The sequence below is a fragment of the Pseudomonas sp. SCB32 genome (assembly GCF_009189165.1).
GTDB lineage: Bacteria > Pseudomonadota > Gammaproteobacteria > Pseudomonadales > Pseudomonadaceae > Pseudomonas.
Map to the genome: position 1 here is coordinate 1514894 of NZ_CP045118.1, position 53447 is coordinate 1568340.

Sequence of the window (53447 nt, forward strand, 5' to 3'; positions counted from 1 at the left end):
GGCTGTCATCAGAACGACACTGGAGCGTTCATACTCAAGGTGCATCGACGTGGGATGCGTCGATTGCGGAAGCAGTTTCCGCCATTTGCTTGTCAGAGACAGAGGAGCATCGCGCACGGGCCGGATAATCCCCGCTGCGCCGCACCCGATAATGACGACCGATGGACGGCCGCACCGATTTTCCGGATGCCCCGCGCTCTGGCGCCCGGCATCCTTCGTCAAGGAATACAGCATGTCCCCAAGACCGGTAAACAACGCCTCGGTCAGCCCCAAGGGCAGCCTGGAAACCCTCTCTCAACGTGAAGTGCACCAGCTCAGCGAAGCGGGCTCGGGCAGTAGCTACAAGCTCTTCCGCCAATGTGCCCTGGCCATCCTCAACACCGGCACGCAGATCGACAACGCCAAGCACATCCTCGACGCTTACCGCGACTTCGAACTGGAAATCCACCAGCAGGACCGCGGTGTGCGCCTGGAACTGTTCAACGCGCCGGCCGACGCCTTTGTCGACGGCGAGATGATCGCCAGCACCCGCGAGATGCTGTTCAGCGCCCTGCGCGACATCGTCTACACCCAGAACGAACTGAACAGCCGGCGCTTCGACCTGGACAGCTCGGCCGGTATCACCGACTACGTCTTCCACCTGCTGCGCAATGCCCGCGCCCTGCACGCCGGCGTCGAGCCGAAGATCGTCGTGTGCTGGGGCGGTCACTCCATCAGCACCAACGAATACAAGTACACCAAGAAGGTCGGTCACGAACTGGGCCTGCGCAGCCTGGACGTCTGCACCGGTTGCGGCCCGGGCGTGATGAAGGGCCCGATGAAGGGAGCCACCATCGGCCACGCCAAGCAGCGCAACACCAAGGGTCGCTACCTGGGCCTGACCGAGCCGGGGATCATCGCCGCCGAGGCGCCGAACCCCATCGTCAACGAACTGGTGATCCTGCCGGACATCGAGAAGCGCCTGGAAGCCTTCGTCCGCGTTGGCCACGGTATCGTCGTATTCCCTGGCGGCGTCGGCACGGCGGAGGAGTTCCTCTACCTGCTGGGCATCCTCATGCATCCGGATAACCAGGACATGCCGTTCCCGGTGGTGCTCACCGGCCCGCGCAGTGCTGCGGCCTACATCGAACAGCTGCACGCCTTCGTCGGCGCGACCCTGGGCGAAGCGGCACAGCGCCGCTACACCATCGTCATCGACGATCCGGTGCGGGTGGCGCGGGAGATGAGCGAGGGACTGCGGCAGGTCAAGCAGTTCCGCCGCGAGCGCAACGACGCCTACCACTTCAATTGGCTGCTGAGGATCGAGGAAGGCTTCCAGCGGCCGTTCGAGCCGAGCCACGAGAACATGGCGAGCCTGGATCTCAGCCGCGAGGTGCCGCCCCATGCGCTGGCGGCGAACCTGCGCCGGGCGTTCTCCGGCATCGTCGCCGGCAACGTGAAGGACAAGGGCATCCGCATGATCGAGGAGTTCGGTCCCTACGAGATCCACGGCGATGCCGCCATCATGGAGCCGCTGGATGCGCTGCTGCAGGCCTTCGTCGAGCAGCACCGGATGAAGCTACCGGGCGGCGCGGCCTACGAGCCGTGCTATCGGGTGGTGCAGCGCAGTCCGGCAATGGCCGTCTGACTGTCATGGAGCCGCCTTGTAGGAGCAACTGTCTTTTGGGCTCCCGCGTTCGCGGGAATGACGGGGGTGAGATTCGCGTTCCTCCGGGTCATCCCCGCGAACGCGGGACGCGGCTCCATCGCGAACAGCGCTTGCGCTGGCCCGAAGGGGCATCACCCAGAAAACAATGTAGAGCGTGCCATGCCCGCGATCGCGCGCACGGCGCGCTCCTACCCAGGCGCCAACAAAAAGCCCCGCTAGGATGCGGGGCTTTTTCATACGGGCTTTACGTTCAGGGCTTACATTCAGGAGCAGGCTTACAGATCGAAATCGTAATCGGACAGCTGGCGTTGCAGGCGACGCTCTTCGAGATAGTTGTCGATGATGCGGCGCTTGGTCAGGTTGGTCTTGGCGACCTCTGCCGAGGCTTCGGCGTTGTCATCGCTCTCGTCTGTGCTGACATCGTCCTCGAGTTCGAGGTCTTCTTTGTCGTTTGCCATTCGGTGCACTCCACAACACGGGGTGTGTTGGCGCCCCTTATATCGACAAAGGACCGGACGGTAAAAAAGATTTTTTCAATCAGTCCTACGGATTTTTCCGATAACACTCAATCGTCCGAAGTCTTGTGCTTGTACTCGCACAGGTCTTCGATCCGGCAACTGCCGCACTGAGGCTTGCGCGCCTTGCAAACGTAGCGACCGTGCAGGATCAGCCAGTGGTGGGCATCGAGCAGATACTCCTTGGGGACGAACTTCAGGAGCTTCTTCTCGACTTCCAGCACATTCTTGCCCGGCGCTATCCCAGTACGGTTGGCGACACGGAAAATGTGGGTGTCCACGGCCATCGCCGGCTGTCGGAAAGCCGTGTTGAGCACCACGTTGGCGGTCTTGCGGCCCACGCCGGGCAGGGCCTCCAGGTCCTCGCGATTGTCCGGCACCTGGCTGCCGTGCTTTTCGATGAGGATGCGGCAGGTCTCGATGGTGTTCTTTGCCTTGCTGTTGTACAGGCCGATGGTCTTGATGTACTCCGACAGCCCCTCCACGCCCAGGGCATAGATGGCTTCCGGGGTATTGGCCACCGGGTAGAGCTTGGCGGTGGCCTTGTTCACCCCGACGTCGGTGGCCTGGGCGGAGAGCAGCACCGCGATGAGCAGCTCGAAGGGCGTGCTGTAGGCCAGTTCGGTCTCGGGGTTGGGATTGTCTTCTTTCAGTCGGCGGAAAATCTCCGCGCGCTTGGCGGCATTCATTCAATCACTCCGGTCACACGGACACGTTGACGCTCGGGTGCGGGTACGTCGCCCGCCTGCGACCTGGCGCGTTCCGCCAGGCTTTCATCGATACGGTTCTTCAATGCGATCAGCAGGCCCAGCACCAGGAAGGCGCCGGGCGGCAGGATGGCCAGCAGGAAACCCTGGTAGTTGGCGAACAGCTGGATTTTCCAGGCCGCCGCCGCCGGGCCGAACAGCAGGTTCATGCCGGCCAGCAGGGTGCCGTGGCCAAGCAGTTCGCGCACCGTGCCCACGGCCAGCAGCACCAGGGCGAAGCCTGCGCCCATCATCAGGCCGTCGAAGGCCGAGCGGGCCACGCTGTGGCGCGAGGCGAAGGCCTCGACGCGGCCGAGGATCACGCAGTTGGTGGTGATCAGTGGGATGAAGATGCCGAGTATCTGGTACAGCTCAAAGGTCCAGGCCTGCATCAGCAGTTCGATGCAGGTGGTCAGTGCGGCGATGATCAGGACGAAGGCGGGCAGGCGCACGGCTTCGCTCACCGAGCCACGAATCAGTGCCACCGCCGCGTTGGAGCAGGCCAGCACGAAGATGGTGGCAAGGCCCAGGCCAAGGGCGTTGACCATGGAGTTGCTGGTGCCCAGCAATGGGCACAGGCCCAGCAGTTGGACCAGGCCCGGATTGTTCTTCCACAGGCCCTGCAGAGCCAGTTCGCGGTAGCCCGGATCACTCATGGTTGTCTCCTGCGGCCGGTTGCGCGGCGGGCGCGAGCAGCTCGGCCTTGTGCGCGTCGAAGTATTGCAGTGCCTTGTGCGTGGCCTTGACCACGGCGCGCGGCGTAACGGTGGCGCCGGCGAACTGGTCAAACTGGCCGCCGTCCTTCTTCACCTTCCAGCCGGCATCGTCCGGAACGGTCAGCGAGCGGCCGTCGAATCCGTGCAGCCAGTTGCTCTTGCCCAGCTCGATCTTGTCGCCCAGCCCCGGGGTTTCCTTGTGGGCTACCACCCGCACACCGAGCAGGCGGCCTTCGGCGGTCACACCCACCAGTAGCTGGATGGCGCCGCTGTAGCCGTCTGGCGCGGTGGCCTGGAGTATCACCGCCGTGGCCTGGCCCTGGCGGCGCGCGACGAAGGCCGGCGCCGGTTCGTTGCGACCAAGCAGCTTGGGGTCGAAGGCTTCGACCGGGCTGTCCAGCGGATGGTTGTCATAGCTGCCCGCCGGCAACAGTTCCAGCAGGGCGCGGCCGCGCGCCTCGCGCTGGGCGTCCGCGATGCGCTGCGCGGTGAACTGGTGGACCAGCGCCACCACGCCCACCGTGACCACGGCGAACAGGCCGAGCACCAGGGCGTTCTTCAGCATCGAGCGGTTGGCCCCGGACATGTCAGTCCCCCACCTTGAAGCCGCGCTCGGGCTTCTTGTGCCCATAGGTGCGCGGGCGCGTGTAGTAGTCGATGGTCGGCGCGGCGAGGTTCATCAGCAGGACGGCGAAGGCCACGCCGTCCGGGTAGCCGCCCCAGGCACGGATCACATAGGTCAGCACGCCGACGCCGATGCCGAATACCAGGCGGCCACGATTGCTGGTGGCGCCGGAGACCGGGTCGGTGACGATAAAGAAGGCCCCTAGCATGGTCGCGCCGCTGAACAGATGCAGCAGAGGGGAGCCGTGGGAGTCGGAACCGGAGCCGTTCCAGAACAGCAGGCCCATGACGAACAGCGCGCCGAGCATGCCCACCGGGGCGTGCCAGGTGAACAGCTTGCGCCAGAGCAGGAACAGCCCGCCGGCAAGGAATGCCAGGTTGACCAGCTCCACGCCGCGCCCGCCGATATGGCCGAAGGCGCTGGATTGCGTGGCCATTTCGTCCATGGTCAGGCTGTTGTTGTTGCGCACCACGTCCAGCACGGTGGCGCCCACCCAGGCGTCCGGCGCCTGGGCAGCGAAGCCGAAGATCTGCCGCAGCCCTTCGCCTATGCCCAGGGTGCTGTCCGGCGATGGCCATTGGCTCATTTGCAGCGGGAAGGACACCAGCACCACCACGTAGCCGACCATGGCCGGGTTGAACGGGTTCTGCCCCAGGCCGCCGTACAGGTGCTTGCCGAACACCAGGGCGAAGACCGTGGCGACCAGGCTCAGCCACCAGGGCGCATAGGGCGGCAGGGCGAGGGCCAGCAGTACGCCGGTGACCAGTGCGCTGCCGTCGCGGAGGAATAAGCCCAGCGGACGGTTGCGCAGCTTGAGCATCGCTGCCTCAGTGGCCAAGGCAATCAGGCTGCACCAGAGCAGGTTGAACAGGGTGCCGATGCCGTACAGACCGATCAGCACCAGGGCGCCCGGTGCGCAGGCGGCCAGCAGGGTCAGCATGACCTTCTGCGTGCGATTGCTGCCGGTAGCGTGGGGCGAGGTGATTCGGGGCAGCTTCATCGGGATTCCTCACCACCGACATCGGCGACGGCGCGTTCGGCCGCCAGCAGGCGGGCATGGGCGCTGGCCAGGGCATCGTCGCCGGCGCCTTCGCGTTCGAGTTTCTTCAGGTCGGCGCGGGCATGGGCCAGTTCGGTCTTGGCCGCGCGCAGCGCGGCGCTGACCGGGCGTTTGTCGGTGCGTACCAGCTCCGGCGGCGCCTTGCCGCTGGCGTCTTCGGCGGCGTGCAGGGCCTGTTCGGCTTCCGCCAGGGTCTTGCGAACGGCGTTCAGTTCTTCTTCGGAGGCGCCATCGCGCTCGGCCTGACGCAGTGCGTCGCGCTGGGCCACGTAATGCTGCTTGGCTTGGCGCAAGGCGAGCACGCCGTCAGTCGGCTCGCTGGTATGCGGGGCCGGGGCGGCGGATTGCAGTTCACTCAAGCGGTGTTCGATGCGCTCCACGTCCTCACGCAGGGAGGTGAGGGTGGCGTGTTGTTCGTCCGTGGGCGACTCGCCGAAGGCCTTCTCGGATTTCTTCAGCTGGGCGCGGGCCATGGCGGCGTCGATCTTGGCTTTCTTCAGTGCGGCCTCGTTGTCGAGCGTCGGTGCAGCGGGAGCCGGTGCGGCGCTCGCATTCGATTCTTCAGCGGCGGCCAGTGCAGCCTTGGCCTGTTCGGCGGCGCTGCGCAGTTCGGCGACCTGGACGTGCAGCTGTTCGGTGTCGTGGGTGGCGAGCTGCTTCTCGGCCTTCTTCAGCGCGACCTGGGCCATGCTGGCGTCGATCTTCAGCCGCTTGAGCTGGTCCGGCGCATTGCCCACGGCTTTCTCGGATTTCACCCGCTCGATGATGGAATGCGCGGCGGGGGCGGCCGGCTCGGGCTTGGCCTCGTCCTCCTGCACCCGCGCGGCACGCTCCTGGCGGGCCAGGCGCTCGGCGGCGCGTTGTTCTTCCTCACGGCGCAGGCGGTCCTGGCGCTGCTCGAAGCGCAGGCGCGACTGCTCGGCCTTCAGCTGGCGCTGTTGCAGCTCGCGGATATCGGCCTTGGCCGCGCGGTAGTACTGCACCAGCGGGATGCTCGACGGGCAGACGTAGGCACAGGCGCCGCACTCGATGCAGTCGAAGAGGTTGTGCGCCTGCAACTGCTCGTGCTCCGCGCCGAGGGCGAAGTAGTGCAGCTGCTGGGGCAGCAGGCTGGCGGGGCAGACCTGGGCGCAGTCGCCACAACGAATGCACGGCATGGCCGGCGGCGCGGGCGGCAGTTCCGCGCTACTTGCGGCCAGCAGGCAGTTGCTGGTCTTGATCAGGGGCACGTCGAGCGAGGGCAGGCTGACGCCCATCAGCGGTCCGCCGAGGATCAGCCGCTCCAGTTTCGAGCGGTCGAGGCCGGCGAAATCCAGCAGCTCGCCCACCGGCGTGCCGAGCAGCGCCTCGACGTTGCACGGACGCTCCAGTGCGGCGCCGGTCAGGGTGGTGATCCGCGAGATCAGCGGGCGTCCGCGCAGCACGGCGTCGGCCACGGCCACGGCGGTGCCGACGTTCACGCAGAGCATGCCGATGTCCGCCGGCAGCCCGCCGGAGGGGACTTCGCGGCCGGTGAGAATCTGGATCAGCTGGCGTTCGCCACCCGAGGGATATTTGGTCGGAATCGCCCGCAGCCTGACCTTCCGCTCGCCGATGGCGGCCTGTACGGCGGCCAGGGCCTCGGGCTTGTTGTCTTCGATGCCGATCAGCACCTGCTCCGGCTGCAGGATGTGCACGAGGATGTCGATGCCCTGCACCAGTTCCACTGCGCGTTCGCGCATCAGCAAATCGTCGGCGCTGATGTAGGGCTCGCACTCGGCGCCGTTGATGATCAGGGTATGCAGGTCGTCCTGCGGGCGCGTGGCCAGTTTGGCGGCGGTGGGGAAGCCGGCGCCGCCAAGCCCGGCGATGCCGGCGTGGCGGATGCGTTCCAGCAGTTCGACCCCGGAGAGGGACGCGTACTCGGCGCAGGGGTGGAGCGCAGTCCATTCATCCTGGCCGTCGCAGTCGATGACGATGGCCTGCGCTGTCAGCCCGGACGCGTGGGGATAAGGCTGCTCGCCCAGCGCGATGACGGTGCCGGAGGTAGGCGCATGCAGGGCGGCGCTGATGGCGCTGCCCGGCTCGGCGATCAACTGGCCCTTGAGTACGCGCTGGCCGACTTCGACGCAGGGCAGGGCGGCTGCTCCGATGTGCTGCTGCAGGGGCAACACCAGCAGGTGCGGCAGTGGCGACCGCTGGATTGGCATCGTAGTGGATTGCTGCTTGTTTTCCGGTGGATGGATGCCGCCGGGGAAGCTCCAGGCTTGTGCATTCATGCCGCCTGCTCCCGATCACTGGCGATCAGCCGGGTATCCGGCAGCGGCCATTTCCAGTCGGTGACGCGCACCGGCAGTTCGCGCATCTCGATGCAGTCCACCGGGCAGGGCTCCAGGCACAGGTCGCAACCGGTGCATTCATCGATGATCACCGTATGCATCAGCTTGGCCGCACCGACGATGGCGTCCACCGGGCAGGCGCGGATGCACTTGGTGCAGCCGATACACTCGGCCTCGCGGATGTAGGCCACGCGCGGCGGGGTTTCCGCGACGGCGTCCAGCGGCTGCGGCTCGACGTCCAGCAGGTTGGCGAGGGCGGCGATGGTGGCCGCGCCGCCGGGCGGGCATTTGTTGATCGGGTCGCCGTCGGCGATGGCCTGGGCGTAGGGTTTGCAGCCGGCGTAGCCGCACTGGCCGCACTGGGTCTGCGGCAGCAGGGCATTGATCTGTTCGGCCACCGGGTCGCCTTCCACTTTCAGGCGCACCGCCGCATAGCCCAGCAGTGCGCCACTGGCGAGGCAGAGCAGGGCGACGATGGCGACGGCGAGCAACACCGCGCTCATGGCTTGAGCAGCCCGGTGAAGCCCATGAAGGCCAGCGACATCAGGCCGGCGGTGATCATGCCGATGGCCGCGCCCTGGAACGGCTTGGGCACGTCGGCGAGGGCGATGCGCTCGCGCATGGCGGCGAACAGCACCAGCACCAGGGAGAAGCCCAGCCCGGCGCCGAAACCCTGGAAGGTGGACTGCAGGAAGCCGTACTCCGGCCTGTTGGCATTGAGCAGCGCCACGCCCAGGACGATGCAGTTGGTGGTGATCAGTGGCAGGAAGATGCCCAGCACGCGGTACAGGAGCGGGCTGCTCTTCTTCACCAGCAGCTCGGTGAACTGCACCACCACGGCGATCACCAGAATGAAGCCGATGGTGCGCAGGAACTCCAGGTCCAGCGGCTGCAGCACGTAGCGCTGCAGGATGTAGCTGCACACCGAGGCCAGGGTGAGAACGAAGGTGGTGGCCAGGGACAGGCCGATGGCGGTCTCGATCTTGCGCGACACACCCATGAAGGGGCACAGGCCGAGGAACTGCACCAGCACGAAGTTGTTGACCAGGATGGCGCTGACCAGGATCAGGGCGAGTTCGGTCATGACTGGACTCCGGTGGACCGGCGTAAGCGGAGGTGGTTCATGCTCAGATCCCGGTGATCAGCAGGTCGATGGCGGCGATGATCTCCAGACGCAGATGCGCCAGGCTGCCCACCGGCTCGCCCAGTTCGCGGCGGGCGATGCCGGCCATTTGCGGGGTCAGCAGCAGGAGTTTCTCTTCGCCCACAGTCACCTCCGGCATCAGCCGGTTGATGCCGGCCAGCCCCTTGCCACGGCTCAGCGGGATCACCATGCGCGTGCTCAGTGAGGCCAGCAGGTCGCTCTGCACGTCCAGCAATAGCGGGATCGCCTCCCGCGTGCGTGGGTTGGTATTGCGGTAGAGGTCGAACTGCTTCATCAGAAGCTCCGCATCCCGTCACTGAAGATGGCGGCTTCCTCGACATGTTGATTGTAGGCTTCGATCGCCTCGCGGTTCTGTTCCAGCCAGCGCTGGCTCAGGCGCTCCTTCACCACATCGGCCAGCGCTTCTTCCAGCACGGCGGAGAGGTTCACATCCAGTTCGCGGGCCTGTTTCAGCAGGTCGCTGTTGAGGCTCAGGTTGGTGGCTTTCTTCGGTGCTTGAGGGTCGTAGGTCGTGTGCATGGGCACCTCCACGGCGGATGCGCATAGATTATGCGCATGGGTCTGAAGGAGCAATCTCCAGGGTCCGTAAATCGGTTGCGGTGCCGGGGCTGGCGGGGGGAATATCTGCGGCTGCCGAATTCAGTCAGTTCCCGTCACGGAAGTCTCCATGCCCAGAACCCTCACCGCTCTCTGTCTGCTGCTCACCAGCGGCCTGGCCAGCGCCGCGCCGTTCACCCCCGCCGACCTGGTCGTCTGGCCGCGCATGAGCGTCGCCGACTTCGCCTGCCTGCTGGAGCAACACACCGGCCAGGCCGATGCGCAGTTCAGCTGCGCCGCCAGCAAGAAGCTGAGCAACTGGGGCGATGCCTGCCACGATACGGACCTCAGCTATGCCGGCCCGCAGTTGCCGGAAGCCCTGGTGCGCCAGCTCGATCCGCGTATTTCGGAGGTGGAACTGGACTGGGAATACGGTCACCTGCAATCGGTCAACGTCACCTTCGACAGGATCATGACGCCTGAGGAAGTGGCGGGCATTTTCCCGGACGTGAACCTGGACGACCCCACCTCACAGGCAAACCTGAGCAGCGCCTCTTTGCAGGACTGCGCGGCGGACAGCTCCTGCCTGTATCTGGAGGGCTTCGAGCATATGGGCGGTGGGGACGTCGACTGCGAGCAGCCTCAGTAGGTCATGCAGGCGGCGTTGAGCAACCCTACGCACAGCGAGGCGCCGCCGAGGAAAACGCCGTGGGCCAGGGTGTTGCTGGCGATGCCGTCCTTGAGCTCCGGCACCAGGCGTGACAGGCCGAGGAAAACCAGTACCTGCACCAGCATGGCGATCACGCCCCAGACCAGCATGTCGATCAGGCTGACGCTGTGGGCAATGGCGCTGGAGAGCGGCAGGGCGAAGCCGATCAGGGTGCCGACCAGCGCGACAGCGGCGCTGATGTTGCCCTGGCGGATCAGCTGGATTTCCGCGTAGGGCGTCAGGCGGATGTAGAGACTGGTGAACAGGCCGAACAGCCCGACGGCCGCGGCGAAATAGGCGAGGAAGTTGGGCAGGGTCTGCAGCAGGTTCATGGCGGATCCTTCAGACGAAATAGTGGGGAACGAAGCGGCTGCTGTCGCGGGTGATGGCGCTGGCGTCTTCGCGGATGCCCAGGCCCGCGGCCTGGCCGTCGATCACCCAGCAGCCGAGCACGGCGTAATTGCCGTCGTGGTTGGCCAGCGGTGCGTAGCCCTGGTAGATGCAGGGTGCGTCGGCGTGGGGGCCGTCGCTTTCCAGCTGCAGGTCGCCGGCGACGATGCGGATGTTCTCGCCCTCGCGGGAATACAGCGGCTTGCGCACGTAGGCGCCGGGGATGTCCTGGCGATAGCTGGCCGGCAGCAGGTTGGGATGCTTCGGGTTGAGCTTCCAGAGGATCGGCAGCATGGCCTTGCTCGACATCAGCAGCTTCCACGCCGGCTCCAGGAAGCGGATGCCGCTGCGTTCCAGGTGCTCGGCGAAGCTGTCCTGCAGCAGCCACTCCCACGGGTAGAGCTTGAAGCAGTGGCGGATGTCCTGCTCGTACTGGTCGATGAAGGTGCCGCGCGCCGCGTGGTGGCCGATGAATTCCACCGGCAGGTAGCGCGTTGCAAGGCCGGCCTGGTGCGCGGTGTCGAGCAGATAGAGGACGTTGCCGGTGTCTTCCTCGTGGCCGTCGATGGCAGTGAAGTGCAGCGTGCCGTCCGGCGCGATGGCCTTCCAGCGCGCGATCAGCTTCTCGTGCAGCGAGTTGAACTGGTCGGCGGCCGGGTTCACCTCGTTCAGCCACTGCCATTGCACCACGCTGGCCTCCAGCAGGCCGGTGGGGGTGTCGGCGTTGTACTCCAGCATCTTCGGCTGGCCTTCGCCGCTCCAGGCGAAGTCGAAGCGGCCGTAAAGGCTCGGGTCCTGGCGGTTCCAGGAACGGATGATTTCCTCGCGGGCGCCCGGCGGCAGGTGGAAGGGTTCGAAGTGTCCGGTGCGGATCACCCACTCGACGCATTCCAGGTAGCGCTGGTGCAGGTCCTCGCTGGCGGCCTCCAGCGTCTCGATCTGTTCGAGGCTGAATTCGTAGGCCACTGACTCGTCCCAGTAGAGGCCGTCGATGCTGTGGAAGGTGAAGCCGACCGCTTCGCAGCGCTCACGCCAGTTCGCGCGGGGCTCGACATGCAGGCGGCGCATCAGCCGCCTCCGGAGAAACGGGCGCCGGAATGGCCAAAGCCGCCCCGGGTGACCAGTTGGCGCGACTGCACCTGGTAGGTTTGCGCGGTCTTCGGACGCGAACCATCCTCGTAGCTTGGCCCGCGATAGCGGCCGGAGCCGAAGCTGGAGCCTCCGGAGCCGCCGCTGCTGCTGCCGCCGGACTCGGGCTCGCAGGCGTTGGGCGTGGCGCCCCAGTCCTTCAGGCAGTCCTCGCGGTTGGCGTAGAGGTCGCGGTACACCGGGTTGTGGTGCAGCACGCTGTACAGCACCCCGCCGGTGAGCAGGGTGGTGAAGACGAGATTGGATTTCTTCATGGTCGGGCGCCCAGGGCGCTGCGGGGAAGCAGCGTCGGCAGTTCCTTGCGCGTGCGTTGAGTCCTTGAGGGGGCGAATCTAGCGATTATCCAGCGCAGGCCAGTGTGATGCCTGTCGCACACGAAAACGCCGGCGAATGGCCGGCGTTCTCGGGGCGGGTCGCGGAGTTACTTGACGCGCTGGCCGGGCTTGGCGCCGCTGTCCGGGCTCAGCAGGTAGATCTCTTCACCGCCGGGGCCGGCCGCCAGGACCATGCCTTCGGAGATGCCGAACTTCATCTTGCGCGGGGCCAGGTTGGCCACGTACAGGGTCAGACGGCCTTCGAGCTGGCTCGGGTCTGGGTAGGCGCTCTTGATGCCGGAGAACACGTTGCGCTTCTCGTCGCCGATGTCCAGGGACAGGCGCAGCAGCTTGTCGGCGCCCTCGACGAACTCGCACTTCTCGATCAGCGCGATGCGCAGGTCGACGGCGGCGAAGGCGTCGAAGTTGATCTCCGCGGCCAGCGGGTCCTTGGTCAGTTCGCCGTTGCCGGCGGGCTTGTTGGCGGCGGCGAGGTCTTCCTTGGAGGCTTCGATCATGGCTTCAATTTTCGCGGGTTCGATACGGGTCATCAGCGGGTTGAACGGATTCAGTTGGTGGTTGGCCAGCAGCTGCTCGTGGTCGGCCCACTTGAGCGGGGCGACGTTGAGGAAGGCTTCGGCGGCTTCGGCCAGCTTCGGCAGCACCGGCTTGAGGAAGATCACCAGCTGGCGGAACAGGTTCACGCCCAGGGCGCAGATGGCCTGCACTTCGTCCTGCTTGCCTTCCTGCTTGTTCAGCGACCAGGGGGCCTTGTCGGCGATCCAGGCGTTGGCCTGGTCAGCCAGGGCCATGATTTCGCGCATGGCGCGGCCGAAGTCACGGGCTTCGTAGGCGGCGGCGATGCTCGGGGCGGCACTGCGGAAGGCTTCGGCCAGCTCCGGCGCGGGATTGGCGTCCACCAGCAGGCCGTTGTTGCCCTTGTGGATGAAACCGGCGCAACGGCTGGCGATGTTGACCACCTTGCCGACTAGGTCGGAGTTGACCTTCTGCACGAAGTCCTCGAGGTTCAGGTCGAGGTCGTCCACGCCACGGCCCAGCTTCGAGGCGTAGTAGTAGCGCAGGTATTCCGGGTCCAGGTGGTCCAGGTAGGTGCGCGCCTTGACGAAGGTGCCGCGCGACTTGGACATCTTCTGGCCGTTGACGGTCAGGTAGCCATGCACGTTCACCGCGGTCGGCTTGCGGTAGCCGGCGCCTTCGAGCATGGCCGGCCAGAACAGCGCGTGGAAGTTGACGATGTCCTTGCCGATGAAATGGTACAGCTCGGCGTCGGAGCCCTGATTCCAGTAGGAATCGAAGTCCAGCTCCGGGCGACGTGCGCAGAGGTTCTTGAAGCTGGCCATGTAGCCGATCGGCGCGTCCAGCCAGACGTAGAAGTACTTGCCCGGGGCGTCGGGAATCTCGAAGCCGAAGTAGGGCGCGTCACGGGAGATGTCCCACTCCTGCAGGCCGGAGTCCAGCCACTCGGCGATCTTGTTGGCCACCGAGTCCTGCAGGGTACCGCTGCGGGTCCACTGCTGCAGCATGGCCTGGAAGTCAGGCAGCTTGAAGAAGTAGTGCAGCGATTCCTTGAGCACCGGAGTGGCGCCGGAGATCGCCGATTTCGGGTCCTTCAGCTCGGTGGGCGAGTAGGTCGCGCCGCAGGCTTCGCAGTTGTCGCCGTACTGGTCGGCGGTGCCGCACTTGGGGCAGGTGCCCTTGATGAAGCGGTCGGCCAGGAACATCTGCTTTTCCGGGTCGAAGTACTGCGTCACCGGGCGGGTGGCGATGTGGCCGGCTTCGCGCAGCTTGAGGTAGATGGCCGAGGACAGCTCGCGGTTCTCTTCCGAGTGGGTCGAGTGGTAGTTGTCGAAGTCGACCATGAAGTCGGCGAAGTCGGCCATGTGCTCGGCGCGCACGCCGTCGATCAGTTGCTCGGAGGTGATGCCTTCGCGCTCGGCGCGCAGCATGATGGCCGAGCCGTGGGCGTCGTCCGCGCACACGTACACCGCCTGGTTGCCACGCATCTTCTGGAAACGCACCCAGATGTCGGTCTGGATGTATTCCAGCATGTGACCCAGGTGGATCGAACCGTTGGCGTAGGGCAGGGCGCTGGTGACGAGAATCTTGCGGGCTTCGGACATGATGATCGGCCGTGACGGAAAAACGAGGGAAGTCGGCAACTATATAGGGACGTGGCTGATTTTTCACCCGTGTGCCGCTTGGCTGTAAGGGTGGATGCCTCTGCGGCACATGGGCGCAGGGCTGTTCGCGAGCAAGCTCGCTCCTGCGAAGAGCATGCCCCCTGTAGGAGCGAGCTTGCTCGCGAACCCGGTTTACCACCGATGATGCCAAGCAAGGCGGCGGCGAGAGGCGTAATATGCCCGCCTATTCTGCTCAGTCTTTCATCGGGAGTACCCATGGGCGCCGTCAACCGAGCCACGGTGGAAAACCTTCTCCGCCAGATCAACGACCCTCACACCGGCCAGAACCTGATGGACGCCGGCTACCTGCGCGAGCTGGATATCCAGGGTGGGCGCGTCTCGCTGACCCTGGAGCTGGGCTACGCGGCGGGCCTGTTCAAGAACGGCCTGGCGCAGACCGTGCAGATGGCCCTGGAAGCGCTGGACGGCGTCGACTCGGCTCAGGTCAAGGTGGAAACCCACATCGCCGCGCACAAGGCCCAGGCCCAGGTGCCGGGCATGAGCAACGTCAAGAACATCATCGCCGTGGCTTCCGGCAAGGGCGGCGTGGGCAAGTCCACCACCGCTGCGAACCTCGCTCTGGCACTGGCCCGCGAAGGTGCCAAGGTCGGCATCCTCGATGCCGACATCTATGGCCCGAGCCAGGGCATCATGTTCGGAATCCCCGAAGGCACCCGGCCGAAGATCCGCGACCAGAAGTGGTTCATCCCGCTGGAGTCCCACGGCGTCGAGGTCATGTCCATGGCCTTCCTCACCGACGACAACACCCCGGTGGTCTGGCGCGGCCCGATGGTTTCCGGCGCGCTGATCCAGCTGATCACCCAGACCGCCTGGAACGACCTGGATTACCTGGTCATCGACATGCCGCCGGGCACCGGCGACATCCAGCTGACCCTGGCGCAGAAAGTCCCGGTGGCCGGCTCGGTGATCGTCACTACCCCGCAGGACCTGGCCCTGCTCGACGCCAAGAAAGGTGTGGAGATGTTCCGCAAGGTCAACATCCCGGTGCTGGGCGTGGTGGAGAACATGGCGGTGCACATCTGCTCCAACTGCGGCCATGCCGAGCACCTGTTCGGCGAAGGCGGCGGCGAGAAGCTGGCGGCGCAGTACGGCGTGGAGCTGCTGGCCTCGCTGCCGCTGTCGATGGCCATCCGCATGCAGGCCGATGGCGGCAAGCCCACGGTGGTTGCCGACCCGGAAAGCCAGCTGGCGATGATCTACCAGGAAATGGCCCGCTGCGTGGGCGCGCGCATCGCCCTGAGCGAGAAGGCCGCTCCGGCCATGCCGAACATCTCGATCAGCGACGACTGACGGCTGTCGAGCTCCCGGATTGTGGGAGCGACAACCCACCGCCCGGCGCGCCCCTTTGCCGGGCGGTGCGCCTGCCGGTAAGATTCGCGTTTCTTTTTCAACAGCTACGGGACGCCCGCCATGACCATCAAATCGGACAAGTGGATTCGCCGCATGGCTCTGGAGCACGGCATGATCGAGCCGTTCGTCGAGCGCCAGATTCGCGGTGCCGATGACAGCCGGGTGATCTCCTACGGTGTCTCCAGCTACGGCTACGACGTGCGCTGCGCCGCCGAATTCAAGGTATTCACCAACATCCATTCGGCCGTGGTCGACCCGAAGAACTTCGACGAGAAGAGCTTCGTGGACATCAACAGCGACGTCTGCATCATTCCGCCGAACTCCTTCGCCCTGGCCCGTACCGTCGAGTACTTCCGCATCCCGCGCGACGTGCTGACCATCTGCCTGGGCAAGAGCACCTACGCGCGCTGCGGCATCATCGTCAACGTCACCCCGCTGGAACCGGAGTGGGAAGGCCACGTGACCCTGGAGTTCTCCAACACCACCAACCTGCCGGCGAAGATCTACGCCCATGAAGGCGTGGCGCAGATGCTGTTCCTGCAGTCGGACGAGGCTTGCGAAGTGTCGTACAAGGACCGTGGTGGCAAGTATCAGGGCCAGAGGGGCGTGACCCTGCCGAAGGCCTGATCCTTCTGCTATGAGCAAAAAAACCGGGCTCGGGCCCGGTTTTTTGTTGCCTGTGATTGGTTCCGGGAATCACATTCCCCAGTCCTGGCAGGCCGGTGATCGTAGGGGCGGACTCCGTCCGCGATGTTCCTGCGCTCGGGCCATCGCAGGCATGGCCAGCTCCTACGGTCCTTCGTCACCCCGTAGCCTCTGAGTCGCTTGCGACTCTTGTAGGGACTGCCGACCGGATCGCGGATACCAGAGCGTGGCGGTTATTTCAGATTACCGCTGAGGAACTGTCGCAGCCGCTCGCTCTTCGGCTTGCCGAGCACCTCCTGCGGCGGGCCCTGCTCCTCGACGCGGCCCTGGTGGAGGAACAGTACCTGGCTGGACACCTCGCGGGCGAAGGCCATTTCGTGGGTTACCAGGATCATGGTGCGACCTTCCTCGGCCAGCGCCTTGATGACCTTGAGCACCTCGCCGACCAGTTCCGGGTCGAGCGCCGAGGTGGGTTCGTCGAACAGCATGATTTCCGGCTCCATCGCCAGCGCACGGGCGATGGCCACGCGCTGCTGCTGGCCGCCGGAGAGGAAGGCCGGGTACTTGTCGACCACCTGCGCCGGCAGGCCGACCTTGCTCAGGTAGCTGCGTGCGCGGTCCTCGGCCTCCTTGCGCTCCACGCCCAGTACCCGGCGCGGCGCGAGGGTAACGTTCTCCAGCACGGTCATGTGGCTCCACAGGTTGAAGTGCTGGAACACCATCGCCAGCCGCGTGCGGATGCGTTGCAGTTGCGCCGGGTCGGCGACGCGCATGCCGCCGTGGCCGGGCAGCATCCGTACTTCCTCGCCGTCGAGGATCATCCTGCCCTCGTCGGGTTGTTCGAGGAAGTTGATGCAGCGCAGGAAGGTGCTTTTGCCCGAGCCGCTGGCGCCGATCATGCTCACCACGTCGCCGGTCTTGGTTTCCAGGGATACGCCCTTGAGGACTTCGTTGTCGCCGTAGCGCTTGTGCAGGGACTCGATCTTCAGTGTGGTCATGCGGGCCTCAGGAGTGCGGTACGGGGGCGGCGTCGAGTGCGGTGCGGGGCTTAGCCATGGCTGGGACCCAGGAAGGCCAGCCAGCGCCGCTCGGCCAGGCGGAACAGTCCGACCAGGGTGAAGGAGGTCACCAGGTAGAGCATCGCGGCGATGCCGAAGGACTGGAAGGACAGGAAGGTCGCGGCGTTGGCGTCGCGGGCGATCTTCATCATGTCTGGCACGGTGGCGGTGAAGGCCACGGTGGTGGAGTGCAGCATGAGGATCACTTCGTTGCTGTAGTACGGCAGCGCGCGGCGCAGCGCCGAGGGCATGATCACGTAGCGGTACAGCCGCCAGCCGCTCAGGCCGTAGGCGTGCGCTGCCTCGACTTCGCCGTGGGCGATGTTGCGGATGGCGCCGGCGAAGATTTCCGTGGTGTAGGCGCAGGTGTTCAGGGCGAAGGCCAGCAGGGTGCAGTTCAGGCCGTTGCGGAAGAAGGCGTCGAGCACCGGTTGTTCGCGTACCGCCGCCAGGCTGTAGATGCCCGTGTAGCAGACCAGCAGCTGGATATACAGCGGCGTGCCGCGGAACACGTAGGTGTAGAACTGCACCGGCCAGCGCGCCAGCGGGTTGCGCGAGACGCGGGCGATGGACAGGGGAATGGCGAAGGTGAAGCCGAAGGCGATGGACACCACCAGCAGCCAGAGCGTCATGGCCAGGCCAGTGATGTGATAGCCGTCGGTCCAGAGGAAGGCTTTGCCGTATTGCTGCAGCAACTCGATCATCGCAGGGCCTCGCGCACGCCGATGGCATAACGGCGCTCAAGGGCGTTGAGCACGAAGTTGGACAGGGTGGTGAAGGCCAGGTAGATCAATGCGGCCACGATCAGGAAGAAGAACAGCCGGTAGCTGCTCTTGCCGGCGTCCTGCGCGGCGCGGACCACGTCGGACAGGCCGATGATGGAGACCAGCGCGGTGGACTTGATCAGCACCATCCAGTTGTTGCCCAGCCCTGGCAGGGCGAAGCGCATCAACTGCGGGAAGAGCACGAAGCGGAAACGCTGTGCCCGGCTCAGGCCATAGGCGCTGGCCGCTTCCAGCTGGCCGCGCGGCACCGCGAGGATGGCGCCGCGGAAGGTTTCGGTGAAGTAGGCGCCGTAGATGAAGCCCAGGGTGATGATGCCGGCGCTGAAGGGGTCGATCTCGATGTACTCCCAACCCATGTAGTCGGTGAGATCGGCCAGCCAGGTCTGCAGGCTGTAGAAGATCAGCAGCATCAGCACCAGGTCGGGTACGCCGCGGATCAGCGTGGTGTACAGGGTGGCCGGGATGCGCAGCAGTTTGCTGCCGGAGAGCTTGGCGCTGGCGCCGATCAGGCCGAGCAGGACCGACAGCAGCAATGAGCAGATCGACAGTTTGACGGTCATCCAGGTGCCATCCAGCAGGATTGACCCGTAGCCCTTGAGACTGATGGATTCGAGGATTTCCTGGAGCATGCGCTGAGCGCTCCCGTGATGCGGACGTTGCCGTAACGGGCCCGCCCCGACCGCAGGGGCGGGCGTGCTGGGGTGGATCAGTCGTGGTAGATGTCGAGGTCGCCGAAGTATTTCTTCTGCAGCTTGTCGTAGGTGCCGTCGGCGTGGATGGCCTTGATGCCCTTGTTCAGCATCTCGCGTAGCTCATCGTTGCCCTTGCGCACGCCGATGGCGATGTCCGCCGGCATCAGCGGGTCGTGCACCGGCTTGCTGATCTCGAAGGCCTTGCCCTGGTCGGTGGTGAGGAAGCCCTGTTCGGCCTGCAGCATGTCCTGCAGCGAGGCGTCGAGGCGACCGGAGACCAGGTCGGAGTAAACCTGATCCTGGTTCTGGTAACTCTTCACGTTGACCCCGGCCGGTTCCAGCTTGGTCTTGGCGAAGGTCTCCTGGATGGTGCCTTGCTCCACGCCTACGGTCTTGCCCTTGAGCGAGTCGGCGGTGGCCTGAAGGCCACCGCCCTTCTTGCTGATCATCGCCGAGGGGCCGGTGAAGAGTTTCTCGGTGAAGTCGATTTCCTTCTTGCGTGCCTCGGTGACTGTCATCGAGGAGATCACGCCGTCGAATTTGCGCGCTTTCAGGCCCGGGATCATGCCGTCGAAGTCGTTGGGCATCCACACGCACTTGACCTTCAGGTGCTCGCAGATGGCGTTGCCCAGGTCAATGTCGAAGCCGACCAGGCTACCGTCCGGGGCTTTGGACTCGAAGGGTGCGTAGGAAGGGTCGGTGGCGAAGCGGATCTCTTTCCACTCCTTGGCTTGCAGGGCGCCGGCGCTGGCCATCAGGACCAGGGCGGAGAGGGTCAACCAGGCTTTTTTCATCGAATGGAATCCTTTGAGGTTGGTCGAGCAGGCGGAATGAACGGGAACACCTGTGCAACAGCGCAAGGACAGCAATTTTCGAACCAGACTTGGGGCCGCGAACGCCAGCGATAGGAAAAGGACGACGGACGCGCTCCTGCAAAAGGTATAGCAGCGGCAACCCCGCCGTGCGCACCCGGTTGGGGCAAGGGAGTGAGGCGTCGGGTAACAGAGTGGTGCGCGGGTGGGGAAACGGACGGGAAAAAAGAAAGGCACCCGAAGGTGCCTGAAAATGATCATGGAGTAAGTCGACAGTTAGGAGTCGACGCGGCGCGCGAAAGTTCCCGCGCCGGCGGATTATTTTTGCGGGATCAACGTCAGGCGCTTGGTGCCGTATACCCGATCGAGGTTCTGCGACTGGAAGGGGAAGCTCATGTAGTTGCCCTTCAGCCAGGCATCGATGCCGTCGGCATAGTGCGGGCTGGCCGGGTTGCCGGACTGGCCGCTGCTGTTGACGCCGATCATCGGCTCGCTCTGACCGAAGTCGACGACGATGCGCATCGCCGGGATCAGCCAGGTGTCGAAGTCCTGTCCCCAGTGGTACGCCGAGACGTTCAGCGTCGTGTGATCGCCGCCGGCCGGGTACGGACCACGGTCCAGGTAGCCCTTGATCGCGCTCAGGCTGGCACGCTCGCTGGCACTCAGGTTCGGCGCCATCTTGGTGCTGTCGCTGACCCACTCGTAGGTGTGCAGCTTGCCCCACTGCCAGGCATTGCGGTCGCTGCCCATCTTCTGCTCGCAGAAGGCGGTGGCGGCGGCCAGGCTGCGGGCGAGGATGGTCGGCTTGTCTTCCTTCTGTGGGGTACGGATGTCGTCCCAGAACGGGCTGTCGTCGCGCCCCAGCAGGTGGTCGGCCTGGGCCGAGTAGGAGAGGTTGGCGTTCTCCACGAAGGCCTTCCAGGCCGGGCTGTCTTCCGGGCCTAGTTCGTCGAGGAAGATCTGCTTGGTGCTTTCCTGCAGGAACGCCTCGTACAGGGCCGCGTCGGAGGACGTGGCGGAGAGCTTGCCGTCGAACGCCATGATCCGGTCGAGCGCTTCGCGGGCACGGGCACGCTGGTCGGCGGGCAGGGCGTCGATGGCCTGCTTCAGCGGTTGCGTCATGCCCGGCGCGTCCAGCATCGCCTGCAGCTTGCCGGCGAAGGTCGTGGTCTGGTCGTACTGCATGGCGATCATGCTGCGGTAGTCGTGGCTCTTGCTGGCGCTGGCGAGCTGGGCGATGCGCTCGTAGCGCTCCGGGTAGTACCAGGAGCTGGACAGCTGCGCGCCGTAGCCTGGCGGCACGGTCCGGTGGTTGGCGGTGCCCAGCCAGCCCTGCGCCGGGTCCTGGTCGGACGGGTGCAGGATCGGATCGGCGTAGCCATCCCAGTCGTAGCGGCCGTCCCAGCCGGGCGAGGGCAGCAGGCCGCGGCCTTCCTTGCGGTTGGGGAAGCGCCCGGTGACCTGCCAGCCGATGTGCTTCTCGTCGGCGAACACGATGTTCAGCGCCATGGCCCGGACGTCGCGGGTGGCGTCGAAAGCCTGCTCGACGTTCTTCGCGCGGGACAGGTCGAAGAAGGCATCGAGGGTGCGGTCGGACTCGCCCTGGATGCTCTTGTAGGCGATGCCATAGCCGCTGGACAGCGGCAGCGGCTGCAGATCGTGCTTGCGCTCGCCCAGGGCGCTGTTGAGCAGCGGGCCGTGGCGGGTTTCGTAGATGGTTTCGCGGACCGGACTCTGGCCCTTGACGAAGAAGGTCTCGTTGCGTTCGGTGGCTGGTTTCCACTGGCCGTCGGCGAGGTAGTAGAGCTTGCTGCCCTGGCGCTTCACCTGCTCCAGGAAGAGGTCCTGGTTGTCGCCCATGACCATGGTCATGCCCCAGGCCAGCTTGCCGTTGAAGCCGGCGACCACGCCCGGTACGCCAGCGATGGAGACGCCAGCGGCGCTGAATTTCGGCGAGCGGATCTGCACGTAGTTCCACACCGAAGGCATGGACAGTGGCAGGTGGGTGTCATTGGCCAGGATGCTCTTGCCGCTGCGACTGCGCTGCGGGGCGATGGCCCAGTTGTTGGAGGCGGCGACGCCCATCATCTGCAGTGCGGCGACCTGGCCGGCGGCGCGGTCCAAGGCGTCGAGGCCGGCGATCCTGCCGTCCAGGCGCAGGCCCTTGAGCTTCTCGGCTTCATCGAAGGGCAGCGGCTCGTCCGGGTAGATCGGCGTCAGCCAGGGCAGCTTGTCGGCGCCGACTTTCTGCGCGATGACCAGCGAGGCGATCTCTTCCTGCAGGTTCACTGCCAGGCCGAAGTTCAGCAGGCTGAAGACCAGAGCGGAGTCTTCCGGCTTCCAGTACTCGGGGTGGTAGCCCGATTCGGCGAGGTCCATCGGCAGCTTGTCGCGGTAGCGGTACAGGTAGGCGTTGACGCCGCGCGCATAGGTCTCGAAGAAGCGCTTGAGGCGCGGCGAGGCGCCGGCGTAGAGCGCATCCGCGGCCTTCTTCAGGTTCACCGTGCGCATGAAACGGTCGGTTTCCAGCGCGCCGGGGCCGACCATTTCCGACAACCTCCCCTGAGCCATCAGGCGCAGGCCGACCATCTGGCTTATACGGTCGCTTGCGTGCACATAGCCCAGGGTGAACAGCGCGTCGTGGAAGTTGCTGCTCTCGATCAGCGGCATTCCCAGGCTGTTGCGGCGGACCGATACGTTGTCCGCCAGGCCCTTGATCGGCTGCACGCCGGTGGTCGGCGTCACGCTGTCGGCGTAGTGGTCGTTCAGCCAGCTCTGGCAGCCGGCAAGGCTGACGGCGGCGCTTAAGGTGGCGGCAAGGCCGAAGCTGGGAAGCCGGCGGAAGGCTCGCGGGGCCATGAAGATGTGCTCCTGCACGAAAGGGGTCGCGGGAAAGGCGCTACGTTAGTGAGGCGGTGATGACCGCGCAAGCCACGCGCGGCGGGATTTGCGGCTGCCGATGGATAGTTTGGTCGGATAGCAGAAGGCCCGCACTGGGCGGGCCTTCTCAGGTGCTCGGTACCGGGATCAGGCGCCGTGGCACTTCTTGTACTTGCTGCCGCTGCCGCAAGGGCAGGGGTCGTTGCGACCGACGTCCTTGAGCGGGTTACGCACCGGCTCGTGGCTGTGGTTGCAGTGCGGGCCGTGCACGTGGCCATGGTCATGGTGGTGGTCATGATCATGGTCGTGGTTGCAGTTCGGACCGTGTACGTGGGGTTCCTGGCTCATGGTGACGCTCACTCGGGGATGAAATCGCCGGGAATTATCTCGCCATTGCGGGCGATGTGCACGCTCTGCCCGAACAGCAGGCCAGTCTTCACTTCACCGGTGAGGCTGTAGCGAATCGGCCTGTCGGGTTTTTCCAGCAGCTTGACGATGTACTTCATGTGCCGCCAGAGATTGGTGGTCACCGGCACGTCGAAGGTTTCATGGCCATTGGCGGGGACTGTGAACCAGTTGTTCGACTCGCCCTCGGCCAGGTCGATATCGTTCAGCTTGACCTTGTAGGCCAGGCCGCGGACCGGGAGGCTGAAGTCGTTCGGGTTGTCGATGCGGAAACGCAGGGTGAATTCCTGTTCCAGCAGGCGCGCTTTGACGACGTCGACCTTCACCAGCTTCACTTCCGGCTGTATGAAATCGCCCGACATCCAGCTGCAGCCCGAGACAAGGCTGAACAGCCAGAGCAGGCTGAGAATTCTTATCATTTGCGCCTGATAATTCATGTCTATCCCCTAGCAGGCCCCAGTGTACCAAGCAGCTGCTCGGCTGCAAGTTGTTGTTACGTTAAAAAAAGCTGCACCATACTGGTCGAATGTAACCGGCGGGTTAACACAGGAGAGTGATGATGAGCCGCTATGAGATCGCCTTTTCGGGTCGGATCGTGCCCGGTGCCCAACTCGACAGCGTGAAAGCCAACCTGGCCAGGCTGTTCCAGGCCGACGCACAGCGCATCGAATTGCTGTTTTCCGGCCGGCGCATGGTGATCAAGAACAATCTGGACGAGGCGGCGGCGGAGAAGTACCGCAGCGTGATCGAGCGCGCCGGTGCCGTCGTCGAGGTGGTGGACATGGATGCGCCGATCGAGGAGATCGAGCTGGCGCCACCGCCTGCCGAAGCGCCCGAACAGCACCGGACTGCCAGTGCGGCGACGCCGGGGCGCCTGCAGGTTGCGCCGCGTGACGAGTACATGGCGGCGTTCGCCGACGTCGAGGCGCTGGATTTCGGCCTCGCGCCGGTGGGTACTGACCTGCAGGACGACAAGCCCGAGGCCCAGGCTCCGCGCGTGGACCTCAGCCAGTTCAGCCTGGCACCGGTCGGCAGCGACATGGGCCAGGCCAAGGCCGCATCGGCAGGGCCCGCGCCGGATACCAGCCATTTGAAACTGGTGGACTGATTCAGTCGCCCTGCTGCGGATCGTCCTTGTAGACGAACTTGGGCATTTCCCAGCGGAAGCGGATCGCCAGCATGCGGAACAGGAAGCCGGCGAACAGGGTGATCAGCATGGCCTGCTCCTTGGGCAGGTCGATCTGCAGGCAGATCAGGTAGCACCAGGCGCTGGCGAAGGACACGCTGGCATACAGCTCGCGGCGGAAGATCAGCGGCACGTCATTACAGAAGATATCCCGCAGGATGCCGCCGAAGACCCCGGTGATCACGCCGCTGACCGCGGCGATCAGCAGGCTGTGGCCCATCTCCAGGCTGACCTGGCAGCCGATCAGGGTGAAGGCCACCAGGCCCACGGCGTCCAGCGCGAGGAACAGCGAGCGCAGGTGGCGCATCAGCGGCGCGATGAATACGGTGACCAGCGCAGCGGCGGCGGTGAGGGCGAGGTATTCGGGATGGCGCACCCAGGTCAGCGGGTAGTGGCCCAGCAGCATGTCGCGCACCGAACCGCCGCCCAGGGCGGTGACGCAGGCCACCAGCACCACGCCGAACAGGTCCATGCTGCGGCGGCCGGCGGAGAGCGCGCCGGTCATGGCTTCGGCGGTGATGGCGATGATGTAGAGAACGGTGAGCAGCATGGCGAGGTCCGGCAGGGGTAACCGGTGCGGCGAACGGCCGCCGCCCCGAAAAAGGCGCGGATTCTAGCCGAGACGCTTGCCGGCCCCAAGTGGGGCGCCTTCACACCTTAGTCGGGGCCGGGACGTTGGACGCACAATCACGCACGGCTCTACGCCCTGCGCTCCATCACTCGATCCAGGGGCCGCAGCATTTCTTCAGCTTGCCGCCAGCGCCGCAGGGGCAGGGATCGTTGCGCCCCAGCTTCATCGGCACGGTGGGGTCGAGGAAGTACCACTGGCCATCGCGCTGCACGAAGCCCGAGCATTCGCGGTGGCTGTGCTCGCCATTGCTGTCGTGCCAGCGGGCGACGAAGGTGACCCGCGCATGTTCCGGCTGTCCGCCGAGCACCTCGTGGCTCTCTACCTCCAGGCCCAGCCAGGTGCTGCCCAGGCTCCAGGCGCGGATGGCGTCCAGGCCCAGGCCCTGCTGTTGGGCGGGCAGTGTGGTGCGCTGCAGATAGTCCACCAGGCCCAGCGCGTAGGCGCTGTAGCGCGAGCGCATCAGGGCTTCGGCGGTGGGGGCCGCGACGCCGGCATGGAAGCGTCCGCAGCACTCGGGCAGGGGGCGCCCGCTTCCGCAGGGGCAGGTCGGTTCGATCATGGTCACCACCAGTACTTGCCGAAGTTTTCCGGGTTGGCCCAGAACTTGGCGTTGAGCCAGTCCGGGACCTGCTTGTATTCGTGCAGATCGTAGGTGAACAGGGTGATCACCTGCGAATCGCGCTGGAAGCGTTCGCTGGCCTGCATGGCCAGCGCATAGAAGTCGGTGTCCTGGGCTTGCGCAGCGTCGAGGTCGACCAGCACGGCGACCCGGCTGCTGTTGAGATTGCGGATGCCCCCTACCAGTTGCTGCGCCTCGCGCCGCGGCAGGTGTTCCAGGCAGTCGGCGAGCAGCGCCAGGTCGTAGCGGTGCGCGGCGATGTCCGCGGGCAGTGCGCCTGCGGGAGCGTGGAACAGTTCGCAATCCTGATGCGCCGCGCAGAACGCTTCCACCGCGGGGATCTGGCTGGCACCCACCAGCAGCAGGCGCTGCGGTGCATAGCGGTCGAGCAGGGCGGCGAGAGCTTGTTGCGGTGTGCGTGATGAAATCATGGGCTTCGTCGAAGGCGAGGATGAATGGACGAAGACTAGCGTGTGACACCCTCGTGGCCTAGTGCTGGCGCATTCTGTCAGTGCCGTCTTTACTCGGTAGGTGTCGGTCAAGACCCGATCATTAGAGGAGAGTTGAATTTATGAGCATCACAAGGACCGCTTTACCCCTGCTGCTGGTCAGCACGTTGCTTACCGGCTGCGCAGGGTTGCAGAAGTCCGACTGGCCGACGTGCGCGCTGGTTGGCGGTGTTGGCGGCGCTGGTCTGGGCGCCACGGAAAGCGGCACCTGGGCCGGTTGGGGCGCGGTGATTGGTGGTGTGCTGGGTGCGTCCTACTGCTGGGTGCATGGTGCTGGGGAGCAAGTGGCGCAGGTTCCGGAGCCGGCTCCGGCTCCGGAACCGGCTCCGGCTCCGTTGCCCAAGGAAGAGACCATCGTTGTGCGTGACCTGCACTTCGCCTTCGACTCGTCGAAGATCGATGCGCGGGATAAGGACCAGCTCAATGCCATCGCCACCCGCCTGAAGGGTGAAGCGGCGACCACCGAGCTGGACATTGCCGGCCATACCGACAGCATCGGTAAAGATGCCTACAACCAGAAACTGTCCGAGCGCCGTGCCCATGCGGTGGCGGACTACCTGGTGGAAGAGGGTGTTCCGGCCAGCAGCATCAAGTCGGTTGAAGGCTACGGCAAGACCCAGCCGGTTGCCGACAACAAGACCAAGGAAGGCCGCGCCGAGAACCGCCGCGTGGAAATCAAGATCAAGCGTCAATGATCCAGGCGTGATGCAGTACTCAAAGGGGGCCATTTGGCCCCCTTTGTCATAGTGGCCTGCCACTGGCATCGCTTCCGGCAGCAGGGTATGTTCCCCGGCAAAGAGAAAATGGGGGCATCTCATGAAAGCGTTGTTGGGTCTGGGCAAGTTGATTGCCCTGTTGTTCTGGCTGGCGGTGCTGGCCAATCTGATCCTGCCTTTCGCACATCCCTTCAGTACGCTGCTCACTACGGCGGGCGTGCTGATTCTGCTGATTCACATCATCGAGATTCTGGCGCTGCGCAATCGCCTGCTCGGCCGTCCTCGTCCGGGGATGGACCGTCTGCAGATACTGCTGTTCGGCGTCTTCCATTTCGCTACCCTGCCGCAGCCGGCGGCCGAGAAACCGGCAACTGCAAATGTAGAAGGAGATACGCATGCGTAAGTCGTTGCTGGGCCTGGCGCTGTTCGTGCCACTGGTGTGTTCGGCTGCCGGTAACGTCACAGTCCAGCCCAACACCGTGCTGCGCCTGCCGGTGAAGGGCGATAGCCTGAGCCTGGATCGCATCAGCGTGGGGGTCGAGGGCGCGCTGCTGATTCCGTCGCAGGTGAAAGTGCTGAAGGTCGGTGAGCTGGACCTGGCGAAGAATGCGCGACTGGGGGTGTTCCCCGGCGGCGAGACGCTGCAGATCGAGGTCAGGCACGGCAATCTGGCCGATGGCAGCGTGATCGCTGCACAGGGCAGCTCGGGCAGCTTCGAGAAGCCGGCCAGCGGCGGTCGTAATCTGATACTGCGTCTGCAGAATGTGCAGGTGGAAAACCTGCTGGTCGATGTTCGCGGCGGCGTTGGTGCGCCGGGCTATGACGGCCTGGACGGCGGTAGCGCGAAGACCTCTGGCTGCCTGTGGGGCAGCGGCAATCCCGCCGGTGACGGTCAGAATGGTGCCAATGGCCGCTCTGGTGCGGCCGGCGGCGTGGTGCGCCTGGAGGTTCCGGAGCAGTTCGACGTCAATCGGGTGAAAGTGCGCCTGGAAGGCGGCGCGGGCGGGGCGGGAGGCAAGCCCGGCAAGGCTGGCCCGCGCAGTAACGAGCGTGGATGCTGGTTCTATTCGGTGGCTGGCGAACATCCGGGATCGGATGGCAAGGGTGGCGCAGAGGGTGCGGCGGGGCGCGAAGGTCGCCTGGAAGTGCAGCGCTTCTGAGCCATCGCCCTTGAACAGAGGCCCGCCCGGCAATCGGGCGGGCATCGGGATTTACCAGTGCGGGCGGGCGGCGACGAAAGCCACCAGGGCCAGGCCGATCAGCAGGTTCAGGCCCACGGTCTTGCGGATCTTACCCAGCGCGGCACCGCCGGCCGGCCAGTCCTGCGCGTCGACCGCGCGGCGCAGCTCCGGTAGCTGCAGGGCCTGGATGCGCAGGAACAGCGCGAGCATCGCCACGTACAGCCCCATCATCACCTGCACATAGCGCGGCGCGCCGGCCATGCCGTTGAAGCTCAACTGCAGCATGCCAATGCCGGTCACCGGCAGCAGGATCACCGCAGCCCATACCCAGCGGAAGAAGCGCGGGAATACCTCCAGCCATAGCTTCAGCCGGGCTGGCGGCTCCAGCGCGGCGACGGCGGCCGGACGCAGCACCATCCAGGCGAAGAACATGCCGCCGACCCAGACCAGAGCGGCCAGGACGTGCAGGGCATAGACGGGGGCAAAGGGTGTCATTCGGACGATCTCCGCTGGCGGTTGTGGTCAGTCGCGCTATCATAGCCGGCTCATCGAACCACTGAAAATTTATCCAGCATCCGGATGTGTCCACATGGGCATTGCCGGGGCCCGGGAAGTCCATGCTCAGCACCGAACTCAAGGCCACGATCCAGGGCGCCTACTCGCGCTTCCTCGAGGCCAAGGAACTCAAGCCGCGCTACGGCCAGCGCCTGATGATCGCCGAAGTGGCCAAGGTCCTGGGGACCATCGCCAGCGACGAGGAAGGCCATCGTCTGGGCGATGCCGCCGTGGTCGTCGTGGAAGCCGGCACCGGCACCGGCAAGACCGTCGCCTACAGCCTGGCCGCCATCGCCTGCGCCAAGGCCGCCGGCAAGCGCCTGGTGGTAGCCACCGCCACCGTTGCCCTGCAGGAGCAGATCGTCCACAAGGACCTGCCCGACCTGCTGCGCAACTCCGGCCTGTCGTTCAGCTTCGCCCTGGCCAAGGGCCGTGGGCGCTACATGTGCCTGTCCAAGCTCGACCACCTGCTGCAGGAAGGCCAGGCGCAGAGCGCCACCGCCCAGCTGTTCGAGGAGGAAGGTTTCCGCATCGACGTGGACGAGTCCTCCAGCAAGCTGTTCAACCAGATGATCGAGCGCCTGGCCGGCAACCGCTGGGACGGCGATCGTGATTCCTGGCCCGAGGCCATCGAGGACGCGCAATGGGCGCAGGTCACCACCGACCACAGCCAGTGCACTAACCGCCATTGCCCGAACTTCCAGCAGTGCGCCTTCTACAAGGCGCGCGAAGGCATGACCAAGGTCGACGTGATCGTCACCAACCATGACCTGGTGCTGGCTGACCTGGCTCTGGGGGGCGGGGCGATCCTGCCGGACCCGCGCGACACCATTTACGTGTTCGACGAAGGCCACCACCTGCCGGACAAGGCCATCGGCCATTTCGCCCACTTCACCCGCCTGCGCGCCACCGCCGACTGGTTGGCGCAGGTGGACAAGAACCTTACCAAGCTGCTGGCGCAGAACCCGCTGCCGGGCGACCTCGGTCGCCTGATCGAGCAGGTGCCGGAGCTGGCGCGTGAACTGCGCACGCACCAGCAGTTCATGTTCACCGCCTGCGAAGAGATTGGCGACTTCCGTGCCGGCGAGGACATGGAAGGCCGCGAGCGACCGCGCCACCGCTTCGAGGGCGGGGTGATCCCCGAGCACATCCGCGAGATGGGCATCGAGCTGAAGAAGGGCTTCTCCAAGCTCACCGACCTCTTCACCCGCCTCACCGAACTGCTCAAGGAAGCCATGGACGGGGAGGGCAGCATCGGCATCGCCAGCTACCAGGCCGAAGAGTGGTATCCGCTATTTGGCAGCCTGCTGTCCCGCGCCCAGGGCAACTGGGAACTGTGGACCGCCTTTACCTGCGAGGATCCGGAAGACAGCCCGCCCATGGCACGCTGGCTGACCCTGGCCGAGAGCGGCACCTTCTACGATATCGAGGCCAACGCCAGCCCGATCCTTGCTGCCGAGACCCTGCGCCGCAACCTGTGGAACGTGGCCTACGGCGTGCTGGTGACCTCCGCGACGCTCACCGCGCTGGGCACCTTCGACCGCTACCGCATGCGCGCCGGCCTGCCGCGCTCGGCGGTGACCGCCGTGGTGCCGAGCCCGTTCCACCACGCCGAGGCTGGCGTGCTGCGGGTGCCCGACCTCAAGGCCGACCCGCGTGACGCCGCCGCGCACACCGCCGCCATCATTCGCGAGCTGCCGGCGATGGTCGAAGGTTCACGTGGCTCGCTGGTGCTGTTCGCCTCGCGCAAGCAGATGCAGGAAGTGTTCGACGGCCTGGAGCGCGACTGGCGCAAGCGTGTGCTGATCCAGGGCAACCTGTCCAAGCAGGAGACCCTGAACAAGCACCGCTCCCGCGTTGACGACGGCGAGCCCAGCGTGCTGTTCGGCCTGGCCAGCTTCGCCGAGGGCGTCGACCTGCCCGGCGCCTACTGCGAGCACGTGGTGATCGCGAAGATCCCCTTCGCGGTGCCGGACGACCCTGTGGAAGCGGCGCTGTCGGAGTGGATCGAAGCGCGCGGCGGCAATCCCTTCATGGAAATCGCCGTGCCCGACGCTTCGCTGCGCCTGGTCCAGGCCTGCGGCCGTTTGCTGCGCACCGAGCAGGATCGCGGAACCATCACGCTGCTCGACCGCCGCGTGGTGACGCAACGCTACGGCAAGGCCATTCTTAATGCACTGCCGCCGTTCCGCCGTGAAATCGCCTGAGTCGTGTGCGGGATCGTAATCCCGCACTTGCTGTCAAACGAGCGCCCGCCAGCCGGCGGGCGAGTTTCAAGGACACGTTCACATGACATCGATGCGTTGGCACCTGCCATTGCTGCTCAGTCTGGCGATCGCCAGCGCCCCGGCCTGGGCGGCCGGCGGCAATGAAACCCTGTTCAACTTCGTCAAGCCCATGGCCGTGGTAACGGTCACCACGCAGAACGCCGACCTGCCCAGCGCCACCGCCGAAGCCACGCCCGAGGGCGAGATCCTGCGCCGGGTGAACTTCAGCCCCGCGCCGCAGCCGACCCTGAGCCTGGCGCCGTCCAGCGGCAGCTGGGACTGGTCCCAGGCCGACAGCATGAGCCTGCGCATCCAGAACGCCATGGACTGGGCCATCACCCTGGAAGTGGAGATCGAAGGCGTTGCCGGTGCCCCGGGCCTGCACGCGAGCATCGCACTTGCGCCCGGTCCGGCACAGACGCTGCTGATCCCGTTGCGGGCTACCTCGGCGGAAGATTTCGGCATGCGCGCCGGCGTACCCATGCCGGTCACCCAGGACGGCCAGCGCCTGCTGCTCGCCAGCAAGGTGACCGGCGAGCTGAACCGCAGCAAGGTCGGTGCGGTGAAGCTCTACCTGAATGCGCCCAAGGCGGCGCAGGACATCCTGCTGGGTCGTTTCGGCACCTTCGCCGACGGCGATCAGTGGCACAAGGCCTATACCGGCATCGTCGATGGCTTCGGCCAGGCCAGCCGTGGCGACTGGCCGGAAAAGGTGAAGAATGCCGAACAGCTCGCCAGCGCCTGGAAGGCCGAAGGCGAACAGCTGAAGAAGTGGCAGCCGGCGGCGGGCCGCGACGCCTTTGGCGGGCTGCTGGATGGTCCGGCCTTCGAAGGCACCGGTTTCTTCCGCACCGAAAAGCGCAACGGCCGCTGGTGGCTGGTCACTCCTGAGGGGCATTCCTTCTGGTCGCTGGGCGTCAACGCGGCGAATGCCGACAGCAGCCAGACCTACGTCGAAGGTCGCGAATACATGTTCGCCAGCCTGCCCAAGGAGAGCGATCCGCTGGCGACCTTCTACGGCCAGAGTGACGACCGCGCTGGCGTCGGCGCCCAGCAGGGGCGAGCCTTCGGCAATGGCCGCTGGTACGACTTCTATGCCGCCAACCGCTTCCGCGCCGACGGTGGGCTGACGGGGGATGCCGCCGCAGCCGCCTGGCGCGAGCGTACCCTGCAGCGCCTCGGCGCCTGGGGCTTCAACACTCTGGGCGACTGGAGCGATCCAGCCTTCGCGGCGGAGCCGCGCCTGCCGTACAGCGTGCCGCTGTCGATCAGCGGTGATTACGCCTCCGTCAGCACCGGCTACGACTGGTGGGGCGCCATGCCCGATCCCTTCGATCCACGTTTCGCCATGGCCGCCGAGCGCGCCATCGCCATCGCCGCCCGCGACCATCGCGAAGACGCCTGGCTGCTCGGCTATTACGCCGACAACGAACTGGCCTGGGCCGGTCACGGCGACGATGCGCAGTCGCACTACGCGTTGGCCTTTGGCGCGCTGAAGCTGTCCACCGACAGCCCGGCCAAGCGGGCCTTCACCAAGCAGCTGAAGGACAAGTACAAGGACCACGAGGCGCTCGCCAAGGCCTGGGGAGTGCCCATCGCCGCCTGGGAAGACCTCGACGCCCCCGGCTACCAGGCGCCGCAGCCGAGCGATGCGCACCCGGCCATTTCCCAGGACTACAGTGCCTTCCTACGCCTGTACGCCGACCAGTACTTCAAGACCCTCAAGGACTCGCTGCAGTGGCATGCGCCGAACCACCTGCTGCTCGGCCCACGTTTCGCCGTCAGCACCCCGGAGGCGCTGGCGTCCTGCGCGCAGTATTGCGATCTGCTCAGCTTCAACCTGTACGTGCCGCTGCCGCACCAGGGCTACGACGTGGCTTATCTGAGCAGCCTGGACAAGCCGGTGCTGATCACCGAGTTCCACTTCGGCTCCCGTGATCGCGGGCCGTTCTGGGGCGGTGTCGCCGAGGTGTACAACGAGCAGCAGCGCGGAGAGGCTTACCAGCGCTTCCTCGCCGAGGCGGTGAAGGCCCCGAACGTCGTCGGCGCGCACTGGTTCCAGTATCTCGACCAGCCGGTGACCGGCCGCCTGCTCGACGGTGAGAATGGCCATATCGGCCTGGTCGGTATCACCGATCTGCCCTTCACCGGCTTCGTCGACGCCGTGCGCAAGGCCAACCAGCAGGCGCTCAAGGCCATCGATGAGCAGGCCCGCGCGGCGGCGAAAGTGGCGCCGGAGCCCAAGTCCACTCCAGTGAACGACAGCGGCGCCGAAGAGGAACAGGCCGACAGCCAATGACTCGTCATTCGTAAGGCCGATACCCGCCTTTAGCGGGGTTCACAGGGGCGGAGGGCGCTGGAAGAATGGCGTCTTTGCCCCTTCGTCATTGCACCGTTCACTGGAGAATCCGATGTCCCTGCACGGCCACTGCGACCCCCGCTTCACCCCCGTTGCCGATGCCTTCAGCGCTCTGTTCGAAGACCGCCAGGAACGCGGAGCGGCGCTGTGCATCCAGGTCGGCGGCGATACGCTGGTCGATCTGTGGGCAGGCAGTGCGGGCAAGGAACCGGGGCAGGACTGGCAGGCCGATACGCTCCTCAACCTGTTCTCCTGCACCAAGACCTTTGCCGCCGTCGCGGTCTTGCAACTGGTGGCGGAGGGCAAGCTGGAGCTCGACGCGCCAGTGGCGCGCTACTGGCCGGAATTCGCTCAGGCGGGCAAGCAGACCATCACCGTGCGCCAGTTGCTCTGCCATCGTGCCGGCCTGCCGGCGATCCGTGAACCGCTGGCGCCGGAGGCGCTCTACGACTGGTCTACCATGACGGCCGCGCTGGCTGCCGAGACGCCCTGGTGGATACCCGGTACCGAGCACGGCTACGCACCAATCACGTATGGCTGGCTGGTGGGGGAGGTGATCCGCCGCGTGGACGGACGCGAGCCGGGCACCGCCATCGTTGCGCGCACTGCCCAGCCGCTGGGCCTGGATTTCCATATTGGCCTGGATGACGCCGAGTTCCACCGCGTTGCGCACATCGCCCGCGGCAAGGGCAACCTTGGCGACGCGGCCGCCCAGCGTCTGCTGCGGACCATGATGAGCGAGCCGGCGGCGCTCTCCACGCGCGCCTTCACCAATCCGCCCTCGGTGCTGACCAGCACCAACAAGCCCGAATGGCGCCGCATGCAGCAACCCGCGGCGAACGGCCACGGCAACGCGCGCTCGCTGGCCGGTTTCTACAGCGGTCTGCTGCAGGGCAGTCTGCTGGACGAGACGCTGCTGGCCGAACTGACCCGGGAACATGCGCTGGGTGAGGATCGAACTTTGTTGACTTGCACACGCTTCGGCCTGGGGATCATGCTTGACCAGCCGGATGTGGCCAACGCCACCTACGGTCTTGGCCCGCGTGCCTTCGGTCACCCCGGCGCCGGCGGTTCCATCGGTTTCGCCGACCCCGAACGTGAACTGGCGTTCGGCTTCGTCACCAACACCCTCGGCCCCTACGTGCTGATGGACCCGCGCGCCCAGCGCCTGGCGCGCATCGCTGGCGAGAGCCTATAGCGATGGACGGGAGGAACCTTCCTCTCATTGCGCCTTCGAAAGGTCGTCCGAAAACGTGACGGCCCTCTCATCGTACGGACACACACCACTCGTCAGTTGGTAATCAAAATCTCGTTCCAACTGAGTAAGTTATGCTGAATTCTTAAACTGACGGTTGAGGTTGGGGCGCCACTATATAGCCGTGGCGCTCCGGGCTCCCTTCATGTTCCGACTGATGGTGCCGCTCCCATGAAAGTGCTGAAGATCTCCACGCTCGCCCTCTGCATCGGCCTCTCGGCCTGCAGTCAGTTCCAGGCCAAGGAAAAGGAGAGCACCGCCGCCGCGCCCGCTGCTGGCAGCAGCCATTACTGGTGGCCCTTCGGCAACGAGAGTGAGGCCACTGCCGCGGCGCCAGCGGCGGAGAAGAAACCCGTCGAGGCAGCCAAGGTTGCCGACGCTGGCAACAAGCAGCCAGGCGGCCACTGGTGGTGGCCGTTCGCTGCTGGCAATGCCCAGACTGCTGGTGGCACCGGCGCGAAAGTGCAGGACCAGCAGGTCAGCAAGGAGTGGCTGGACCAGCGTGAGCAGGCCCTGCGTGCGGCTGTCGCCGGCAGCAAGTTCACTGTCGAGCGGCGTGAGAATGCGCTGGTGCTGATCGCGCCGGTGGACGGCTCCTTCAATCCCAAGCGGCCTGAGCTGCTGTTGCCGGTCACCCTCGCCCCGTTGGGCAATGTCGCGAAGATGCTGCAGAACGATCCGGAAAGCGGTGTGCTGGTGCTCGGGCACAGCGACAGCTCGGGCGACAAGGCAGTCAACGACAAGGTCAGCCTGCAGCGTGCCCAGGCAGTATCGTCGATCTTCCGCCTCAGCGGCCTGGGCGCCGATCGCCTGCGCCTGAAGGGCGTTGGTTCGAGCTTGCCGCGCGCTGACAACGGCAGCGCCGAAGGCCGCGCGCAGAACCGTCGCGTCGAAGTGCTGCTGACCCAGCGCTCCAGTCTGGTGGCGCTGGCGCAGAAAAACTGATCCCCGCCTCGCGCAAGCGGCATTCCGGGCGGAATGTCGCTTGTCGTGGATCAAGCGCAAAGGCGCAACTCTGGATAAGCTAGGGGCCTTCGTTCCGAGGAGACTTCCGATGGCCCAGACCCTGGCCGATATGCGCCGCGAATACACCCGTGACGGACTGAATGAATCCCAGGCTCCCAATGAGCCGTTCGGTCTGTTCCATCAGTGGTTCGAGGAGGCCGTGAAGACCGAGCAACTGCCGGTCGAACCCAATGCGATGATGCTCGCTACCGTGGACGCCCAGGGCCAGCCGCATTGCCGGGTGCTCCTGCTCAAGGGCCTGGACGAGCGAGGCTTCACCTTCTTCAGCAACTACGAAAGCGCCAAGGGCCAGCAACTGGGTGAGAACCCGCGCGCGGCCATGACCTTCTTCTGGCCGGCCCTGGAGCGCCAGGTGCGCATCGAGGGACGGGTGGAGAAGGTCTCCGTTGAGGAGTCTGCTGCCTATTACCGGGTGCGTCCGCTGGGCAGTCGCCTGGGCGCCTGGGCCTCGCCGCAGAGTCGGGTTATCGACGGGCGCGGCGAGCTGGAACAGCTGCTCGCGGAAACCGAAAAGCGCTTCTCCGAATCAGCGCCGACCTGCCCGGAGTTCTGGGGTGGTTACCGCCTGCTGCCGAGCCGCATCGAATTCTGGCAGGGCCGTCCGAGCCGCCTGCACGATCGCCTCAACTTCCGCGTCGAGAATGGTGCCTGGGTACGCGAGCGCCTTGCTCCCTGATCCTTGCGGGGCGTATGACCGTTCGCGGTTGTAGGCCCCGATCCCGAGGCCTGACTGGCTGTCAAGGCTAGTCGGCGTATAACGCGCAGCGTTATACGCTCTACGCCATTCCCGAAGGTGCGGCCCTTGTCCGCGAAACTCATCGCAGCGCCTTAATCGCGGGCAGAGTTCTGCGCTCCAGGTCCGTGCCTATCCGCTGTGCGGTGTAGGATGCCTTCATCCACCGCACAACGGACTCGCACTCATGAAAGTCGTCATCGCCCCGGACTCCTTCAAGGAAAGCCTTTCCGCTCCTGAGGTCGCCCGGGCCATCGCCCGTGGCTGGCTGCGAGCGCGTCCGTCCGACCAGATACTGCTGCGGCCGATGGCCGACGGCGGGGAGGGCACGGTGGACGCCGTGCTGGCCGCGAAGCCGGGCGAGCGGCGCGAGTGCCGGGTCTGTGGTCCTCTTGGGCTGCCGGTGACGGCGCACTGGGGGTGGCTGGAGGACGGCACCGCGGTGATCGAAATGGCCGCTGCCAGCGGCCTGCACTGGGTGCCGGAGCGCAAGCGCGATGCGACCCGCACCACCAGCCACGGCACTGGTGAGCTACTGCGCGAAGCGCTCCAGGCCGGTGCGCGCAAGATCATTCTCGGGCTTGGCGGCAGTGCCACCAACGATGCCGGGCTCGGCTTGCTGCAAGCGCTGGGGGCGCGCTTCCTGGATGCCCAGGGCGCCGAGCTCGGAGCTGGTGGCGCGGCGCTCGGTACGCTGATGGCGATCGATTTGTCCGGCCTCGATCCGCGACTGCAGCAGGTGGAAATCGAAGTGGCCGCCGATGTGAACAATCCCCTCTGCGGGCCGCAGGGCGCTTCGGCGATATTCGGGCCGCAGAAGGGCGCGAGTCCGGCACAGGTGGAGCAGCTGGATGCCGCGCTGCGGCATTTCGCCGAGGTCGCCGCGCGAACGCTGGGCGAGGATCACAGCGTGTTCCCTGGCGTCGGTGCGGCAGGAGGTCTGGGGTTCGCCAGTCGGGCCTTCCTCAAGGCGCGTTTCCGGCCGGGTATCGAACTGATTGCCGAGCTCTCAGGGCTGGAACCGGCGTTGCAAGGCGCTGGGCTGGTGATCACTGGCGAAGGCCGCCTGGATGGCCAGAGCCTGCACGGCAAGACGCCGGTGGGTGTAGCGCGCCTGGCGCGTCGCGTCGGTGTACCGGTGGTCGCGCTGGCTGGCAGCTTGGGTGAGGGATTGCCCGAGTTACGAGAGGAGGGCATCGAGGCGGCCTTCAGCCTGGTACCGGGGCCTATGACGTTGGCCCAGGCCTGTGCGCAGGCCGCAACGGAACTGGAGAACCGCGCCGAGGCATTGGCGCGCTTCTGGACTCTGGCTCAGGCGGCGCGGTAATCGTCGGCGGCTTGCTGCAGCCACTGCGGCAGGTCGCGGCGTTTCACGCGCTGGCGCTTGGCCTCTTCCAGGCGCTCCAGCAGGTAGTTGCGCTTGGCGGGATCGTCGCCGGCGAACGATAGCGCCAGATCGCGGTCCATCCAGCGGCGGATGCGCCAGTAGATCCACCAGTGGAAGTACAGGCCGGCAGCGGTGGTGACAACGATGATGAAGTAGTCCATGGGCGCTCCTCGCAAGGGCGCATACCCTAGCCGATCCATCAACCCACATAAAGCTGAGCGGGGACAGGCATTCGTGCCGTTATCGGCTCAGACTGTATGAAAGCTGAACTGAACGAGTTTGTTGCAAGGCCTGGCGTGACAGGAGGGCTGTCGTCGGGGTCTAATATTCGTAGCCCTATCCGGAGGTTTCATACATGCGTAATTCCGCCCTGCTCGCCGTGACGTTCGCTGCACTGGCTCTTACCCTTGGTGGTTGCCAGTCCAGCCTGACTGGCGACACCTACACCCGCGAAGAGGCACGTACCGTGCAGAACGTTCGCATGGGTACCATCCAGGCTCTGCGTCCCGTGAAGATCGAGGGCACCAAGACCCCGATTGGCTCGGTTGCCGGCGCCGCTGTTGGTGGTATCGGCGGCAGCTCCATCGGTGGCGGCAAGGGTAGCTATGTCACCGCCATCGTCGGCGCCGTGGCCGGCGGCCTGCTCGGTGCGGCCACCGAGGAAGGCCTGACCCGTACCCAGGGTGTGGAAATCACCGTTCGCGAAGACGACGGCAGCACGCGTGCCTACGTCCAGGAAGTCGATGCGGGCGCCGTGTTCCGTGTTGGCGAGCGCGTACGCATCCTGACCGTCAACGGCACCAGCCGCGTAGCCCACTAAGCTCTCCACGGCTACCCTGTGGTAGCCGGACTTCAGCGCGCGACAGTCTTCCGGCTGTCGCGCGTTGTCGTTTCCGGGAGGACATTTCTCCTTCGCGCGGCCACGAGCGGCGCGGGATGGCTTGAATTTTAGTAATATTTCAATCCATGACACGTCTTCAATAGATATGGATAATCGTGGCCTTCGCACGCCGGCGCACTTGGCGCGGGGTTGTATGTATGGGGGCCGCCCGGCGGCGAAAAGGAGTGGGTCATGATGCTGGCGCTGATCATTGCGCTGCCTTTCTTCGGGGTGCTGCTGCCGCTGCTGAGCGAGCGCTTCGGGCGTAGCATCTGTGCGGCGGCCACCGGCCTGGTGCCGCTGACGGGGCTGATCCTGCTGCTGAGCCAGCGCGCGGTGCTGGGCGGCGAGGCCCTGGTGGTCAACGCAGCGTGGCTGCCGGAGCTTGGCCTGAACCTCAGCCTGCGCCTGGATGGCCTGGGTTTCCTGTTTTCCCTGCTGATCCTCGGCATCGGCCTGCTGGTCATTCTCTACGCCCGCTATTACCTCTCCGAGAAGGAGCCCGCGGGGCGCTTCTTCGCCTTCCTGCTGTTGTTCATGGGCGCCATGCTCGGCGTGGTGCTGAGCGAAAACCTGCTGCTGATGCTGGTGTTCTGGGAACTGACCAGCCTGTCGTCGTTCCTGCTGATCGGCTTCTGGGGCCATCGCTCGGATGCGCGCAAGGGCGCGCGCATGGCGCTGGCGGTCACCGGTGGCGGTGGCCTGGCGCTGCTGGCCGGCATTCTGCTTATCGGCCATGTGGTCGGCAGCTTCGAGCTGAGCACCGTGCTTGGTGCGCGCGAGGTGCTGCAGGCCAGCCCGCTGTTCCCTCTGGCGCTGTGCCTGGTGCTGCTGGGCGTGTTCACCAAGTCTGCGCAGTTCCCGTTCCACTTCTGGCTGCCCCACGCCATGGCGGCGCCGACGCCGGTGTCGGCCTACCTGCATTCGGCGACCATGGTGAAAGCCGGCGTCTTCCTGCTGGCGCGCCTTTACCCGCTGCTGTCGGGCAATGACCTGTGGTTCTACCTGGTCAGCCTGACCGGCCTTGCGACCCTGCTGATGGGCGCCTTCATGGCGCTGTTCCAGAACGACCTCAAGGGCCTGCTGGCCTACTCGACCATCAGCCACCTGGGCCTGATCACCCTGCTGTTCGGCCTGGATTCGCCTATGGCCAACGTCGCGGCGATCTTCCACATCATCAACCATGCCACCTTCAAGGCCTCGCTGTTCATGGCCGCCGGGATAATCGACCACGAGACCGGCAGCCGCGACATGCGCCGCATCAACGGCATGTGGAAGTACATGCCGCACACCGCCGTTCTGGCGATGGTAGCCTCGGCGTCGATGGCCGGCGTGCCGCTGCTCAACGGCTTCCTCAGCAAGGAAATGTTCTTCGGCGAGACCCTGGCGCAGAACATGATGGGCAGCTTCAACTGGCTGATCCCGGCGCTGGCGACCGTGGGCGCACTGTTCTCGGTGAGCTACTCGGTGCGCTTCATCCACGACGTGTTCTTCAACGGCGAGCCGGTCAACCTGCCCAATCCGCACCCCCACGAGCCGCCGCGATACATGAAGGTGCCGGTGGAAATCCTGGTGCTGATCTGCCTGCTGGTGGGCGTCATGCCGTCGCTGATCGTCGGTCCGCTGCTGGCCGGCGCCGCTGCGTCGAGCCTGAACGGTCCGCTGCCCGAGTACAGCCTGGCGATCTGGCACGGCTTCAACGCGCCGCTGGCGATGAGTTTCCTCGCCACCGCGGGCGGGGTGCTGCTCTACGTGCTGCGCAAGCCGCTGTTCGACTGGTACGCGGGCTTGCCGGCGGTAGACGCCAAGCTGGTGTTCGAGCAGCAGGTGCAGCGCGTAGTGCGTTTCGCCGCACGCGTGACTGGCTACATGGAGAATGGCTCGCTGCAGCGTTACGCCTTGCTGCTGGTGCTGGCCGCCGTGATTGTCGTGTTTGCCGGTCTCGCGCCGCTGCCGGGCGTCGAGGGCGCGCGCGCGCAGACGCCGCTGGATGGCATCACTGCATTGGGCCTGGTCCTGCTGGCGATCAGCGGGCCGCTCACCGTGTGGTTCCATCGCCAGCGCCTGACCGCGCTGATCATCCTCAGCATCGCCGGCCTGCTGGTGGCCCTGGCCTTCGCCCGCTTCGCAGCGCCGGACCTGGCGCTGACCCAGTTGTCGGTGGAAGTGGTGACCATGGTCCTGCTGATGCTAGCGCTGTACTACCTGCCGACACATACGCCGAAGGCCTCCAGCAGCCTGCGTCGCCTGCGAGACTTCGTAGTGGCGATCGCTGCCGGGGTGATGGTGACCCTGCTGGCCTACGCCGTACTGACCCGGCCGTACGACAGCATCGCCGGCTACTACCTGGAGAACAGCGTGTCCGGTGGTGGCGGCCACAACGTGGTGAACGTGATCCTGGTCGACTTCCGGGGCTTCGATACCCTCGGCGAGATCACCGTGCTGGCAATCGCTGCCGTTGGCATCTTCGCGCTGCTCGACGGCCTGCGTCTGCTGCGTGCCGAGCGCGATGACGAGGGCCGGGCCTGGGCTGCTGACCGCTTCCCGCCGATCCTCGGTGTGCTGTCGCGGCTGATGTTGCCGCTGGCGCTGCTGGTCTCGGTGTTCATCTTCCTGCGCGGGCACAACCTGCCCGGTGGCGGCTTCATCGCCGGATTGATCACCTCGGTGGCGCTGATCCTCCAGTACATTGCCTGCGGCAGCCGCTGGGTGAGCACGCGGCTGCCGCTGGACTACAGCCGTCTCGCCGGTCTCGGCGTGCTGATCGCCGGGATCACCGGACTGGGTGCCTGGTTCTTCGGCTTCCCGTTCCTCACCTCGGCGTTCGGCCACTTCAACATTCCGCTGGTGGGCGAGATCGAACTGGCCACCGCCATGCTCTTCGACCTGGGCGTGTACTTCACCGTGGTCGGCGCGACCCTGCTGATCCTCTCGGGCCTCGGTTCGGTCAGCGGGCCGCCCCCCTCGGCAGAGCTTGAAGAGCCGCCGACGCTGTCCAAGGAGGCGCACTGATGGAAGCGCTGTTCGCCATCGCCCTCGGGCTGCTGACTGCCAGTGGCGTCTACCTGCTGCTACGTGCGCGGACCTTCCCGGTGGTGCTGGGGCTGACCCTGCTGTCCTATGCGGTCAACCTGTTCCTCTTCGCCATGGGCCGTCTCGCGGGTGATCCGGCGGTGATCGGCAAGGTCGCCAACGCCGGCGACCCGATCCCCCAGGCGCTGGTGCTGACCGCCATCGTCATCGGCTTCGCCATGACCGCGTTCGTCATCGTCCTGGCCCTGCGTGGGCTGGCGGAGACCGGCGGTGATCATGTGGACGGTGGCAACGGGGAGGAGACCCGATGAATCACTGGCTGATCCTGCCGGTCCTGCTGCCGCTGTTCGCCGGCTGTGCGCTGCTGCTCGCGGGCGAGCGCCTGCAGCGCGGCCTGTCGCTGCTTGCCACCTTGGCGCTGGTGCCGCTGTCCGCCGTGCTGCTGCAACAGGCCGACAGCGGTGTGGTGCAGTTCTACGCGCTGGGCAACTGGCAGCCGCCGTTCGGCATCATCCTGGTGCTCGACCGTCTCAGTGCGCTGATGCTCGCCGCCACCGCGCTGCTCGCCAGCCTGTCGCTGATCTACGCGCTGCGCGGTGACGACCGGCGCGGCAAGCGCTTCCATGCGCTGTTCCAGTTCCAGCTGCTTGGTCTGAACGGCGCCTTCCTCACTGGCGACCTGTTCAACCTCTTCGTGTTCTTCGAGATCCTGCTGATCGCCTCCTATGCGCTGCTGCTGCACGGCGGCGGGGCGGGGCGGGTGCGCGCGGGCGTGCACTATGTGGTGCTGAACCTGGTGGGCTCGGCGTTCTTCCTGATTGCGGTGGGCGTGCTCTACGGCGTCACCGGCACCCTGAACATGGCGCACATGGCCGAGCGCGTGGCGCAGCTTGGCGCCGAGCAGGCGCCGCTGGTGCGGGCCGCCGCGCTGTTGTTGCTGGTGGTGTTCGGCCTCAAGGCCGCGCTGCTGCCGCTGTACTTCTGGCTACCGAAGGCCTACGCCGAGGCGAGCGCGCCGGTCGCGGCGCTGTTCTCGATCATGACCAAGGTGGGCATCTACTCGATCCTGCGGGTCTACACGCTGATCTTCGGCGAGCAGGCTGGTGAGCTGGCGAACCTCGCGCAAGCCTGGCTGTGGCCGCTGGCGTTGGCCGGCATTGTCGCCGGGGCATTGGGCGCACTGGCGTCCACCACTTTGCAAGGACTGTTGTCGTATCTGGTCGTCGTCTCCGCCGGCACGCTGCTGGCGGCTATCGCGCTGGGCACGCCGGAGGCGTTGTCTGCCGCGCTCTACTACCTGCTGCACAGTATCTGGGTTGCCGGTGGCCTGTTCCTCCTGGCCGACCTGATTGCCCGCCAGCGCGGCGACAAGGGCGGCCGCCTGGTGCAAGGCCCGGCGCTGCTGCAACCGCATCTGCTGGGTGGTGCGTTCTTCTTCGGCGCAATTGCCGTGGCGGGTCTGCCGCCGCTTTCGGGGTTCCTCGGCAAGCTAATGCTTCTGCGCTCGGTGAGCGGTGGCAGCGAGGCCATCGCGCTGTGGAGCGTGGTGCTGCTCAGCGGGTTGGTCACCATAGTCGCGTTGAGCCGCGCCGGCAGCACGCTGTTCTGGCGCACCGGCCGCACCGTGCTGGGTAGTGCCGAGCGTGAGCCGGTGAAGTTGCTGGCGACCTTTGGCCTGCTGGCGAGCGCGCCGCTGATGGTGGTCGCCGCGCGACCGCTGATCACCTATGCACAGGCTACGGCCATGCAGTTGCTTGACGCCGGGCTCTACCGCCAGGCGATCCTGCTGGGAGGTGGCGCATGATCCGTCGTCTCTTCCCGCACCCGTTGCTCTGCGCCGTCCTGCTGTTCAGCTGGCTGTTGCTGGTCAACGATTTCTCCCTCGGACACTGGCTGCTCGGCGCCATCCTCGGCCTGACGATTCCGCTGCTCTGCCGCAACCTGCTGCTGGCCGCACCGCGTATCCAGCGGCCGGGCCTGCTGCTGCGCTTCATCGGCCTGGTGCTGTACGACATAGTCGTAGCCAACCTGCAGGTGGCGAAACTGGTGCTGGGGCCCAAGTCCAGGCTGCAACCGGGCTTCGTGGAGGTTCCCCTGGAGCTGACCGACGACTTGGCGATCACCATTCTCGCCAGCGTGATCACCCTGACGCCGGGGACTGTATCCGCCGATCTCAGCGACGACCGCCGCTTCCTGCTGGTCCATGGTCTCGACGTGCCGGACCCGCAGGCCCTGGCGGCGGATATCAAGGCCCGCTACGAAGCGCCGCTCAAGGAGGTGTTCGAATGCTCGGCATTGTGATCCCGATCTGCCTGACGCTGCTCGGAGTAGCGCTGCTGCTCACGGTAGCGCGGCTGATTCGTGGGCCGTCGGTGGCGGACCGCATCCTAGCGCTGGATACCCTGTCGGTCGAGGCCATCGCGCTGATCGTACTGTTCGGCATCTGGAAGGGCAGCGGCCTGTACTTCGAGGCGGCGTTGCTGATCGCCGTGATGGGCTTCGTCAGCACCGTGGCGCTGTCCAAGTTCCTCCTGCGCGGAGACATCATCGAATGAATAGCGGATTCATCGTCGAAGCGCTGGTCTGCCTGCTGCTGTTGGCCGGCAGCCTGTTCGCCCTGCTCGGCGCCATTGGCTTGTACCGACTGCCGGATTTCTATACGCGCCTGCATGCGCCGACCAAGGCTTCGACCCTGGGCGTGGGCGGGGTGATCCTGGCCTCGATGCTGTATTTCAGCATCCGTGGCGAGGGCGTCAGTCTGCATGAATTGCTGATCACCGCATTCCTGTTCATCACCGCGCCGATCAGCGCGCACCTGCTGGCCAAGGCGGCGATGCAGCAGCGCACGCCGGTGGAGCGGGGGACCAAGGGCAGGCCTTGGGAGTGAAGCCGGCCTGACTTGCTCACCGGGATTGGATTGGCTGGCCCCGTCCCTGTATATGGATAACGGCATTACTGATCCGAGAAGCCCTCCATGAAAGCTGCCTTCACTCTCCTGTCCCTGGCTATCTCCGCGACCGTTCAGATGACCCAGGCCGCCCCACAAGTCAGCTATCCGCCGGCCCTTCTCGGGGAGTGGCTGATTTCCGATCACCCCGAGTCCTGCAAGGTCGCTCGCGAGAATCGTCCCGGACAGCTGATCAATATTGAAGCCGGGCAGATCACTTCCTATGAGTCGACTTCCGTTCTGCAGGCGATTGCCACCGGGGAGCGAGGGCAGAGCTGGCGCGTCGATTCGCAGGTCAGCTCCTCCGACGGAGAGTTCCCGTTGCATCAGGTGTTCACGCTCGAACAGGGTCGGCTGACCGTCACCAAACTTGCCGACGAGCAAGGGCCGGAGTTCAGCCTGGTCCACTACCGGTGCCTGGACTGATCGCCGAGTCGCCGCAGGCCCATACAGTTTCCCCTCCGTTCTGTACCTGTCGGCCCACACCGCGCGCCTCCTATACTCCAGGCACCTTTTGACTGGAGCGTCCCGTGCAGCAATCTCGGCCGTTCTCCCTGGCGTGTCTGGTGTTGGCCATGGCGCTCTGGGGCAGTTCCTTCATCGCCTTGAAATTCGCCTTCCAGGAAATGCCGGCGATGTGGGTGATCTTCGCCCGTATGGGCCTTGGCAGCCTGATCTTCCTTGCCGCCTGGCGCTGGCGGGGGCGCATCGACTATCGCTCCGGCGACTGGAAATGGCTGCTCGGGCTCGCGGCCTGCGAGCCTTGCCTTTACTTCATCTTCGAGTCCCTGGCGCTACAGCACACCAGTGCTGCCCAGGCTGGAATGATCACCGCGCTGTTGCCATTGCTGGTGGCGGTGGGGGCATTTTTCCTGCTGCACGAGAAGATCGCCCGCAATACCTGGTTCGGCTTCGGCCTGGCGGTACTCGGCGCGCTCTGGCTGACCCTGGCCAGCGAATCGGATGGCCATGCGCCGCAGCCGCTGCTGGGTAACTTCTACGAATTGCTGGCGATGCTCTGCGCCACCGGCTACACCTTGCTGCTCAAGCATCTGTCGGCGCGCTACTCGCCCTTCATCCTGACCGCCATGCAAGCCTTTATCGGTTCGCTGTTCTTCCTGCCGCTGGCACTGGTCAGCTCCGGGCTACCGTCCGCGCCCGGCCCGACCGGCTGGTTCGCACTGATCTACCTGGGCAGCGTGGTAACCGTCGGCGCCTACGGCCTCTACAACTTCGGCGTCAGCCGCCTGCCCGCGAGCCAGGCGACCAGCTTCATCAACCTGATCCCGGTATTCACCCTGGTCTTCGCCGCGCTGCTGCTCGGCGAGGTGCTCAGTGGCCAGCAAGCACTGGCTGCCGGCCTGGTGTTCATCGGGGTTGCCCTCAGCCAGTGGCGCAGCGCGTCGCCCACGCCGCCCGCCGGTGTGCTGGACTGACTTTCTGCCATTCGACGAGGAAACTGCATGTCCGCCCAAGACCGTAACTGGACCCGCGAAGCGATCCGCATCATCGAGGCGGACTTCCAGCGCAGTGCCGATACCCACCTGATCCCCCTGGAGATGCCCGGCCTGCCGGGTGTCGACCTGTACTTCAAGGACGAGTCCAGCCATCCCACCGGCAGCCTCAAGCACCGCCTGGCGCGTTCGCTGTTCCTCTACGCGCTGTGCAACGGCTGGCTGCGCGCCGGCGCGCCGGTGATCGAGGCGTCCAGCGGTTCGACGGCGATCTCCGAAGCCTACTTCGCCCGGCTGCTCGGCCTGCCGTTCATTGCCGTTGTGCCCGCCAGCACCTCGAAGGAGAAGATCGCACAGATCGCCTTCTACGGCGGCCAGGCCCATCTGGTGGAAGACCCGACGCAGATCTACGCCGAGTCCGAACGCCTGGCGAAGGAATCCGGCGGGCACTTCATGGACCAGTTCACCTACGCCGAGCGCGCCACCGACTGGCGGGCGAACAACAACATCGCCGAGTCGATCTTCCAGCAGATGCGCCATGAGCGTTTCCCCGAGCCCTCCTGGCTGGTCTCGAGCCCGGGCACCGGCGGTACCCTGGCCACCCTCGGCCGCTTCGCCCGCTACCGCCGCCACGAGACCCGCGTGCTCTGCGCCGATGCTGAGCGCTCGGTGTTCTTCGAGTCGTACCGCACCGGCAATCGCGACCTGACCCTGAGCTACGGCTCGCGTATCGAGGGCATCGGCCGGCCGCGTGTCGAGGCGTCCTTCCTGCCCAACGTAATCGACGCCTGCTGCCAGGTGCCGGACGACCTGTCCCTGGCGGCCATGCATTACCTGGCCCGGCGTCTTGGCCGACATGTCGGTGGTTCCAGCGGCACCAACCTGATCGGCGCGATGCTGGTGGCGCGGCAGATGGTCGAGCGCGGCGAAAGCGGTTCGATCGTGGCGATCCTCTGCGACAGCGGCGAGCGCTACGAGACCACCTACTACAACCCGCTGTGGCTGCTGTCCCAGGGCTTCGATCTCGATCCACTGATCGAGGCGCTGCGCCAGTGCGCCGAGGTTGGTGCGGCGCTGCCGGGCAACGTGCCTCACTGCGGGCTGGAGTGAACCCATGAAAACCATCGGCCTGATCGGCGGCATGAGCTGGGAGTCCACCATTCCCTACTACCGGCAGATCAACCAGACCATCAAGGAGCGCCTGGGTGGCCTGCACTCGGCGAAGATCGTGCTGTACAGCGTCGACTTCCACGAGATCGAGCGCCTGCAGCATGCCGGCGACTGGGATGCCGCCGGGCTCTTGCTGGCTGGTGCCGCGCGCTCGCTGCACGCGGCCGGCGCGGACTTCCTGGTCCTCTGCACCAACACCATGCACAAGGTGGCGCCGGCGATCGAGGCGGCGGTGGACATCCCGCTGCTGCACATTGCCGACCCGACTGCCGAGGCGATCCGCGCGGCGGGTCTGACCACAGTCGGCCTGCTGGGTACGCGCTTCACCATGGAGCAGGCGTTCTACAAGGACCGCTTGCAGGAGAGGTTCGACCTGCAGGTGCTCACGCCGTCGGAAGACGAGCGCCAGGTGGTGCACCGGATCATCTACGAGGAATTGTGCCTGGGACAGATTCGCGATGAGTCGCGCGAGGCTTACCGGCGCATCATCGCTTCCCTGGTGGAACGAGGCGCCCAGGCGGTGATCCTCGGCTGCACCGAGATATCCCTGCTGGTCGGTCCCCAGGACGCGTCGGTGCCGCTGTTCGATACCACTACCATCCACGCTCGGCAGGCCGCCGAGCGGGCACTCTGAGCGAGGATGGCCGATGAGCTTCATCAGTATGAAGGTACGCGCGGCATTCATGGTCCACGGCTATGACGAGCAGAACCGCGAAGTGGTCGAGCAGATCAACGAGCCGGAATTCGTCGAGAAGCTGGTGCGCGTGGAGCGCATCCAGTCGGTGAGCGAGAAGTATGTGCTGGTGACGTCCAGCCACGGCCGGGTGGCCTACTGGGAGTATGAGGGCGGGCTGATCGCGCTCAAGGCACGGCTGAGGTCGGCGGGGCTGCTGTTCTGAGTCCCGCCGCACCGGATCAGTCGTTGCTGGCGCCGCCCGGGTAGGCGCAGCCCTGCATGACCTGGCTGTCCACCCGCAGCTCGGCGGACAGGCTGGTCAGCGCGCCGCTCATGCTGTCCTGGCAGCGCGCCGGGGCAACCCAGAGTTCCAGTTTCTCGCCATTGGCTTCACTGGAGTAACTGGTGCTGCCGTTGGGCAGGCCCTCGGCGATGTAGGGCACCACCAGCGATTGCTTGCCGGGGCGCTCGAGCAGCAGGCCCTGGTTGTTGATCAGCACGCTCCAGCCCGGTTCGTTGCCATGGGCGCGGACGATGCTGCGCTTGAAGTTCGGGTCGTCGCAGCCGGGGCCTTCGTGCTGCAGGCGCAGTACCTTGCTCACTTCCAGCTTGCCGTCGGTGCCGGCGGCGGTGCTGCCGCTGAAATTGCCGCGCAGGTCGACGAACAGGGTGCTGGCGCCATCCTCGAACAGGCTTTTGGCATCGCGGGGCAGGCCGGTATTGGCACTGTCCTCGACGCTGAAGCGGCGCTGCTCGGTGCAACTGCGGAACATCAGCTTGCGGTCCTGCTGGCTGAGTTCGCCTTGCAGGCGGGTGGAGGCGTTAATATCGGTCTTGCTCGGCGTCCACACCTGGCAGGCGGCGAACAGGGGCAGCAGGCTGAACAGAATGAAACGACTGGATCGCATGGATCGGGCTCCCTCGAAAGTGGGCCCACGTTACCCAGCGCAGCCAGTCATCTCAAGGGCAATGCCAGGCTTGGGGAGGAATTCGGATGATTCGTTGCAAGCGTGCCTACGAGCCGGCGGTGCAGGATGATGGCCAGCGGGTGCTGGTGGACCGCCTGTGGCCGCGCGGGATCCGCAAGGAAGACCTGCACATGGAGCTGTGGGCCAAGGACGCCTCGCCGTCCAACGAACTGCGCCAGCGCTTCCATCACGATCCGAGCCTGTTCGAGGACTTCCGCCAGGCCTACCACCGCGAACTGAATGCCCATCCGGAGCACTGGATGGGGCTGCTCGACTTGGCGCGCAAGGGTACGCTGACGCTGCTCTATGGAGCCAAGGACGAGGAGCACAACAACGCGCAGGTGCTGGCCGAGTTCCTCGAGGATGAGCTGGAGAAGCAGGGAGAAGGCAGCTCGCCGGTCTGCTACGCCGAGAAGAGCGAGTAGCTGCGAGCTGCACCGCTCATTGTAGGAGCGGGCCATGCCCGCGATCGCGCGCATGGCGCGCTCCTACAATTTCGCGCCGGAATCATGGGGATGACGTGCCAAGGTTATCCGCCCCACGAGTACGATCCGTCACCAGATCTTGTACACCTGCCCGGTCTGCGCGCCTTCCACGCTGCGGGCGAAGCCCAGGGCCGCATCGGCGGCCAGGACCGGCTTGAAGCCGCGGAAGAACGGCGCGTAGCCTTCCATCGACTCCACCAGCACATTCGGGCTGACCGCGTTGATCCGCTGGCCGCGCGGCAGTTCCAGGGCGGCGCTGCGCACGAAGCCCTCCACGGCGCCATTGACCAGGCTGGCCGAACTGCCCAGCACGATCGGCTGTTCGCTGAGGATGCCGGTGGTGAGGGTGAAGGAGGCGCCGTCGTTGGCGTACTGACTGCCGATCAGCACCAGGTTCACCTGGCCCATCAGCTTGTCCTTCAGACCGACCGCCATTTCCGCCTCGCCCATTTCCGAAAGCTTTCCGAAGTGGACCTTGCCGGCGGCACTGATCAGGGCATCGAAGCCGCCGATCTGTTCGAACAGGGCGCGGATCGAGGCGCTGTCGGTGATGTCCACGCGCGCATCGCCGCTGCTGCGGCCGACGCGGATGATTTCATGACGCGGGCCCAGTTCGTTGGCGACGGCCTGGCCGAGGGTGCCGCTGGCACCGATCAGGATGATTTTCATGAAGGCTCCGAGGGGATATGGCTGAAGGTAGCTTCAGAGTAGAGTGACAGCTTGTTGTGATAATCCTGCCAATCGACAACCTTTGGTTTTCATATGGAAACAATTGCCAGCAACCTGGAAGACCTCTCCGCCTTCGCGGTGCTGCTGGAGTGCGGCAGCTTCACCCGCGCCGCCGAGAAGCTCGGCTGCAGCAAGGGCCAGCTGTCCAAGCGGATTTCCGCGCTGGAGCAGGCCTTGGGCGCGACCCTGGTGCACCGCACTACCCGGCGCCTGTCGCTGACTGCTGCGGGGGCGGCATTGCTGCCCGAGGCCCAGGCGCTCAATGCCCAGGCGGCGCGGGCGCGGCAGGCGGTGCTGGCCTTGCAGGACGAGGCGCGGGGCACGGTGCGCCTGAGCGTGCCGGTGTCCCTGGGGGAGACCTTCTTCGATGCATGGCTGATGGAGTTTTCCCGCGATTACCCGGAGATTCGCCTGGAGTTGGACCTGTCCAACACTCTGCGTGACCTGGTGGCGGATGGATTTGACCTGGCGATCCGTTCCGGCAGCCTGGCGGTGGACGAGCGCGTGGTGGCAAGGCCGTTGTTCGCCCTGCAGGAATTGACCTGTGCCACGCCGGACTACCTGGCGCGGCACGGGGTGCCGCAAGCGCCGGCGGAGCTGACTGGGCATTCGTGCCTGCAGAATACCCATTACCAGGACAGCGGCACCTGGCTCTACCAGCGGCAGCATGAACTCTTCCGGGTGGCGGTCGACGGCCTCCTGGCGAGCAATCACTACACCTTGCTGAAGAAGGCGGTACTGGCTGGCGCAGGTATCAGCCGGCTGCCGTCGTACATGATTCAGCAGGAATTGGCTGAAGGTCGTCTGATCTGGCTGTTGCGCGACTACCAGACCCGAACCCAGCCGGTGTTCCTCATCCATCCCTACCAGGGCCGATTGCCGCGCCGCACGCAGCTGTTGGCGAGCTATCTGCTGCGCTGGTTCGAGCAGAGCCGGCAGCAACTGGTCGCGCTGGAAGGCTGACGGACATTTCGTTCAGGCTCGTTCAGGTTCGTTCAGCACTGGTTCAGAGAGGGTTCAGGGGGAGTTCAGGGTGGGGGCCGTAGGCTTTGCCCATCCTTTTTGAACGCCTCTCGAGGTAGCCATCATGAATCGCTCCACTCTGCTGCTGACCGCAGTGTTCACCAGTGCCACCCTGGCCTTGACCGGTTGCGCCTCCAATCTGTCGGGCTCGTCCTACTCCCGCGATGACGCCCGAGCGGTGCAGAACGTGCGCACGGGCACCATCGAGTCCCTGCGACCGGTGCAGATCGAAGGCACCAAGACGCCGATCGGCACCCTCGCCGGCGCCGCCGTCGGAGGCATCGCCGGTAGTTCCATCGGAGGCGGCCGCGGCAAGACCATCACGACCATCCTCGGCGGTGTTGCAGGCGGTGCCGCAGGCTCGGCGGTGGAAGAGGGCATCACCCGCACCCAGGGCGTGGAGATCGTGGTGCGCGAAGACGGTGGCGCCACCCGTGCCTATGTCCAGGCGGTGGACCCGGCCCAGCAGTTCCGCATCGGTGATCGCGTGCGCATCCTGACCGTCAATGGCGCCAGCCGAGTTGCCATCTGAGCGGAGGACATGCCATGCGCCGCCTGACGATCGCGCTGCTGCTGATGCTCGGCTGCGGTGCCGTCCTGGCCGAGAGCGGGGACTTCTGGTACCTGCAGACCAGCGTCTACACCAAGCACTGGAGCGATGATCCGGATCACAACAACCACCAGGACCTGATTGGCCTGGAGCGTAACCGCGCCGACGGCATCGTGTTCGGTGGCGCGACTTTCCGTAACTCCTTCAGCCAGCGTTCCAACTATGTCTATGCCGGCAAGCGCTTCGACTGGGAAGGCACGCCGTTTTACGCCAAGGTCACCGGCGGCGCGCTGCAGGGCTATCACGGCAAGTACCGCGACAAGATCCCGTTGAACCACTATGGCGTGGCGCCAGCGATCATTCCTTCACTGGGGGCGACCCTGGGGCCGGTCGGCGCCGAGCTGGTGGTGCTGGGTGGTTCCGCCACGATGGTCAACGTTGGCGTGCGCTTCTGAGTGTCATTGAGCTGATAACGGGCAAGGCCTGCGCGGAGTGAACTGCGCAGGCCTTGCCCGTTCTTGCACTCGAGTCAGCCGGCGACTTCCAGCAGTGCCTTGTCCAGGCAGTCGATGAACAGCTCGGCGTGCTCCTGCTCGAAGGCCAGCAGCGGGCGGATCTTCAGGATGTTCTCCATCGGGCCGGCGGCGCTGATCAGCACGCCGCGTTCGCGCATGGCATTGACCACGCGGCGGGTCTGGCTGGCGGCCGGGGTCTTTGCGCCGCGGTCGGTCACCAGCTCGACGCCGAGGAACAGCCCGGCGCCGCGCACGTCGCCGATCAGCTCATGGCGGTCGGCCAGTTTGCGGATGCCCTCCAGCATGAAGTCGCCGATGCGCTGCGAGCGCTCCTGCAACCGCTCGTCGCGGATCACGTCCAGCACCGCCTGGGCCGCCGCACAGGACACCGGGTTGCCGCCGAAGGTGTTGAAGTAGCGTACGTTGCGCCCGAAGCTTTCGAGGATGTCCGCGCGCGCCACCACGCCGGCGATGGGCTGGCCATTGCCCATCGGTTTGCCGAGGGTGACCAGGTCCGGCTGCACGCCGTGGCGCTGGAAGCCCCACATCGTCGCGCCGGTGCGGGCGAAGCCGCTTTGGACTTCGTCGGCGATGTAGAGCAGGCCTTCGTCACGGGCGACCTTCACCGCTTCGGCGAGGAAGCCGGTCGGGTCGGGCAGCACGCCGTCGCTGGCGAAGATGCCGTCGAGCAGCAGCGCCGCGGGTTTGATGCCGTGGGCACGCAGGTCGGCAATGGCGGCGCGTACGTCGTCGGCCAGGGTTTGGGCGACGTTCTGCGCGCCCAGCCGATAGGCGTCTGGTGCACGCACGGTGCGGGCGTGGGCGGGCAGGGTGATGCCGCTGCCCAGGGCTGGCGAGAGTTCGGAAATGTCGCCGGTGACGCCGTGGTAGGCGAAGCGGGTGATGATCACCCCGGTGCCGCCGGTGTAGTGGCGTGCGATACGCAGGGCAAGGTCATTGGCCTCGCTGCCGGTGCAGGTGAACATCACCTGTTCGAGGCCGGCAGGGAAGGTCGAGAGGAGGTCCTCGGCGTAGTCGAGGATGCCTTCCTGCAGGTAGCGGGTGTGGGTGTTCAGCACCGCCGCCTGGCTGGCGATGGCCTGTACCACGCGCGGGTGGCAGTGGCCGATGGAGGCGACGTTGTTGTAAGCGTCGAGGTAGCGATTGCCCTGCTTGTCATAGAGCCAGACCCCTTCGCCGCGCACGGTGTGCAGTGGGCGTTCGTAGAACAGCCGGTAGGCGGGGCCGAGCAGGCGCTCGCGGCGCTCGATCAGGCGACGCTCCTCGTCGCTCAGGCGTTCGGCGTCGGCCGGGCTGTATCCGTTGGGCATGGTCATTGATGGGGCTCCTCTTGGTTGACGCGGCAGGCGGCGAATATCTGCTCCTGGGCCTGTTCGCGGCTCAGGCTGGCCAAGCCCCGCACGCTCTGCCAGGCGTGATGGGCGTTGCGCAGGATGTAGTCACGGTTCTCGGGGTGCAGGCTGGCGCGCCAGGCGGTGATGCACAGGGTCATGATCAGGCGCGTGGCGATCAGGTCGGCGAGGATTTCCTGCTCGGCCTCCAGCAGCGGGCGGCGCCGATGGTAGGCGGCGACCATCTCGCAGGCGGTGGCCAGCGGCGCGTCCGGCTCGCCCACCTGGTAGGCAGCGGCGACGCCGAGGTCGTTGATCAGCGGCGCGTGGACCATGTCGCCGAAGTCGAGGATGTTGCGCAACTGGTCGGGATGCGCAGCATCGACGATCACGTTGTGCGGGTTCAGGTCGTTGTGGATCACCTGGGCGCGCAGGGTCGCCTGGCGGGGCAGGGCGTGGCGCTCGAAGTTGTCGAGGAAGCGCTCGACCAGCGCACGCTG

The 53447-nt window shown here is 65.7% G+C and carries 60 protein-coding genes (1 of these 60 cut by a window edge); 30 read left to right on the forward strand and 30 right to left on the reverse strand.

Going from position 1 to position 53447, the window contains the following annotated elements; genetic code table 11:
• Positions 1-232 precede the first annotated feature (232 nt).
• On the forward strand, positions 233-1627 hold the full coding sequence (gene ppnN / locus GA645_RS07035) for a nucleotide 5'-monophosphate nucleosidase PpnN (RefSeq protein ID WP_152221231.1): 1395 nt from the start codon (positions 233-235) through the stop codon (positions 1625-1627).
• A gap of 296 nt (positions 1628-1923) precedes the next feature.
• Here the strand turns inward: ppnN and GA645_RS07040 are convergent, their stop codons facing one another.
• The 10 genes from GA645_RS07040 to GA645_RS07085 form a co-directional block, all read right to left on the reverse strand.
• Positions 1924-2106, reverse strand: a complete 183-nt coding sequence (locus GA645_RS07040) for a PA3496 family putative envelope integrity protein (RefSeq protein ID WP_152221233.1) — start codon at positions 2104-2106, stop codon at positions 1924-1926.
• Positions 2107-2213: 107 nt separating this feature from the next.
• The gene (gene nth, locus GA645_RS07045) at positions 2214-2852 is read right to left on the reverse strand and encodes an endonuclease III (protein ID WP_152221235.1); all 639 of its coding nucleotides are present in this window, start codon (positions 2850-2852) and stop codon (positions 2214-2216) included.
• A complete protein-coding gene (locus GA645_RS07050) occupies positions 2849-3565 on the reverse strand; it encodes an electron transport complex subunit E (RefSeq protein ID WP_152221237.1) in 717 nt (238 codons plus the stop codon). The genes nth and GA645_RS07050 overlap by 4 nt, the downstream gene beginning before the upstream one ends.
• Positions 3558-4211: an electron transport complex subunit RsxG gene (gene rsxG, locus GA645_RS07055; RefSeq protein WP_152221239.1), complete on the reverse strand. Its 654-nt coding sequence runs from the start codon at positions 4209-4211 to the stop codon at positions 3558-3560. Before rsxG ends, GA645_RS07050 begins: the two co-directional genes overlap by 8 nt.
• A gap of 1 nt (position 4212) precedes the next feature.
• Complete coding sequence (locus tag GA645_RS07060; protein WP_152221241.1) at positions 4213-5250, reverse strand: RnfABCDGE type electron transport complex subunit D; 1038 nt, start codon at positions 5248-5250, stop codon at positions 4213-4215.
• Complete coding sequence (rsxC, locus tag GA645_RS07065) at positions 5247-7568, reverse strand: electron transport complex subunit RsxC (RefSeq protein ID WP_152221243.1); 2322 nt, start codon at positions 7566-7568, stop codon at positions 5247-5249. Before rsxC ends, GA645_RS07060 begins: the two co-directional genes overlap by 4 nt.
• Positions 7565-8131 carry an electron transport complex subunit RsxB gene (gene rsxB, locus GA645_RS07070; RefSeq protein WP_152221245.1) on the reverse strand — a complete coding sequence of 189 codons (567 nt, stop codon included), beginning with the start codon at positions 8129-8131 and terminating at the stop codon, positions 7565-7567. Before rsxB ends, rsxC begins: the two co-directional genes overlap by 4 nt.
• Positions 8128-8712: an electron transport complex subunit RsxA gene (gene rsxA / locus GA645_RS07075; RefSeq protein WP_152221247.1), complete on the reverse strand. Its 585-nt coding sequence runs from the start codon at positions 8710-8712 to the stop codon at positions 8128-8130. The genes rsxB and rsxA overlap by 4 nt, the downstream gene beginning before the upstream one ends.
• A gap of 43 nt (positions 8713-8755) precedes the next feature.
• A complete protein-coding gene (locus GA645_RS07080) occupies positions 8756-9067 on the reverse strand; it encodes a CcdB family protein (protein WP_152221249.1) in 312 nt (103 codons plus the stop codon).
• A complete protein-coding gene (locus GA645_RS07085) occupies positions 9067-9312 on the reverse strand; it encodes a type II toxin-antitoxin system CcdA family antitoxin (RefSeq protein WP_152221251.1) in 246 nt (81 codons plus the stop codon). The genes GA645_RS07080 and GA645_RS07085 overlap by 1 nt, the downstream gene beginning before the upstream one ends.
• A 148-nt stretch (positions 9313-9460) precedes the next feature.
• Here GA645_RS07085 and GA645_RS07090 point away from each other — a divergent pair, with 148 nt between their 5' ends.
• Entirely contained in the window at positions 9461-9979 is a 519-nt protein-coding gene (locus GA645_RS07090; protein ID WP_152221253.1) for a hypothetical protein, read from the forward strand.
• On the opposite strand, the gene GA645_RS07095 is transcribed toward GA645_RS07090, so the two are convergent.
• The 4 genes from GA645_RS07095 to metG all read right to left on the reverse strand — a co-directional run bounded on the left by GA645_RS07095 (position 9973) and on the right by metG (position 14033).
• A complete protein-coding gene (locus GA645_RS07095; protein ID WP_152221255.1) occupies positions 9973-10371 on the reverse strand; it encodes a DUF350 domain-containing protein in 399 nt (132 codons plus the stop codon). The genes GA645_RS07090 and GA645_RS07095 overlap by 7 nt on opposite strands.
• Before the next feature lie 10 nt (positions 10372-10381).
• Entirely contained in the window at positions 10382-11497 is a 1116-nt protein-coding gene (locus GA645_RS07100) for a glutathionylspermidine synthase family protein (RefSeq protein ID WP_152221257.1), read from the reverse strand.
• Positions 11497-11832: a hypothetical protein gene (locus GA645_RS07105; RefSeq protein WP_152221259.1), complete on the reverse strand. Its 336-nt coding sequence runs from the start codon at positions 11830-11832 to the stop codon at positions 11497-11499. Before GA645_RS07105 ends, GA645_RS07100 begins: the two co-directional genes overlap by 1 nt.
• Positions 11833-11999: 167 nt before the next feature.
• The gene (metG, locus tag GA645_RS07110; protein ID WP_152221261.1) at positions 12000-14033 is read right to left on the reverse strand and encodes a methionine--tRNA ligase; all 2034 of its coding nucleotides are present in this window, start codon (positions 14031-14033) and stop codon (positions 12000-12002) included.
• Positions 14034-14309: 276 nt separating this feature from the next.
• On the opposite strand from metG, the gene apbC reads away from it, so the two are divergent.
• Both apbC and dcd read left to right on the forward strand, forming a co-directional pair.
• Entirely contained in the window at positions 14310-15404 is a 1095-nt protein-coding gene (apbC, locus tag GA645_RS07115) for an iron-sulfur cluster carrier protein ApbC (protein ID WP_152221263.1), read from the forward strand.
• Positions 15405-15524: 120 nt separating this feature from the next.
• Complete coding sequence (gene dcd, locus GA645_RS07120; protein WP_152221265.1) at positions 15525-16091, forward strand: dCTP deaminase; 567 nt, start codon at positions 15525-15527, stop codon at positions 16089-16091.
• 251 nt (positions 16092-16342) lie between these two features.
• Here dcd and GA645_RS07125 read toward each other — a convergent pair whose 3' ends face one another.
• The 7 genes from GA645_RS07125 to GA645_RS07155 all read right to left on the reverse strand — a co-directional run bounded on the left by GA645_RS07125 (position 16343) and on the right by GA645_RS07155 (position 23178).
• Positions 16343-17107, reverse strand: a complete 765-nt coding sequence (locus tag GA645_RS07125) for an ABC transporter ATP-binding protein (protein ID WP_152221267.1) — start codon at positions 17105-17107, stop codon at positions 16343-16345.
• A 50-nt stretch (positions 17108-17157) separates the two neighbouring features.
• Positions 17158-17871 carry an ABC transporter permease gene (locus GA645_RS07130; protein WP_152221269.1) on the reverse strand — a complete coding sequence of 238 codons (714 nt, stop codon included), beginning with the start codon at positions 17869-17871 and terminating at the stop codon, positions 17158-17160.
• Positions 17868-18581 (reverse strand): ABC transporter permease, encoded by a 714-nt coding sequence (locus tag GA645_RS07135; protein WP_152221272.1) that lies wholly within the window; start codon positions 18579-18581, stop codon positions 17868-17870. The genes GA645_RS07130 and GA645_RS07135 overlap by 4 nt, the downstream gene beginning before the upstream one ends.
• 77 nt (positions 18582-18658) lie before the next feature.
• A complete protein-coding gene (locus GA645_RS07140) occupies positions 18659-19438 on the reverse strand; it encodes an ABC transporter substrate-binding protein (RefSeq protein ID WP_152221274.1) in 780 nt (259 codons plus the stop codon).
• Positions 19439-19774: 336 nt separating this feature from the next.
• Positions 19775-22315 (reverse strand): penicillin acylase family protein, encoded by a 2541-nt coding sequence (locus GA645_RS07145; protein WP_152221276.1) that lies wholly within the window; start codon positions 22313-22315, stop codon positions 19775-19777.
• A 168-nt stretch (positions 22316-22483) separates the two neighbouring features.
• A complete protein-coding gene (locus GA645_RS07150; RefSeq protein ID WP_017521040.1) occupies positions 22484-22684 on the reverse strand; it encodes an SEC-C metal-binding domain-containing protein in 201 nt (66 codons plus the stop codon).
• An 8-nt stretch (positions 22685-22692) separates the two neighbouring features.
• A complete protein-coding gene (locus tag GA645_RS07155) occupies positions 22693-23178 on the reverse strand; it encodes an LEA type 2 family protein (protein WP_152221278.1) in 486 nt (161 codons plus the stop codon).
• Positions 23179-23300: 122 nt separating this feature from the next.
• On the opposite strand from GA645_RS07155, the gene GA645_RS07160 reads away from it, so the two are divergent.
• Entirely contained in the window at positions 23301-23849 is a 549-nt protein-coding gene (locus GA645_RS07160) for a hypothetical protein (RefSeq protein ID WP_152227959.1), read from the forward strand.
• 1 nt (position 23850) lies between these two features.
• Here GA645_RS07160 and GA645_RS07165 read toward each other — a convergent pair whose 3' ends face one another.
• From GA645_RS07165 to GA645_RS07175, 3 genes are all read right to left on the reverse strand, one after another.
• Positions 23851-24477 carry a trimeric intracellular cation channel family protein gene (locus GA645_RS07165; RefSeq protein WP_152221280.1) on the reverse strand — a complete coding sequence of 209 codons (627 nt, stop codon included), beginning with the start codon at positions 24475-24477 and terminating at the stop codon, positions 23851-23853.
• A 166-nt stretch (positions 24478-24643) separates the two neighbouring features.
• Positions 24644-25117 carry a YchJ family protein gene (locus GA645_RS07170; RefSeq protein ID WP_152221283.1) on the reverse strand — a complete coding sequence of 158 codons (474 nt, stop codon included), beginning with the start codon at positions 25115-25117 and terminating at the stop codon, positions 24644-24646.
• A 2-nt stretch (positions 25118-25119) separates the two neighbouring features.
• Entirely contained in the window at positions 25120-25608 is a 489-nt protein-coding gene (locus tag GA645_RS07175) for a DUF6231 family protein (RefSeq protein ID WP_152221285.1), read from the reverse strand.
• Between the two features lie 140 nt (positions 25609-25748).
• Between GA645_RS07175 and GA645_RS07180 the strand changes: the two genes are divergently transcribed.
• From GA645_RS07180 to GA645_RS07190, 3 genes are all read left to right on the forward strand, one after another.
• On the forward strand, positions 25749-26381 hold the full coding sequence (locus tag GA645_RS07180; protein WP_152221287.1) for an OmpA family protein: 633 nt from the start codon (positions 25749-25751) through the stop codon (positions 26379-26381).
• A gap of 121 nt (positions 26382-26502) precedes the next feature.
• Entirely contained in the window at positions 26503-26805 is a 303-nt protein-coding gene (locus GA645_RS07185; protein ID WP_152221289.1) for a DUF1145 domain-containing protein, read from the forward strand.
• Positions 26798-27562, forward strand: a complete 765-nt coding sequence (locus GA645_RS07190; RefSeq protein WP_152221291.1) for a collagen-like protein — start codon at positions 26798-26800, stop codon at positions 27560-27562. Before GA645_RS07185 ends, GA645_RS07190 begins: the two co-directional genes overlap by 8 nt.
• A 51-nt stretch (positions 27563-27613) precedes the next feature.
• Here the strand turns inward: GA645_RS07190 and GA645_RS07195 are convergent, their stop codons facing one another.
• Entirely contained in the window at positions 27614-28078 is a 465-nt protein-coding gene (locus tag GA645_RS07195) for a CopD family protein (RefSeq protein WP_152221293.1), read from the reverse strand.
• 122 nt (positions 28079-28200) lie between these two features.
• On the opposite strand from GA645_RS07195, the gene dinG reads away from it, so the two are divergent.
• From dinG to GA645_RS07225, 6 genes are all read left to right on the forward strand, one after another.
• A complete protein-coding gene (gene dinG / locus GA645_RS07200) occupies positions 28201-30345 on the forward strand; it encodes an ATP-dependent DNA helicase DinG (RefSeq protein ID WP_152221295.1) in 2145 nt (714 codons plus the stop codon).
• 82 nt (positions 30346-30427) lie between these two features.
• Positions 30428-32704 (forward strand): beta-galactosidase, encoded by a 2277-nt coding sequence (locus tag GA645_RS07205; RefSeq protein WP_152221297.1) that lies wholly within the window; start codon positions 30428-30430, stop codon positions 32702-32704.
• Positions 32705-32816: 112 nt separating this feature from the next.
• Positions 32817-33962, forward strand: coding sequence for a serine hydrolase domain-containing protein (locus GA645_RS07210; RefSeq protein WP_152221299.1), 1146 nt, complete (start codon positions 32817-32819; stop codon positions 33960-33962).
• Positions 33963-34190: 228 nt separating this feature from the next.
• Positions 34191-34964, forward strand: coding sequence for an OmpA family protein (locus GA645_RS07215; RefSeq protein WP_152221301.1), 774 nt, complete (start codon positions 34191-34193; stop codon positions 34962-34964).
• A gap of 109 nt (positions 34965-35073) precedes the next feature.
• Positions 35074-35721, forward strand: coding sequence for a pyridoxamine 5'-phosphate oxidase (gene pdxH, locus GA645_RS07220; protein ID WP_152221303.1), 648 nt, complete (start codon positions 35074-35076; stop codon positions 35719-35721).
• A 244-nt stretch (positions 35722-35965) separates the two neighbouring features.
• Positions 35966-37105, forward strand: coding sequence for a glycerate kinase (locus GA645_RS07225; RefSeq protein ID WP_152221305.1), 1140 nt, complete (start codon positions 35966-35968; stop codon positions 37103-37105).
• Here GA645_RS07225 and GA645_RS07230 read toward each other — a convergent pair.
• Positions 37090-37326 carry a hypothetical protein gene (locus GA645_RS07230; protein WP_152221307.1) on the reverse strand — a complete coding sequence of 79 codons (237 nt, stop codon included), beginning with the start codon at positions 37324-37326 and terminating at the stop codon, positions 37090-37092. The genes GA645_RS07225 and GA645_RS07230 overlap by 16 nt on opposite strands.
• Positions 37327-37520: 194 nt before the next feature.
• Here GA645_RS07230 and GA645_RS07235 point away from each other — a divergent pair, with 194 nt between their 5' ends.
• From GA645_RS07235 to GA645_RS07290, 12 genes are all read left to right on the forward strand, one after another.
• A complete protein-coding gene (locus GA645_RS07235; protein WP_152221309.1) occupies positions 37521-37985 on the forward strand; it encodes a glycine zipper 2TM domain-containing protein in 465 nt (154 codons plus the stop codon).
• Positions 37986-38237: 252 nt separating this feature from the next.
• Positions 38238-41057, forward strand: a complete 2820-nt coding sequence (locus GA645_RS07240) for a monovalent cation/H+ antiporter subunit A (protein ID WP_152221310.1) — start codon at positions 38238-38240, stop codon at positions 41055-41057.
• Complete coding sequence (locus GA645_RS07245; protein WP_152221313.1) at positions 41057-41389, forward strand: Na+/H+ antiporter subunit C; 333 nt, start codon at positions 41057-41059, stop codon at positions 41387-41389. Before GA645_RS07240 ends, GA645_RS07245 begins: the two co-directional genes overlap by 1 nt.
• Positions 41386-42882, forward strand: a complete 1497-nt coding sequence (locus tag GA645_RS07250) for a monovalent cation/H+ antiporter subunit D (protein WP_152221315.1) — start codon at positions 41386-41388, stop codon at positions 42880-42882. The genes GA645_RS07245 and GA645_RS07250 overlap by 4 nt, the downstream gene beginning before the upstream one ends.
• The gene (locus GA645_RS07255; protein ID WP_152221317.1) at positions 42879-43379 is read left to right on the forward strand and encodes a Na+/H+ antiporter subunit E; all 501 of its coding nucleotides are present in this window, start codon (positions 42879-42881) and stop codon (positions 43377-43379) included. Before GA645_RS07250 ends, GA645_RS07255 begins: the two co-directional genes overlap by 4 nt.
• Positions 43364-43633 (forward strand): K+/H+ antiporter subunit F, encoded by a 270-nt coding sequence (locus GA645_RS07260; protein ID WP_152221319.1) that lies wholly within the window; start codon positions 43364-43366, stop codon positions 43631-43633. The genes GA645_RS07255 and GA645_RS07260 overlap by 16 nt, the downstream gene beginning before the upstream one ends.
• A complete protein-coding gene (locus GA645_RS07265) occupies positions 43630-43965 on the forward strand; it encodes a Na+/H+ antiporter subunit G (protein WP_152221321.1) in 336 nt (111 codons plus the stop codon). Before GA645_RS07260 ends, GA645_RS07265 begins: the two co-directional genes overlap by 4 nt.
• Before the next feature lie 87 nt (positions 43966-44052).
• Positions 44053-44451, forward strand: coding sequence for a hypothetical protein (locus tag GA645_RS07270; RefSeq protein WP_152221323.1), 399 nt, complete (start codon positions 44053-44055; stop codon positions 44449-44451).
• Positions 44452-44555: 104 nt separating this feature from the next.
• Positions 44556-45461, forward strand: coding sequence for a DMT family transporter (locus tag GA645_RS07275; RefSeq protein ID WP_152221325.1), 906 nt, complete (start codon positions 44556-44558; stop codon positions 45459-45461).
• A 27-nt stretch (positions 45462-45488) separates the two neighbouring features.
• Positions 45489-46589: a PLP-dependent cysteine synthase family protein gene (locus GA645_RS07280; RefSeq protein ID WP_152221327.1), complete on the forward strand. Its 1101-nt coding sequence runs from the start codon at positions 45489-45491 to the stop codon at positions 46587-46589.
• Positions 46590-46593: 4 nt separating this feature from the next.
• Complete coding sequence (locus tag GA645_RS07285) at positions 46594-47283, forward strand: aspartate/glutamate racemase family protein (protein ID WP_152221329.1); 690 nt, start codon at positions 46594-46596, stop codon at positions 47281-47283.
• A gap of 13 nt (positions 47284-47296) precedes the next feature.
• Positions 47297-47548, forward strand: coding sequence for a hypothetical protein (locus GA645_RS07290; RefSeq protein ID WP_152221330.1), 252 nt, complete (start codon positions 47297-47299; stop codon positions 47546-47548).
• 16 nt (positions 47549-47564) lie between these two features.
• Here GA645_RS07290 and GA645_RS07295 read toward each other — a convergent pair whose 3' ends face one another.
• Entirely contained in the window at positions 47565-48233 is a 669-nt protein-coding gene (locus GA645_RS07295) for a COG3650 family protein (RefSeq protein WP_152221332.1), read from the reverse strand.
• Between the two features lie 86 nt (positions 48234-48319).
• Here GA645_RS07295 and GA645_RS07300 point away from each other — a divergent pair, with 86 nt between their 5' ends.
• Positions 48320-48718, forward strand: a complete 399-nt coding sequence (locus tag GA645_RS07300; RefSeq protein ID WP_152221335.1) for a DUF488 domain-containing protein — start codon at positions 48320-48322, stop codon at positions 48716-48718.
• Between the two features lie 129 nt (positions 48719-48847).
• Here the strand turns inward: GA645_RS07300 and GA645_RS07305 are convergent, their stop codons facing one another.
• Positions 48848-49447, reverse strand: coding sequence for a short chain dehydrogenase (locus tag GA645_RS07305; RefSeq protein WP_152221337.1), 600 nt, complete (start codon positions 49445-49447; stop codon positions 48848-48850).
• Between the two features lie 93 nt (positions 49448-49540).
• Between GA645_RS07305 and GA645_RS07310 the strand changes: the two genes are divergently transcribed.
• The 3 genes from GA645_RS07310 (at position 49541) to GA645_RS07320 (ending at position 51535) form a co-directional block, all read left to right on the forward strand.
• Complete coding sequence (locus tag GA645_RS07310) at positions 49541-50470, forward strand: LysR family transcriptional regulator (protein ID WP_152221339.1); 930 nt, start codon at positions 49541-49543, stop codon at positions 50468-50470.
• Positions 50471-50594: 124 nt separating this feature from the next.
• Complete coding sequence (locus GA645_RS07315; RefSeq protein WP_152221341.1) at positions 50595-51062, forward strand: glycine zipper 2TM domain-containing protein; 468 nt, start codon at positions 50595-50597, stop codon at positions 51060-51062.
• A gap of 14 nt (positions 51063-51076) precedes the next feature.
• On the forward strand, positions 51077-51535 hold the full coding sequence (locus GA645_RS07320; protein ID WP_152221343.1) for a sn-glycerol-3-phosphate transporter: 459 nt from the start codon (positions 51077-51079) through the stop codon (positions 51533-51535).
• Between the two features lie 74 nt (positions 51536-51609).
• Here the strand turns inward: GA645_RS07320 and GA645_RS07325 are convergent, their stop codons facing one another.
• Together GA645_RS07325 and GA645_RS07330 are read right to left on the reverse strand one after the other, a co-directional pair.
• Entirely contained in the window at positions 51610-52932 is a 1323-nt protein-coding gene (locus GA645_RS07325; RefSeq protein WP_152221345.1) for an aspartate aminotransferase family protein, read from the reverse strand.
• Positions 52929-53447, reverse strand: the 3' end of a protein-coding gene (locus GA645_RS07330) for a phosphotransferase (protein WP_152221347.1). It continues 558 nt past the right edge of the window; the window shows 519 of its 1077 coding nt (coding positions 559-1077); its start codon lies off the right edge, out of view; the stop codon is at positions 52929-52931. Before GA645_RS07330 ends, GA645_RS07325 begins: the two co-directional genes overlap by 4 nt.

Bases quoted from the DNA above. Each gene is read 5' to 3' on its own strand.
- ppnN (WP_152221231.1), top strand. From the start codon at position 233: ATGTCCCCAAGACCGGTAAACAACGCCTCGGTCAGCCCCAAGGGCAGC.
- GA645_RS07040 (WP_152221233.1), bottom strand. From the start codon at position 2,106: ATGGCAAACGACAAAGAAGACCTCGAACTCGAGGACGATGTCAGCACA.
- nth (WP_152221235.1), bottom strand. From the start codon at position 2,852: ATGAATGCCGCCAAGCGCGCGGAGATTTTCCGCCGACTGAAAGAAGAC.
- GA645_RS07050 (WP_152221237.1), bottom strand. From the start codon at position 3,565: ATGAGTGATCCGGGCTACCGCGAACTGGCTCTGCAGGGCCTGTGGAAG.
- rsxG (WP_152221239.1), bottom strand. From the start codon at position 4,211: ATGTCCGGGGCCAACCGCTCGATGCTGAAGAACGCCCTGGTGCTCGGC.
- GA645_RS07060 (WP_152221241.1), bottom strand. From the start codon at position 5,250: ATGAAGCTGCCCCGAATCACCTCGCCCCACGCTACCGGCAGCAATCGC.
- rsxC (WP_152221243.1), bottom strand. From the start codon at position 7,568: ATGAATGCACAAGCCTGGAGCTTCCCCGGCGGCATCCATCCACCGGAA.
- rsxB (WP_152221245.1), bottom strand. From the start codon at position 8,131: ATGAGCGCGGTGTTGCTCGCCGTCGCCATCGTCGCCCTGCTCTGCCTC.
- rsxA (WP_152221247.1), bottom strand. From the start codon at position 8,712: ATGACCGAACTCGCCCTGATCCTGGTCAGCGCCATCCTGGTCAACAAC.
- GA645_RS07080 (WP_152221249.1), bottom strand. From the start codon at position 9,067: ATGAAGCAGTTCGACCTCTACCGCAATACCAACCCACGCACGCGGGAG.
- GA645_RS07085 (WP_152221251.1), bottom strand. From the start codon at position 9,312: ATGCACACGACCTACGACCCTCAAGCACCGAAGAAAGCCACCAACCTG.
- GA645_RS07090 (WP_152221253.1), top strand. From the start codon at position 9,461: ATGCCCAGAACCCTCACCGCTCTCTGTCTGCTGCTCACCAGCGGCCTG.
- GA645_RS07095 (WP_152221255.1), bottom strand. From the start codon at position 10,371: ATGAACCTGCTGCAGACCCTGCCCAACTTCCTCGCCTATTTCGCCGCG.
- GA645_RS07100 (WP_152221257.1), bottom strand. From the start codon at position 11,497: ATGCGCCGCCTGCATGTCGAGCCCCGCGCGAACTGGCGTGAGCGCTGC.
- GA645_RS07105 (WP_152221259.1), bottom strand. From the start codon at position 11,832: ATGAAGAAATCCAATCTCGTCTTCACCACCCTGCTCACCGGCGGGGTG.
- metG (WP_152221261.1), bottom strand. From the start codon at position 14,033: ATGTCCGAAGCCCGCAAGATTCTCGTCACCAGCGCCCTGCCCTACGCC.
- apbC (WP_152221263.1), top strand. From the start codon at position 14,310: ATGGGCGCCGTCAACCGAGCCACGGTGGAAAACCTTCTCCGCCAGATC.
- dcd (WP_152221265.1), top strand. From the start codon at position 15,525: ATGACCATCAAATCGGACAAGTGGATTCGCCGCATGGCTCTGGAGCAC.
- GA645_RS07125 (WP_152221267.1), bottom strand. From the start codon at position 17,107: ATGACCACACTGAAGATCGAGTCCCTGCACAAGCGCTACGGCGACAAC.
- GA645_RS07130 (WP_152221269.1), bottom strand. From the start codon at position 17,871: ATGATCGAGTTGCTGCAGCAATACGGCAAAGCCTTCCTCTGGACCGAC.
- GA645_RS07135 (WP_152221272.1), bottom strand. From the start codon at position 18,581: ATGCTCCAGGAAATCCTCGAATCCATCAGTCTCAAGGGCTACGGGTCA.
- GA645_RS07140 (WP_152221274.1), bottom strand. From the start codon at position 19,438: ATGAAAAAAGCCTGGTTGACCCTCTCCGCCCTGGTCCTGATGGCCAGC.
- GA645_RS07145 (WP_152221276.1), bottom strand. From the start codon at position 22,315: ATGGCCCCGCGAGCCTTCCGCCGGCTTCCCAGCTTCGGCCTTGCCGCC.
- GA645_RS07150 (WP_017521040.1), bottom strand. From the start codon at position 22,684: ATGAGCCAGGAACCCCACGTACACGGTCCGAACTGCAACCACGACCAT.
- GA645_RS07155 (WP_152221278.1), bottom strand. From the start codon at position 23,178: ATGAATTATCAGGCGCAAATGATAAGAATTCTCAGCCTGCTCTGGCTG.
- GA645_RS07160 (WP_152227959.1), top strand. From the start codon at position 23,301: ATGAGCCGCTATGAGATCGCCTTTTCGGGTCGGATCGTGCCCGGTGCC.
- GA645_RS07165 (WP_152221280.1), bottom strand. From the start codon at position 24,477: ATGCTGCTCACCGTTCTCTACATCATCGCCATCACCGCCGAAGCCATG.
- GA645_RS07170 (WP_152221283.1), bottom strand. From the start codon at position 25,117: ATGATCGAACCGACCTGCCCCTGCGGAAGCGGGCGCCCCCTGCCCGAG.
- GA645_RS07175 (WP_152221285.1), bottom strand. From the start codon at position 25,608: ATGATTTCATCACGCACACCGCAACAAGCTCTCGCCGCCCTGCTCGAC.
- GA645_RS07180 (WP_152221287.1), top strand. From the start codon at position 25,749: ATGAGCATCACAAGGACCGCTTTACCCCTGCTGCTGGTCAGCACGTTG.
- GA645_RS07185 (WP_152221289.1), top strand. From the start codon at position 26,503: ATGAAAGCGTTGTTGGGTCTGGGCAAGTTGATTGCCCTGTTGTTCTGG.
- GA645_RS07190 (WP_152221291.1), top strand. From the start codon at position 26,798: ATGCGTAAGTCGTTGCTGGGCCTGGCGCTGTTCGTGCCACTGGTGTGT.
- GA645_RS07195 (WP_152221293.1), bottom strand. From the start codon at position 28,078: ATGACACCCTTTGCCCCCGTCTATGCCCTGCACGTCCTGGCCGCTCTG.
- dinG (WP_152221295.1), top strand. From the start codon at position 28,201: ATGCTCAGCACCGAACTCAAGGCCACGATCCAGGGCGCCTACTCGCGC.
- GA645_RS07205 (WP_152221297.1), top strand. From the start codon at position 30,428: ATGACATCGATGCGTTGGCACCTGCCATTGCTGCTCAGTCTGGCGATC.
- GA645_RS07210 (WP_152221299.1), top strand. From the start codon at position 32,817: ATGTCCCTGCACGGCCACTGCGACCCCCGCTTCACCCCCGTTGCCGAT.
- GA645_RS07215 (WP_152221301.1), top strand. From the start codon at position 34,191: ATGAAAGTGCTGAAGATCTCCACGCTCGCCCTCTGCATCGGCCTCTCG.
- pdxH (WP_152221303.1), top strand. From the start codon at position 35,074: ATGGCCCAGACCCTGGCCGATATGCGCCGCGAATACACCCGTGACGGA.
- GA645_RS07225 (WP_152221305.1), top strand. From the start codon at position 35,966: ATGAAAGTCGTCATCGCCCCGGACTCCTTCAAGGAAAGCCTTTCCGCT.
- GA645_RS07230 (WP_152221307.1), bottom strand. From the start codon at position 37,326: ATGGACTACTTCATCATCGTTGTCACCACCGCTGCCGGCCTGTACTTC.
- GA645_RS07235 (WP_152221309.1), top strand. From the start codon at position 37,521: ATGCGTAATTCCGCCCTGCTCGCCGTGACGTTCGCTGCACTGGCTCTT.
- GA645_RS07240 (WP_152221310.1), top strand. From the start codon at position 38,238: ATGATGCTGGCGCTGATCATTGCGCTGCCTTTCTTCGGGGTGCTGCTG.
- GA645_RS07245 (WP_152221313.1), top strand. From the start codon at position 41,057: ATGGAAGCGCTGTTCGCCATCGCCCTCGGGCTGCTGACTGCCAGTGGC.
- GA645_RS07250 (WP_152221315.1), top strand. From the start codon at position 41,386: ATGAATCACTGGCTGATCCTGCCGGTCCTGCTGCCGCTGTTCGCCGGC.
- GA645_RS07255 (WP_152221317.1), top strand. From the start codon at position 42,879: ATGATCCGTCGTCTCTTCCCGCACCCGTTGCTCTGCGCCGTCCTGCTG.
- GA645_RS07260 (WP_152221319.1), top strand. From the start codon at position 43,364: ATGCTCGGCATTGTGATCCCGATCTGCCTGACGCTGCTCGGAGTAGCG.
- GA645_RS07265 (WP_152221321.1), top strand. From the start codon at position 43,630: ATGAATAGCGGATTCATCGTCGAAGCGCTGGTCTGCCTGCTGCTGTTG.
- GA645_RS07270 (WP_152221323.1), top strand. From the start codon at position 44,053: ATGAAAGCTGCCTTCACTCTCCTGTCCCTGGCTATCTCCGCGACCGTT.
- GA645_RS07280 (WP_152221327.1), top strand. From the start codon at position 45,489: ATGTCCGCCCAAGACCGTAACTGGACCCGCGAAGCGATCCGCATCATC.
- GA645_RS07285 (WP_152221329.1), top strand. From the start codon at position 46,594: ATGAAAACCATCGGCCTGATCGGCGGCATGAGCTGGGAGTCCACCATT.
- GA645_RS07290 (WP_152221330.1), top strand. From the start codon at position 47,297: ATGAGCTTCATCAGTATGAAGGTACGCGCGGCATTCATGGTCCACGGC.
- GA645_RS07295 (WP_152221332.1), bottom strand. From the start codon at position 48,233: ATGCGATCCAGTCGTTTCATTCTGTTCAGCCTGCTGCCCCTGTTCGCC.
- GA645_RS07300 (WP_152221335.1), top strand. From the start codon at position 48,320: ATGATTCGTTGCAAGCGTGCCTACGAGCCGGCGGTGCAGGATGATGGC.
- GA645_RS07305 (WP_152221337.1), bottom strand. From the start codon at position 49,447: ATGAAAATCATCCTGATCGGTGCCAGCGGCACCCTCGGCCAGGCCGTC.
- GA645_RS07310 (WP_152221339.1), top strand. From the start codon at position 49,541: ATGGAAACAATTGCCAGCAACCTGGAAGACCTCTCCGCCTTCGCGGTG.
- GA645_RS07315 (WP_152221341.1), top strand. From the start codon at position 50,595: ATGAATCGCTCCACTCTGCTGCTGACCGCAGTGTTCACCAGTGCCACC.
- GA645_RS07320 (WP_152221343.1), top strand. From the start codon at position 51,077: ATGCGCCGCCTGACGATCGCGCTGCTGCTGATGCTCGGCTGCGGTGCC.
- GA645_RS07325 (WP_152221345.1), bottom strand. From the start codon at position 52,932: ATGACCATGCCCAACGGATACAGCCCGGCCGACGCCGAACGCCTGAGC.